Annotated in this window: 37 protein-coding genes and 4 pseudogenes; 13 read left to right on the top strand and 28 right to left on the bottom strand. The window is 58.2% G+C overall.

Translation table 11 applies throughout. The features are described 5' to 3' along the window. From BHAP_RS08290 to upp, 8 genes and pseudogenes are all read left to right on the top strand, one after another. A pseudogene (locus BHAP_RS08290) lies at positions 1 to 530 on the top strand (IS256 family transposase); the annotation flags it as partial. Positions 531 to 1598: 1068 nt separating this feature from the next. After that, the gene (locus BHAP_RS08285) at positions 1599 to 3836 is read left to right on the top strand and encodes an RNA degradosome polyphosphate kinase (RefSeq protein ID WP_094730253.1); all 2238 of its coding nucleotides are present in this window, start codon (positions 1599 to 1601) and stop codon (positions 3834 to 3836) included. A 199-nt stretch (positions 3837 to 4035) separates the two neighbouring features. After that, positions 4036 to 5310: an NUDIX hydrolase gene (locus BHAP_RS08280; RefSeq protein ID WP_094730252.1), complete on the top strand. Its 1275-nt coding sequence runs from the start codon at positions 4036 to 4038 to the stop codon at positions 5308 to 5310. Continuing rightward, positions 5300 to 5998, top strand: coding sequence for a hypothetical protein (locus BHAP_RS08275; protein ID WP_094730251.1), 699 nt, complete (start codon positions 5300 to 5302; stop codon positions 5996 to 5998). Before BHAP_RS08280 ends, BHAP_RS08275 begins: the two co-directional genes overlap by 11 nt. 1336 nt (positions 5999 to 7334) lie before the next feature. After that, a complete protein-coding gene (locus tag BHAP_RS08270; protein WP_094730250.1) occupies positions 7335 to 7832 on the top strand; it encodes an FMN-binding protein in 498 nt (165 codons plus the stop codon). A 20-nt stretch (positions 7833 to 7852) separates the two neighbouring features. After that, positions 7853 to 8710, top strand: coding sequence for an FAD:protein FMN transferase (locus tag BHAP_RS08265; RefSeq protein ID WP_094730249.1), 858 nt, complete (start codon positions 7853 to 7855; stop codon positions 8708 to 8710). Between the two features lie 92 nt (positions 8711 to 8802). Then, positions 8803 to 10146, top strand: coding sequence for a ferric reductase-like transmembrane domain-containing protein (locus BHAP_RS08260; protein WP_094730248.1), 1344 nt, complete (start codon positions 8803 to 8805; stop codon positions 10144 to 10146). Positions 10147 to 10395: 249 nt separating this feature from the next. Next, positions 10396 to 11037: a uracil phosphoribosyltransferase gene (upp, locus tag BHAP_RS08255; protein ID WP_094730247.1), complete on the top strand. Its 642-nt coding sequence runs from the start codon at positions 10396 to 10398 to the stop codon at positions 11035 to 11037. A gap of 269 nt (positions 11038 to 11306) precedes the next feature. Here upp and BHAP_RS08250 read toward each other — a convergent pair whose 3' ends face one another. The 6 genes from BHAP_RS08250 to BHAP_RS08225 all read right to left on the bottom strand — a co-directional run bounded on the left by BHAP_RS08250 (position 11307) and on the right by BHAP_RS08225 (position 19746). Continuing rightward, positions 11307 to 12674 carry an ABC transporter substrate-binding protein gene (locus tag BHAP_RS08250; protein WP_094730246.1) on the bottom strand — a complete coding sequence of 456 codons (1368 nt, stop codon included), beginning with the start codon at positions 12672 to 12674 and terminating at the stop codon, positions 11307 to 11309. Positions 12675 to 12696: 22 nt separating this feature from the next. After that, complete coding sequence (locus BHAP_RS08245) at positions 12697 to 13608, bottom strand: carbohydrate ABC transporter permease (protein ID WP_094730245.1); 912 nt, start codon at positions 13606 to 13608, stop codon at positions 12697 to 12699. Further along, positions 13605 to 14543: a carbohydrate ABC transporter permease gene (locus BHAP_RS08240; RefSeq protein WP_094730244.1), complete on the bottom strand. Its 939-nt coding sequence runs from the start codon at positions 14541 to 14543 to the stop codon at positions 13605 to 13607. The genes BHAP_RS08245 and BHAP_RS08240 overlap by 4 nt, the downstream gene beginning before the upstream one ends. 392 nt (positions 14544 to 14935) lie before the next feature. Continuing rightward, positions 14936 to 15949, bottom strand: coding sequence for a glycerophosphodiester phosphodiesterase family protein (locus BHAP_RS08235; protein ID WP_094730243.1), 1014 nt, complete (start codon positions 15947 to 15949; stop codon positions 14936 to 14938). 237 nt (positions 15950 to 16186) lie between these two features. After that, positions 16187 to 17599 carry an MFS transporter gene (locus BHAP_RS08230; RefSeq protein ID WP_094730242.1) on the bottom strand — a complete coding sequence of 471 codons (1413 nt, stop codon included), beginning with the start codon at positions 17597 to 17599 and terminating at the stop codon, positions 16187 to 16189. A 146-nt stretch (positions 17600 to 17745) separates the two neighbouring features. Then, on the bottom strand, positions 17746 to 19746 hold the full coding sequence (locus tag BHAP_RS08225) for a glycoside hydrolase family 127 protein (protein WP_094730241.1): 2001 nt from the start codon (positions 19744 to 19746) through the stop codon (positions 17746 to 17748). Between the two features lie 79 nt (positions 19747 to 19825). On the opposite strand from BHAP_RS08225, the gene BHAP_RS08220 reads away from it, so the two are divergent. The 3 genes from BHAP_RS08220 to BHAP_RS08210 all read left to right on the top strand — a co-directional run bounded on the left by BHAP_RS08220 (position 19826) and on the right by BHAP_RS08210 (position 23994). Next, entirely contained in the window at positions 19826 to 21184 is a 1359-nt protein-coding gene (locus tag BHAP_RS08220; RefSeq protein ID WP_244569361.1) for a LacI family DNA-binding transcriptional regulator, read from the top strand. A 279-nt stretch (positions 21185 to 21463) separates the two neighbouring features. Next, the gene (gene yddG / locus BHAP_RS08215) at positions 21464 to 22492 is read left to right on the top strand and encodes an aromatic amino acid DMT transporter YddG (protein ID WP_094730240.1); all 1029 of its coding nucleotides are present in this window, start codon (positions 21464 to 21466) and stop codon (positions 22490 to 22492) included. A gap of 137 nt (positions 22493 to 22629) precedes the next feature. Beyond that, entirely contained in the window at positions 22630 to 23994 is a 1365-nt protein-coding gene (locus tag BHAP_RS08210; RefSeq protein WP_094730239.1) for an ATP-binding protein, read from the top strand. 3 nt (positions 23995 to 23997) lie between these two features. On the opposite strand, the gene BHAP_RS08205 is transcribed toward BHAP_RS08210, so the two are convergent. The 10 genes and pseudogenes from BHAP_RS08205 to BHAP_RS08165 all read right to left on the bottom strand — a co-directional run bounded on the left by BHAP_RS08205 (position 23998) and on the right by BHAP_RS08165 (position 34970). After that, positions 23998 to 25752 (bottom strand): ABC1 kinase family protein, encoded by a 1755-nt coding sequence (locus tag BHAP_RS08205; protein WP_169713197.1) that lies wholly within the window; start codon positions 25750 to 25752, stop codon positions 23998 to 24000. Between the two features lie 251 nt (positions 25753 to 26003). Next, positions 26004 to 26255 carry a phasin family protein gene (locus tag BHAP_RS08200; RefSeq protein ID WP_094730238.1) on the bottom strand — a complete coding sequence of 84 codons (252 nt, stop codon included), beginning with the start codon at positions 26253 to 26255 and terminating at the stop codon, positions 26004 to 26006. 128 nt (positions 26256 to 26383) lie between these two features. Further along, positions 26384 to 27058, bottom strand: a complete 675-nt coding sequence (locus BHAP_RS08195) for an HAD family hydrolase (protein WP_094730237.1) — start codon at positions 27056 to 27058, stop codon at positions 26384 to 26386. A gap of 293 nt (positions 27059 to 27351) precedes the next feature. Further along, the gene (locus BHAP_RS08190) at positions 27352 to 27918 is read right to left on the bottom strand and encodes a heat shock protein transcriptional repressor HspR (RefSeq protein ID WP_094730257.1); all 567 of its coding nucleotides are present in this window, start codon (positions 27916 to 27918) and stop codon (positions 27352 to 27354) included. Positions 27919 to 28062: 144 nt separating this feature from the next. After that, positions 28063 to 29091, bottom strand: a complete 1029-nt coding sequence (locus BHAP_RS08185) for a DnaJ C-terminal domain-containing protein (protein ID WP_094730236.1) — start codon at positions 29089 to 29091, stop codon at positions 28063 to 28065. A gap of 332 nt (positions 29092 to 29423) precedes the next feature. Then, positions 29424 to 30074, bottom strand: a pseudogene (gene grpE / locus BHAP_RS08180) (nucleotide exchange factor GrpE); the annotation flags it as partial. A gap of 14 nt (positions 30075 to 30088) precedes the next feature. Continuing rightward, positions 30089 to 30218, bottom strand: a pseudogene (locus BHAP_RS12160) (nucleotide exchange factor GrpE); the annotation flags it as partial. A gap of 2 nt (positions 30219 to 30220) precedes the next feature. After that, the gene (gene dnaK, locus BHAP_RS08175) at positions 30221 to 32110 is read right to left on the bottom strand and encodes a molecular chaperone DnaK (RefSeq protein WP_094730234.1); all 1890 of its coding nucleotides are present in this window, start codon (positions 32108 to 32110) and stop codon (positions 30221 to 30223) included. Between the two features lie 257 nt (positions 32111 to 32367). Further along, positions 32368 to 34545, bottom strand: a complete 2178-nt coding sequence (gene phoA / locus BHAP_RS08170; RefSeq protein ID WP_094730233.1) for an alkaline phosphatase — start codon at positions 34543 to 34545, stop codon at positions 32368 to 32370. Beyond that, on the bottom strand, positions 34542 to 34970 hold the full coding sequence (locus BHAP_RS08165) for a hypothetical protein (protein WP_143248770.1): 429 nt from the start codon (positions 34968 to 34970) through the stop codon (positions 34542 to 34544). Before BHAP_RS08165 ends, phoA begins: the two co-directional genes overlap by 4 nt. 322 nt (positions 34971 to 35292) lie before the next feature. On the opposite strand from BHAP_RS08165, the gene BHAP_RS08160 reads away from it, so the two are divergent. Further along, positions 35293 to 36336, top strand: a complete 1044-nt coding sequence (locus BHAP_RS08160) for a LacI family DNA-binding transcriptional regulator (RefSeq protein ID WP_094730231.1) — start codon at positions 35293 to 35295, stop codon at positions 36334 to 36336. 40 nt (positions 36337 to 36376) lie between these two features. Here BHAP_RS08160 and BHAP_RS08155 read toward each other — a convergent pair whose 3' ends face one another. The 6 genes from BHAP_RS08155 to BHAP_RS08130 all read right to left on the bottom strand — a co-directional run bounded on the left by BHAP_RS08155 (position 36377) and on the right by BHAP_RS08130 (position 44433). Beyond that, on the bottom strand, positions 36377 to 37147 hold the full coding sequence (locus BHAP_RS08155; RefSeq protein ID WP_094730230.1) for a TraX family protein: 771 nt from the start codon (positions 37145 to 37147) through the stop codon (positions 36377 to 36379). A 92-nt stretch (positions 37148 to 37239) separates the two neighbouring features. Next, positions 37240 to 38040 (bottom strand): HAD family hydrolase, encoded by an 801-nt coding sequence (locus tag BHAP_RS08150; RefSeq protein WP_094730229.1) that lies wholly within the window; start codon positions 38038 to 38040, stop codon positions 37240 to 37242. A 40-nt stretch (positions 38041 to 38080) separates the two neighbouring features. Next, positions 38081 to 40219 (bottom strand): type I pullulanase, encoded by a 2139-nt coding sequence (gene pulA / locus BHAP_RS08145; protein WP_094730228.1) that lies wholly within the window; start codon positions 40217 to 40219, stop codon positions 38081 to 38083. A gap of 296 nt (positions 40220 to 40515) precedes the next feature. Next, a complete protein-coding gene (locus BHAP_RS08140) occupies positions 40516 to 41412 on the bottom strand; it encodes a sugar ABC transporter permease (RefSeq protein WP_211279713.1) in 897 nt (298 codons plus the stop codon). Further along, positions 41412 to 42785: a carbohydrate ABC transporter permease gene (locus tag BHAP_RS08135; protein ID WP_094730256.1), complete on the bottom strand. Its 1374-nt coding sequence runs from the start codon at positions 42783 to 42785 to the stop codon at positions 41412 to 41414. The genes BHAP_RS08140 and BHAP_RS08135 overlap by 1 nt, the downstream gene beginning before the upstream one ends. A gap of 397 nt (positions 42786 to 43182) precedes the next feature. After that, positions 43183 to 44433, bottom strand: a complete 1251-nt coding sequence (locus BHAP_RS08130; protein ID WP_094730226.1) for an extracellular solute-binding protein — start codon at positions 44431 to 44433, stop codon at positions 43183 to 43185. Positions 44434 to 44702: 269 nt separating this feature from the next. On the opposite strand from BHAP_RS08130, the gene BHAP_RS08125 reads away from it, so the two are divergent. After that, positions 44703 to 46436: an alpha-amylase family glycosyl hydrolase gene (locus tag BHAP_RS08125; RefSeq protein ID WP_094730225.1), complete on the top strand. Its 1734-nt coding sequence runs from the start codon at positions 44703 to 44705 to the stop codon at positions 46434 to 46436. Between the two features lie 306 nt (positions 46437 to 46742). On the opposite strand, the gene BHAP_RS08120 is transcribed toward BHAP_RS08125, so the two are convergent. The 6 genes and pseudogenes from BHAP_RS08120 to BHAP_RS11655 form a co-directional block, all read right to left on the bottom strand. Continuing rightward, positions 46743 to 47111, bottom strand: a complete 369-nt coding sequence (locus BHAP_RS08120) for a YccF domain-containing protein (protein WP_094730224.1) — start codon at positions 47109 to 47111, stop codon at positions 46743 to 46745. Positions 47112 to 47519: 408 nt separating this feature from the next. Beyond that, positions 47520 to 48707, bottom strand: coding sequence for a toxic anion resistance protein (locus tag BHAP_RS08115; protein WP_244569360.1), 1188 nt, complete (start codon positions 48705 to 48707; stop codon positions 47520 to 47522). A gap of 88 nt (positions 48708 to 48795) precedes the next feature. Next, the gene (locus BHAP_RS08110) at positions 48796 to 49875 is read right to left on the bottom strand and encodes a substrate-binding domain-containing protein (RefSeq protein ID WP_094730223.1); all 1080 of its coding nucleotides are present in this window, start codon (positions 49873 to 49875) and stop codon (positions 48796 to 48798) included. Continuing rightward, positions 49872 to 50621 carry a 5-bromo-4-chloroindolyl phosphate hydrolysis family protein gene (locus BHAP_RS11505; protein ID WP_143248769.1) on the bottom strand — a complete coding sequence of 250 codons (750 nt, stop codon included), beginning with the start codon at positions 50619 to 50621 and terminating at the stop codon, positions 49872 to 49874. Before BHAP_RS11505 ends, BHAP_RS08110 begins: the two co-directional genes overlap by 4 nt. After that, the gene (locus BHAP_RS08095; RefSeq protein WP_244569359.1) at positions 50621 to 52474 is read right to left on the bottom strand and encodes a vWA domain-containing protein; all 1854 of its coding nucleotides are present in this window, start codon (positions 52472 to 52474) and stop codon (positions 50621 to 50623) included. The genes BHAP_RS11505 and BHAP_RS08095 overlap by 1 nt, the downstream gene beginning before the upstream one ends. Before the next feature lie 578 nt (positions 52475 to 53052). Then, positions 53053 to 53710, bottom strand: a pseudogene (locus BHAP_RS11655) (hypothetical protein); the annotation flags it as partial.

The raw sequence follows: 53710 nt of genomic DNA, 5'->3' as shown, positions 1-53710 counted from the left end.
GGGACGGCGCGGCCGCGGCCAGTTGGCTGGCCTCCTACAACCAGTGGGAGCAGGACTTCGCGGGTTTCCTCGACGAGAAAAGCGAATACGCCGACGGCAGCGTGAACGACATGCACCAAAGACTCGTCAAGGCCAAGCGCATGATCCGCGGACGCATCCGCGAGGGGCACCTGTTCACGTTCCTCGACGAGGACCTGACGGAGAACGGAACGATACCATCCACGAACAACCTCATCGAATCATGGAACGGACGAATCCGGGACATGCTGCGCCAGCACCGCGGACTGCGCCTGATCCGGCAACTGAAGGCGATCTGCTGGTGGTGCCACCAGCACGCCGAACACCCCGAGACGGACGCATGGCTGGCGACGAACGCGATCACGGACGAACGGCTGGAGAGCCTCTACCAGAAGGCATGGGAGAACAGCCCGCAGGGCCGATACGAGACGTTCGGCATCCCCATGCACCACGGCACCGGCATCGACTGGAACGACTTCCACACCCGGGTCGAATGGCCATCCAACGACTAGACCACCAGACACACATTTTGGCCTATAACCCCGTTTCTTTACTTAACCCTGGAAACCGCAACTAGAACACTGACCTCAGTACAGCGATGATGGGAATACAAACACAAAAAACGAGAGGGCCTGCCGAAGCGGGCCCTCTCTCCAAAATCAACCTGAGCAGAATCTCTACACAACATCATCGTCGTAACGGTAAGTCTTTCCAATGCCCGTTCAACGTAACAGTCTTTCGTGACCATACACTCATTGTGGGCTCTGCTCTGTTCAGTTGTTTTGGTACTTCCATAATGTAGTGCCGCTCAGTACAGCTTGCAACCCGCATACTGATCATGTGCGATTATTTGCCAAACTGTGCATTCGCTCACCGATCAACAGGTAGAATGAACGAATCTGAGCGAATTCGACGGTTATCTGTCACTTCTTGTGCGCATCACACATCCACACGGCGTGTCGCAACCCCAACAACCATCTAATCGCACATCAACTGAACACTACCGTCACACACAATCGCACATCACCATCATCTACTCTCACGCGTGCGTTTACCTGCCCCATGACCCCATGAACAACCCAAGCACCAACCAAGCGTAACTGCGCGCAATCGCCATGCCTGCGCGCAGTTACGCTCGTTTTCGAGCCTTAAATCCAGCGTAACTACGCGCACATGTCCCGATTGCGCGCAGTTACGCTCGTTTCCACATATCAACGCTTATTCCGGTCACTGCACCCCACGCAGTCGGGCAGGGGCGCGCACGCAGTCGAACTGGCCGACGATAGCGCGCCCCTCGCACACCACATCCGCAGCGCACCTTCAACAGCAACGACGTATCATCGCTTACATTCGCACACCCACAGCGCACCTCCTTGTCTTGGTCAGCAAACACCGCGCCCACACCCACAAACCACAAACATCACCCCACGCCACATCAACCCACATCAACCCCCACAACCCATATCCACCACCCACAACCCGCCCAAACGCACCCGCACCACCGCCGAAACGTGAATTGCCGTTGAATTATGCACCGTTTTCCCGCGTTGCGCACATTCCAGCGCATAAAGTAGGGCAGTATGGCACAGATATTTGACGCACCTTCAAAGGCGATACTCCGCAGTCAGATCGCGGAACACATCGCCGAAACGGACAAAACCGACCGTCGCGAAGCGCGTCCCGACGAGCAGCCACTGCCGCCGGACCGCTTCTTCGACCGCGAATTAAGTTGGCTCAAGTTCAACAAGCGCGTCCTCGAACTCGCCGAGGATGAGGATCTGCCGATCCTCGAACGCGCCAACTTCGCAGCGATTTTCGCATCCAACCTTGATGAGTTCTTCATGGTCCGCGTCGCCGGCCTCAAGCGCCGTATCGACTCGGGCATCGCCGTCCCGTCAGCCAGCGGCCTGAGCCCACGCCAGCAGCTGCGTGCAATCAGCGATCAGTCCCACCGTTTGCAGGACGAACACGCGCACTACGTGATCGATCACATCCTGCCGGCTCTCGACGACGAACGCATCGTGTTGCTGAGCTGGGACAAGCTCACCGCCACCGAGCAGGAGCGCCTGTCGCGCTACTACCGTCAGCAGGTCTTCCCTGTCCTCACGCCGCTCGCCGTCGACCCGGCTCACCCATTCCCGTACATTTCCGGCAATTCGCTGAACCTCGCGGTGCTGGTCGAGAACCCGACTTCCGGCAAGTCGCACTTCGCTCGCGTGAAGATCCCGGGCAACCTCAACCGCCTCGTGCCAGTCGACGACATGACCGAGGACGATTCCGCAGAAGTTCGCTACGGCTTCATCACGATGGAAAACCTCATCATCGCCCACCTCGAATCACTGTTCCCGGGCATGATCATCAAGGAAGCACGCTCGTTCCGCGTCACCCGTAACGAGGATATCGACGTCGAAGAAGACGACGCCGAGAACCTGCTCAACGCAATGGAGAAAGAGCTGCTGCGCCGTCGTTTCGGACCGCCGATCCGTCTCGAGATCTCCGACGCGACCAGCCCGTTCCTCTCCCAGCTGCTCGCCGATCAGCTCGGCGTAAGCGCGGACGAGGTTTACCGTCTACCCGCACCGCTCGACATGAAGCTGCTGTTCGAGTTGCAGGGCATCGATCGCCCGGATCTCAAGTACCCGCCGTTCATCCCGACCACGAACCGTCAGATTGCCGAAGTCGAGTCGAGCCGCGCACAGGACATCTTCGCCGCCATCCGCGAGCGCGACATCCTGCTGCACCACCCCTACGACTCGTTTTCCACGTCAGTTCAAGCGTTTCTGGCGCAAGCTGCGGCAGATCCTAAGGTTCTAGCTATCAAGCAAACCCTGTACCGTACCAGCTCGAACTCGCCGATCATCGACGCGCTGGTCGACGCCGCGCACGCGGGCAAGCAGGTCCTCGCGCTGGTCGAAATCAAGGCTCGTTTCGATGAGGACGCGAACATCATGTGGGCGCGCAAGCTTGAACGCGCTGGCGTACACGTGGTGTACGGTATTGTCGGCTTGAAGACGCACTGCAAGCTGAGCCTTGTCGTACGTCAGGAGCAGGACGGTCTGCGCCGCTACTGCCACGTTGGCACCGGTAACTACAACCCGAAGACCGCGCGTATGTATACCGATCTGGGTCTGTTGACGTGCGATCCGGTTGTCGGTCAGGACTTGACTCGCCTGTTCAACCAGCTGTCTGGTTACGCTCCGAAGTCCAGCTTCCACCGTCTGCTGGTTGCGCCGCGTACGATTCGTACTGGCTTGATTCAGCGTATCCGCCGCGAGGAGGATGCTGCACGCGCCGGTAAGGAAGCGTGGATTAAGATCAAAGTCAACTCGATTGTCGACGAGAAGACGATCGACGCGCTCTACCGCGCTTCTCAGGCCGGCGTGAAGATCGACATTGTCGAGCGCGGTATCTGCTCGCTCAAGCCCGGTGTTCCGGGACTTTCAGACAACATCCGCGTCCGTTCGATCCTCGGTCGTTTCCTTGAGCACAGCCGTATCTACGCGTTCTGCAACTCGGATGGTCCGCAGATCGGCGAAGGCCCAATGTCTGGTCCGGAAGTGTGGATAGGTTCGGCTGACCTGATGCACCGTAACCTTGACCGTCGTGTCGAAGCGCTGGTGCGTATCACCGCACCCGAGCAGATTGACGAGCTCATCAAGTACGTCGACTTGCAGATGTCCGATACGATCGCATCGTGGCACATGCAGCCGGACGGTACATACGTGCACGTCAGCCATGCGGAAGACGGCAGTCTGCTGACCGATAGTCAGGAGCTGCTGATCAAGAAGCACACTCGTCGCCCGCGTACGAATAACTGATGTGACTGACGAGCGCGTGACATCGCGAACGTGAGCCGCGCAGTTATGCGCCGCTCACGTTTGCGATGTGCTACGCTTGTTCACACTAACACGATAACGATGTTTGATGGCCGATCCCTTGAAGGGGTCGGCCATCGTCGTTTCGACACACACTACGTAGCGACCGGGGTGGTGATACAGGCCGCCATACAATGGGAGGATGGGCAAAGTGAGACGCATTGTGGAAGCGGCCGGAGGCATCCTCTACCGCATTGCACCACCCGACGAGGCATCGTCACCGCACACCACCGATAACAGTCATAGACACATCGCGAGCTCTGATAATGCCAGCAACGTTGCTGATACGTTTAATCATACGTCGAATGACATCAACGATATCACCGCTCCAGACGCAGCCGAACTCGCACAATCAGCCACAGCACCACCGTCAGTCACCATCAGCTCAACTCAAACAACCGCACAATCTTCAGCGCAAGCCGCCGAAGCCGAACGTATCACCGATCTTCTCGATCGCATCGAAGTCTGCATCGTCCACCGCCCAAAATACGACGACTGGAGCTGGCCGAAAGGCAAACTCGAAATCAACGAATCTCACCGTCACGCTGCCGTGCGCGAGATCGGCGAAGAAACCGGCCTGTCCGTCGAACTCGGCCCGTATCTCGGCGAAATCGAGTATCCGCTAGCCGAGGAAGGCAGCAAAACTCGCCATTCCAAAGATCGCACAGTCGATACAAAACACATCCTGTACTGGATGGCCACGCCGGTCGACGATATCGAAGCTGAGCAGCTCATCGACGCGTTCGGGCCAATCCATCGCGCCGACATCGGCGAGATCGACGATATTATTTGGGTCACGGTCACCGAAGCGCGCAAAATCCTGTCTCATTCAACCGACAAAGACGTGCTCGCACTGTTCGTCGATCGTCTGCAGGAGGGTGCGGCGGACGCGCACAACGTGATTATCGTGCGTCACGCGAAAGCCGAAGCGCGCAAAACATGGACCGGCACCGACGAAAACCGTCCGATCACGCCGCGCGGAGCCGCCGCAGCATACGCGCTCAACCGTGAGCTTGCATGCTACAATCCAGTGCGACTCGCCACATCACCGTGGATGCGTTGCCGTGAAACATTGCACGTGTTCTCGTGGCAGACAAATCGACCGATGATTCACCTCGACGACCTCACCGAAGACGCGTTTGCAGAGGACAGCGAGCGAGCGTGGGCGTGTTTCCGCGCGGAAATCGAGTACGCGCTCACACATCGCGAAACTGTGGCTGTGTGTATGCATCGTCCGGTAATCGGCGGTATGTTCGATCATCTGCGCGAAATGTGCGCGTCAAAACTGCTCGCGCGGCGGCTTATCGCGAAATCGCCGTACATGCCGACCGGTACTGCGGTATCGTTGTTTGTCGTCTCCTCGCCCGAGGGACCGCGCATCATCGATATTCAGAAGGTCGCTCCACTTGTCTACTAACGCTTTACATCACGGGTCTGGTTCGGTTGTTGCGAGCCGTACCGCGTTCACGCCTACTGGCTCGCCGCGTCCGAATCGGCCCGGTCAGCTTGACCCGGCTATCGTCGCTGGCATTGCGGGCGGTGACGATCCGAGCGTGATCAGTGAGATCAGCCACACGTCGGCTGCTGCGTTACTTGATCGCGTGCATCATACGGCCGATCCGGAAGTCGTTGCGCGCGTGCTTACGCTGGTCGATCGCGAAGGTATCGATTTGATCGCGGAACTGTGGAGTCGCGCGGAACCGGATTCGTTGCCAGGGATTTTGTGGCGGCTGTATTTACTGCGTTCGTGGATGCGGACTCACGACGGTGCGATCGCGCGATTATGGCGGATTGGCGAGCCAGTTGCGACGGCGGCGTCGGCGATTGCTGGCGTGGATGATGCACCGACGGAAGATGATATTGCGCGCACAGCAGATTCGATTTTGGCTGGCGCGTTTGTTGGTGATTTTGCGGTTGCGTTGGAGCGGGCTGCGGCGTTTACGGATGTGGTGGCGTTGGGATTGCGCGTGGAAGCGAAGCATCTGAGCTGCGAAGGGCATCGGGATAAGGCCGCGCGACTGCTGCATACTGCGAGCAATCTGATGGTTACGTCGCGTGATTTTCGACATGGTGCGTCGCTGTGGCGGCGCGGCACACTCGAATAGTCGTTTGGTGAGTTTGGCATGTTTGGTGCGTTCGGTGAGCGCCGGCACACCCGGTGAGTCCGGCAAGTCTGGCATAGCTGGCATGGCTAGTACAACCCAATATATCCAGTACGGCTGGCACACTCGACATGTCCAGCACGTTCGGCGAGTCCGGAGAGTCCGGTACGCCTAGCACAGCTAACACCCAATATGCCCGACACAACTGGCATGTCCAGCACGTTCGGTGAGTCCGACACATTCGGTACACCCGGCGCGTCTAGCACATCCACCATCCGGCACGTTGCCGTGGAACACGCGTGGTTCCGCGACGGCTGTATTACCCGCTATACTGTTAATTCGCGTCGGGCCGTGCATAGCCCCGGGCTCCATTTTTTGCCGCTGCGAGCGGCCTTTGCGCCGACAGGCGCTTTCACGGTTCGGCGCTTCAACTCTTTGATTCTGTTACGCCATAGTTGGCATTAATTCTTTTCCCCATTAAGTGCGCTGAGCTGCTTTCATTGAGCGCACTGAGCCACACAAATCCGGTTGGCTTATATCGCGTGGCAGAAAACGCTCGCTGAAGCCACCGCCAGCGAGCAAAAACCGCCACGCGCCGGCATGCGTGGCAGAAAACGCTCGCTGAGGGTGTGCTCAGCGAGCGTTTTCTGCCACGCATGCCCTCACATCACCCTTTCACATCATGTGTGGCGGCTTTCGCTCGCTGACGGCAGTCTCAGCGAGCGTTTTCTGCCACGCACATTAGGGGACATGCGTGGTTTGGTCACGCGATGGAATTGACTCGATACAATCCATCGCGTGCGTATCCCCGTGTGATATTCCGGCGGAGGACCTATAAACTTCCGCCGGAATATCACACAAACCCTACCCAAAACGTGACATTCCGGCGGAGACAGCCCCATCTTCCGCCGCAATATCACAAAAACAGGGTGCTTTCTGTGATATTCCGGCGGTAAAACCGTATGCCTCCGCCGAAATATCACAGAAATCCAGTCCGAAACGTGACATATCGGCGGGGAACCCATAAAGTTCCGCCGCAATATCACACAGACAGGGGCCAAAACGTGACATTCCGGCGGAACATCGGCCACCATCCGCCGCAATATCACGCTTATACTCCGCGCACGCGATGTCATATTGTGCAGCGCAAGTCAATACCCGATATACAACCTTCGAACATCTTTGTTTTTCTCACTGGTCGACGACCGAACATATCTCATTTTGAGATATAGGTCACAAATAGGCTTACTCTCCAGTTGATTTTCAGCGTTCATCCAGCCACAATTTTTACGCTCGTCGCGTTGGGATTGTTTACGTTCACATATCAAGGGGACTTATTATGAAAGCGAACGTCACTCGCGCACTCGTCGCACTCGTCGCTGGCCTTGCAGTAGTAGCTGACGCATTTCTGCTGTTTGTCAAACCGCACTTGAGCCAGCAATCATCTGCTTCCAACACGAACGGACAGTCATGGGCCGGCAACTCGTCCGACTCATCATCGTCAAACTCAAACGGCAACAGTTCAGCCGAATCATCCAGCACAGCCACGCTAAAAGACGGCACATACACCAGCGTCGCCTCGCCAAACGCATACGGCGAAATCCAACTGCAAGTCACCGTCGCAGGCGGCAAAATCACCACCATCACCACGCTGCAAGCTCCCAGCCACGGCCGCTCGCAGTCAGTCAACGCGCAGGCGCTGCCCGAACTCACCAACCGAGCGATCGCCGCGCAAAGTGCCGATATCCAGTTCGTCAGCGGCGCCACCGAAACATCCACGGCCTTCGTCAACTCGCTGCAAGACGCAATCAACCAGTCCATCAACGCCAGCAACTAGCGACCTGCCGAGAGCAACCCATGACCGCCACGATCATTCGCGCACGCGTCATCCACGCCATGACCATCCCGGTTACTGTGCAGATCGCCGCGACGACCGTCACCGACGCCGAAACGGCGCTCGACACGGTCATGCCGCAGATTGACACTCATCTGCACAATATCGACGCTCGTTTTTCGCCATTTCGTAACGATTCGCTGGTTGGTCGAGCGCGGCGCGGCGACTGGAGCGCACTGCTCAACGACCGCGAATTCGCTGAGATTTACGCACTGTGTCAGCAGGCAAAGCGACTCACCGACGGCGCATTCGACCCGATGCACGCCGGTGAATATGACCCGACCGGACTGGTGAAAGGATGGGCGATTCAACGCGCTTATGAACGGTTCTTGCAACCGCTATTACACGATACACAACATGATGCGTACAAGGCGGCGGCGATCGGAGGCGGGGGAGATATTCAGGCCGGCGTGCGAAGCGGTACCGATGACTTCGCGTGGCGAATCGGCGTGGATAACCCGTTCGGGAACCAAGCAACCGCGCTTACGCCTGTCACAGCAACAGACCCGACCACGGCGACGCCGCTCGTCTCAGCCTCACGCACGCCCGCATTGCGCACGATCACACTGCGTAATGGCGCCATCGCCACATCCGGTACGAGCGCGCGCGGCAAACACATCACGCGCACTGATCACAGTCTCACACAGGCCACAATCGTCGCCGACCAACTCATCTTTGCAGACATGTGGGCGACCACCGCGATCAGCGTCGGAGAGGATCGTCTGCGCGCGTTGATCAGCCGAGCGGGCGGATTCGGGCTTGTCGACCATGTTCAAGCCGTGCTCGTACGCACTGACCGCAGTCTTGCACACCTGCCGTAACGCGCACATTGTCTGAGATCCGCCCGCGATTCCGCCCGCAAATCAACATCATCCGCCACACATTCCATCCAAAGGACATCCAAAGGACTCCTATGAAACACATCAACACCACCGTCGCACTAGCTTGGTCGGTCGTTTTATTCGTCGTACCACTGCCGCTGCTTGCCACGCTCGCCGCCGGGCTGCCAGCGCTCTATGCCAACGAATTATTCGGCATCGAGCTCGGCGTGATCGCCTACACATGGATGCTCGCCGCCGTGTATCTCGCATGCCGGCCGCGCTGGGTTGACCGCACCGTGGGACTTCCGACCATGTACATGATTCATGGCGTGCTCGCAATTCTCGCGATTGCGTTCGCATTCATGCACCAGTCGCTGCTGCCGGGTGCGGGCGCGCTCATCGGGCTGACCGGTCACGCGGGACTGTACCTGTTCATGGGCGTGGCCGTGTGGTCGCTGGTATTCATGGCCGGCTGGTTGACCGCGCGCGTACGTTGGCTCGCTCAACTCAAGCGCGTGCTGGAGCGTCTGTTCCGTCACGAAATGAGCGTGTGGCTGCACCGGCTCAACTTGGTGGCGATTGTACTAATTGTGCTGCACGTGCATGTGATCGATTACATCGCCGCAATTAAACCGTTTATCTTCCTATTCGACGTTATGACCATCGCCGTGTTCGCATATTACGTGTGGTCGATGATCAACCGGCGCGCATATGCGTTGCAAGGTCACGTGGTGTCGGTGCGACCGCTTGCAGACCGTGTGAGCGAACTGCGCATTGGTCTGGTTGGCCGGTCGGCCGCTGACGCGCGTTGGAATCCCGGTGATTTTGCGTTCATTGCATTTCCGGGAGAGCGTGGCATGCATGAGTATCATCCGTTCTCATTGACAAATTCGTGGTCTGGGGCAGCGGCGGTATCGTCTAATACCAACAGCTCCCCAACCATGAATTTCGCCATTCGTGCAGACGGCGATTTCACGTCGCGTATCGCCTCGCTCAAGCCGGGGGCCGACGTGCGCATAATTCCACCGTATGGCCGCTACGCCGAGTTTATCCGCGAACATGATGCGCAACGCGGGAAGGCGGATGTTGAAACTCCTTTGGTGTTAATCGGCGGAGGCATTGGCATTACACCGCTCATCGGCATCCTCACTGCTTACGCCGGAACCGGACGCATCGTCGATTTCTTCTACACTGCACGCGGCGAACACGACATTATTTACCGCAATGAACTCGAGCAGATCGGAGCAAGCTCACCAACCGTGCGCGTTCGCATTCAGACGCAACGCCCGTCCGAGCAGACCATTGCTCCCATGATTCGACCGGGCGCAATCTATCTCATCGCCGGCCCGCACGGCATGCTTGTTACCGTGCGCCGCATTCTGCTCGCACATGGCGTTGCTGCTGACGATATTTACTACGAACCGTTCGCAATGTAAGTCTTTTGCAAACTGAGAGGCAGATTTCTAACTGTGCAGGGGTCTATTTGCAAACTGAGAGGCAGTGTCATTGGGGATCTAACACCCATATGAATAAGTTCGGGGGTGTTAGAGACCAATAGACTGCCTCTCAGTTTGCAAATAGACCCCTGCAATACATGAAATCTGCCTCTCAGTTTGCAAAATGCCTTTAATTTACACTCACGCACACGCGACGTGTCCGAAAATGATTGCGGTACGCTGGTAATCATGGAACTCACTGTTTTGAATCACCCGCTGGTTGAGCACAAGCTCACCGTATTGCGCGATAAGAACACCTCCTCTGCCACCTTCCGCGAGCTCGTCTCCGAACTCGTCATGCTTGAAGCGTACGAGGCGACTCGCAACCTCGATGTTGTCGACAAGCCGATTGAAACGCCAGTCGCTCCAATGGTCGGCAAGCACATCGCCGAACCGCGCCCGATCATTGTGCCGATTCTGCGCGCTGGCCTCGGTATGCTCGACGGCATGACCCGCATGATCCCATCAGCCGAGGTTGGCTTCCTTGGCATGAAGCGCGATGAGGAACACCCCACTCAGCAGATTACCTACGCGAACCGTCTACCTGAAGATCTGTCCGGCCGTCAATGCTTCCTCATCGACCCGATGCTCGCCACCGGCGGCACGCTCGTCGCCGGCACGCATTATTTGGCCGAACGCGGAGCCAAGGACGTCACCGCCGTATGCATTATCGCCGCGCCTGAAGGCATTCAATTCGTGCAAGAACATATCGACCCGTCCATCGACTTTAAAGTCGTCGTGTGCGCTGTCGATGAGAAGCTGAACGACAAATGCTATATCGTGCCGGGGCTGGGCGACGCAGGCGACCGCCTCTATGGCGTTGTTGACTGACGGAGCGTATACCACCTTTCTTCACCACTCGCTGTGCGAAGCACAGCTTCGGGTTCAGACGGCGGTCTCCGCGCACGTCAGTCACTGACGCGCGCAGCGAATCGTTCTCAATAAGAAAAGTGTGAGCCACTCGCACTAACAATCGCACATCAGCACCTTGAAAATGGCGTCACAACGCTATTTTCAAATTTGTGCGTTTGTGCGATATTGTGCGGGTGGCTCACACTTTTCTTATTGAGAACGATTCGCTGCGCAGTAGTCAGCAAACCTCACTGATTCACCGAATTATTGTAATCATCAAGATCAGTCTGCATGGCCTTCACCTGATCGCTCAGCGCGGTCTTCGGATCAGCACCCTCAAACACCTTCTCCACAGCCGTTTCCACAGCCTTACGCGCCTGAGGCATCACACCAGCGGAGCAACCCTGTGTAGCAGGCGTCAGCTTCGTGTTGGCGAGCTGCTTAACCGCCACATCGAACTGCGGGTACTGTGCACGCCACTTAGTGTCCACCGGGTCCTCAAGAGCCTTCTTCGAAGTCGGGAAGTAACCAGTGCCAGTGTGCCACACAGCCTGATTCTCAGGCTTAGACAGGAACTTGATGAACTGCCAAGCTGCCTGCTGCTCCTCGTCAGAGTGCTTCACGTTAGAAATCCACAGCGACGCACCACCGATAATAGGACCAGAATCATTGTTCTTGAGCTTCGGGTAGTTACCAACACCCACCTCAAAGCCCTTCTGCTTGGCCGCTTCCATAATGCCTGCCAGATCAGCAGTCGACTCAATCGTGATACCGACCGAACCAGTCTCAAACGCGTTGACTGCAGCCTGTGTATCGGTACCTGTGTTACCAGAAATACCAGCGTCAATCATGCCCTTCCACCAAGTCATGAACTGCACCGCACCGTCGTTATCAAACGTGAACTTAGTCGCATGATCCTTGCCACGGCCGTTGTCAGGCGAGCAGTACAGGTCGCCGTTCGCAGCGATCTCCTGTTCCAAATACCAGCCGTACACAGCCGCATTAAAGCCATACTGTGCAGGACCGCCGTTCTTCTGCGACAGCTTTTCGGCATCAGCCTTGACCTCGTCCAGCGTTGCCGGCGCCTTTTCCGGGTCAAGTCCAGCTTTCTTGAACATGGTCTTGTTGTAGTACAACACTGGCATTGACGTGTTGAACGGCATTGAGTACAGCTTGTCGTTGACGGTGTAGTAACCGGCGACATTCGGCTGCAGATCAGACGTGTCGTACTTGTCTTTGTCGATGAAATCTTGCATCGGCGTGATCGTGCCGGAATCCATCATGAAGCGTGAGCCGATATCGTAAATCTGCATCAGCGTCGGCGTGGATTGGGACTGCACGGCAGACTTGTACTTGGTGATCGCGTCATCGTACTTGCCTTGGTACAGGCCCTTGACGGTGATCTTGCCTTTGTTTTCATCGTTGAACTGGCTGATGAGCTTGTCAAGCACCTGTCCGTTCGTGCCAGACATCGAGTGCCAGAAGTTCACCACAACCGCGCCGCTGGAATCTTTCGGCGTCGCAACGTTTGCGTTGGCGTTGCCGCATCCGGCGATCGCCAACAGTGACCCAGCTGCCACAACGGCAGCCACAAGGGTACGTACTGTCTTATTCATAATATGCCTCTCTTAGATTGTTTTACTTGCTGGAACCTGCAGTCAGACCGCGCACGATTTGACGCTGGCCGAGAATGACGATGAGTAGCGTAGGAATTACCGCGAGCACAGCACCAGCCATGACCAGTCCAGGGTTGAAGTTATCCGGCGACTGCAGCTGAGTGATGCCGATCTGAATGGTCTGCATTTCCGGCGTTTCAGTGACGAGCAACGGCCAGAAGAAGCCGTTCCAGTGAGTCAAGAATGTGTAGATTGCCAGCGATGCGATAGCCGGCCGACTCAGCGGCAGCACGATCGACCACAGCAAACGCAGGTTTGACGCACCGTCAATGCGCGCCGCTTCGACAAGCTCCATCGGGAACTGCTTCATGAACGAATACATCATGAAGATGCCGAAGCCGCTTGCGAGGAACGGCAGAATCAGCGCGAGGAATGTGTTGCGCAGGCCGAGTGACGAAATCGTCAAGTAGTTCGGAATGATCACGGACTCGCCGGGGATCATCATCGTGCCGAGGAACAGCGTAAACCACACGTTCGCGCCCCGCACTTTTAGCACGACGAGCGCGTACGCGACGAGCGTAGAGGTGATGACCTGCGCGACTGTGATGATCAGCGTGGAACCGAACGAGTTGATGTACTGACGCACCAGCGGAATGATTTGCGCTGCGGTAGTCAAGTTCGTCCACGTTACGCCGTGCTTCGGCCAGATTGCCGGCGGATTGGCGGCGATATCTTGCTGTTGCATGAGCGTACCAGCGAACGAGTAGTACACCGGGAAAATCACGATGATGCCAAGTATGACGAGTACGAGGATGCCGATGACTTTGGACGCGATGTATTTGGCGTGAGACAGGTTCGCGGACATGCTGCTCGCCTTATCGGCTGACTTGAGCTTCGCGGGCTTAGTCGCGGCGACTGTTGTTGCGAGACTCATTGGTTATCGACCTTCTTTCCCACGGTGGTGAATTGGATGAGCGTGATGATGGCAACCACCACGATCAGCACGATCGCCTCCGCGGATGCGTAACCGAAGTTGGAACTATTGTTGGCAAAGCCGTGCATGTAGATGTCGTAAACCAGCGTGGTGGTTGACGAATCCGGGCCGCCCTTTGTCAGCACGTAAATCTGACCGAAGCTTTCCAGTGACTGAATCGTATCGGTGATGATGAGGAAGAACACTTGCGACATGATCATCGGAATCATGATCGACCATTGCAGGCGGAAGCCGGACGCACCGTCGAGACGCGCCGCTTCGACAATCTCGTCAGGCACTGAGCCGAGGCCGGCGAGTAGCACGAGCACGTTGTAGCCGATGTTCATCCATACGGTTGTCATGGCGATGGATGGCAGCGCAAATTGCGAGCTCGTCAACCAACCGACTGGCTGGCCGCCGAAATGTTGCACAATCGCGTTAAATAGGCCAGTTGCCGGGTTAAAGAATGCAGAGAAAATAATGGATGCAGCTGACACCGAGTAGGCAAATGGTAGCGCAAACACTGTGCGGAATACGCGGTTAACCGTGGATTCCTTGTTGAGCATCAACGCGATGATCAACGACAGCACGATGGTAGGAACCACCGTGTAAACGGCGAACAGCAGCGTGTTCAGCATGATTTTGCCGAATTCAGGATCTGTGAACACGCGTTGGAAGTTACGCAGACCAACAAATTGGCTCTGCCGGCCGAGGATATCAGTGCCGGATGCAGAGAGCGTAAACGTACGGATTAACGGGTAAACGATAAATACCGCGAACACAATAATCGCGGGAAGTAGGTAGAGCAGAGACGTCCAAGAATGCAGGTTTAATGGTTTCCTTTCATGTACCGAACCTGCATTCCCTTTCATTGTTGAGGGAATAGCAGCAGACATATTCCAGACCTTTCGAATGATCGCACACCTGAAATGTAATTGAAGGCGAACGATTCGATTGGATGTCTTGGATGGCATCCGTCTACTGTCTTAACAATAAAAATTGCTCGTGGAGGGCCAAGTCGACTGCTGTTCACTCTGATTTCATATGAATAACAATGTGCGTGCACACACACCGATGATTTGCATATTGGGAACGACATGCTACAGGCTGTTTGTGTGCAGCGAATCGTTCTCAATAAGAAAAGTGTGAGCCACCCGCACAATATCACACAAACGCACAAAACCATGAATGGCGAAATAACGCCATTTATAAGGTGCTGATGTGCGATTGTTATTACGGATGGCTCACACTTTTCTTATTGAGAACGATTCGCTGCGCAGCAGTCAGCTCACCTTACAGGCACAAATGCCTCAAAAATGTGCCGATCAAACCAGTCATCGCATTGGGCAAGCTCATCGCTACTACGCACAGTCCACGACACGGCCGTTGCACCCATCGCACGCGCCGCGCGCACTTGCGGACTGTTGCCGCCCTTCCAGTCATAGGCGACAAAATCAGGGCGCGACAGGAAATCAAACACGAGCAGACCAGCCGCCCACTCAGCCACGCCGCCTTCGCCATTGACCTCAGCCGGCCACGACAGCTGACCGCGGCACACTTCCGGGCGGTGTTCCTTGTACCACTCCACAGCACGCGGGTTAAAGGACTCAATCACATACGGGCCGTCATATGCCTGTAGCAGCGCATCGCCCTTCTCCATGAGCTCTTCTTCGCGCGGGCCAAATACTGCGTTATCGTCGAACTTATATTCGACAATCAGTGGCACGCGACCGGCAACCACGCGCAGCACGTCCGAAAACAGCGGCACATGCTGGAAATAGCCCGACGGCGCAACTGACGCTGGCGCCGACGCGACGGCCGTACCCGGCGCATCATTGCCAAATAACGCAATGCCCGTCAGCTCGTCGTATGTCAATTCAGCAACCCGGCGCGGATCGCCAGCTACGCGCTTGAGATCAGGATCATGCAATACAACAACCTGACCGTCCGCACTCAGCTGCAAGTCCAATTCGATACCGTATCCAGCTTCAGCAGCCGCAGCGAACGCAGCAAGCGAGTTTTCCGGCGCGATCGCCGTCGTCACGCTCGGGTCACCGTATCCAGCTTTCATAGCCATCGTGCGTGCGCGAGCCACGTATTCGCCGCTCTCGACCGCATACTGCGGGGTCAATCCCGAGCCGGCATCATGCAGGCCACGGTGCGCATACCACACGTCCGGCACGGCTGGGACATAATTATGCTGCTTATCGGTAAATGAGCGCGGCTTGATCGCCCACGCTGCAGCACCAGCGGCTAAGGCGCCGCCGACGAGGAGATTGCGTAAGAATTTGTTGGATGACATGGCATTCCTCCCTTGGGTCATCCGGCGGGCTGCATACAGCCGCCCGCGCGACTGTCGGTTTCGAGCCTAGCCCACGGGCATGGCAAACAATAAAACGGTTGTGGCCCAGCGCCTGCATACATGCATAAGCGTTGGGCCACAACCGTTGATGATGAGACCCTGCGTGGCAGGAAAAACCGGCTGCGAGCGCACCCACATGACTGCCCTCAGTCAGCTCCCCTGGCGAGGGAAGTCAGATCACTTGGCTTCAGCGAGAGCCTTCGCGTGACGCTCAGCGAGCTCAGCCTTGATCTGCGGCTCCATCTTCTCATACTTGCGGTAGAAGCACATGATCACGCCAACGATGATGTAGACGATCACCGGCAGCCAGATGAAGCAGAAGCTGATCGCGTCGAGCGCAGACTGCGGCTGCTGCTCAAGGTTGGCATCGTAACCAGCGGCGCCCATAATCTCCAGCGGCAGGAAAGCACCGAAGCCGGAGCCGACCTGGATGCAGAACGCGGAGCCGACAGCAGTCAGGAAGCCAGCTGCATGGATACCGGTCTTCCACTCGCCGTAATCGACGGTGTCGGCGAGCATACCGAACGGCATACCGATAGCGATAGCAGCACCGAGCACGCCAACAGTCCAGAACGTGACCAGCAGCGGCACGTTGTGACCGGCGAGCGGCATGAGCGCCTGACCGAGACCACCAATAATCAAGCCGATGATCATGGTCAGCGTCTTGTTCTTAGTCTTGTTTGCGATGATCGGCATGGCAATGGTACCAAGCAGACCGATCACCTGAACGCCGTTGAAGATAGAAGTTAGGTTGCGGTTTTCGAGCACGTACTGCGCGTAGTAAGTGGACACACCGTTACGAGTGGACTGTGCGACCCAGTAGATCACGAACGCGACGACGAGGATAATCCACGGCCAGTTGCCCTTGGCAGCCTTGAGGGAGTCGCTCAGCGGAATCGGCTTGTTGAGTTCCGGGTGATAGTTGCGCTCGTTGAGGTTCTTGAAGGAGAACAGCAGCAGGATGATTGCGATGACACCCCAGATCGCGGTGACGATCATGAAGCCAGTCTTGTCGCCGCCGCCGAAGGTCACGCCGAACCAGCCGACCAGCGGGATGGTGAAGGACGAGGTGATGAAGGAACCGATCTGACCGCCGGCCATACGGAAGGAGTTGGCGTTGTTACGCTCCTCAGGATCGGAGGTGAGGTTCGGCAGAATTGCGGTGATCGGGGTCTGAATACCGGTGTACACAGCACCAGCAGCCAGAATGTAAGTGATCAGCGCGTACGCGAACTTCGGCGCACCATCCGGCAGGCTCGGCGCGGTGAACGCAATCCACACGGTGATTGCGAACGGCACGCACAGCCACAGGAACCACGGGCGAGACTGACCCCACTTTGTGTTGGTGTGGTCGACGATCGAACCCCACACGACAGCAGAAATAGCGTCGGCAAAACGAGCGACCAGCAGGATCGTACCTGCACCGAGCGCGCCAGCGGCCGGGATGTGGAACACGTTGGTGTAGAAGTACATGATGTACGACGAAATGGTCACGTACAGCAGGTTGCCTGCCATATCGGTGAAGGAGTAAGCGATCTTCTCCTTCGTGGAAAGCTTCACTGCGGAAGCGTCCTGAGTTGCTGCACTCATTGTTTCCTTCTTCTATAATTTAGTGATTAATACATACACAGGTGATGTTTGCTGCGCGACGATCATCGCGCAGCAATATGGGCGGAGAGATTATTGGACGGATTGAATTGGTTGGCGTACCTCCGGGCAATCTCTCCGCACGTCTGTCAGAAGTCCGAGTCGAACCAGACCTGCATCTGACCGATCTCGCGGTTGGCCCACGCGTAGTACGGGATGAGCTTCAGGTCGTAGGACTTCTCCCCGACCGGATGCTCTTCCACGTCGGCGTACAGCGGGAAGTTCTCGTCGTCGTGCGTGCGCTTGGTCGCTGGAATCGTGATGACTTCAACACCGTCGAGCTCACCGAAGTGATATTCGGCCTTCGCACGGTCGGCATCGTGGCTGGCGATGTGGTAGTTCCACAGCGGCGCGGAGTTGTCGGCTTCTTCAGCGCAGAACACGATCGGGCCGCGCATGACGGCGATCTTGCCGATGTCGTGACGTACGAGCGTCTTGGAACGCATGAACTTCACGGCCATGTCGAGTTCGAGCGTGATCGTGGTCGTCTCGCCTGCGGCGGCTGCGATCGTCACGAATCCGTCAACGATCGGCAGACGGCGCGCATCTTCACCGTTCACGGTCATCTCATGCTTCGATGCGGACCAGCTCGGGATACGAACGAGGAACTGAACCGGTTCAGCACCTTCCGGCACGCTCACCGTGAACTCGATGTGACCATCCCACGGGAAGTTCGACTTTTGCGACACCTTCACGCCGTCGAAGAACTCGGCGTCGTTCGCAATGAACTGGTGGGCGATGATCTCACGGCGATCCTCGTGCACGGTGTACAGGTAACGGTCCACGGAGGCGATCAGTCGCGCGATATTGGCCGGGCAGCATGCGCAACCAAACCACTCAGCGCGGTGCATGAGCACATGGTAACGATCCGGATTATGATCGGTTGCCTCAGGATCTGCCTCAAGCGCGTTCACATAGTAGAAGTGCTTGCCGTCGAGCGCGATACCAGCGATCGAGCCGTTGAACAGCTCCTTTTCGAGCACGTCCGCATATTCGCCCTTGGTCTCAAGCTCAAGCATCTGACGTGCAAGGAAGCTCATGGCAACGGACGCGCACGTCTCGCCGTACATCGTGTCGCTCGGCAGATCGTAATCGTAGGTGAACGCTTCGCCGATGTGGGTTGAGCCGACACCACCGGTGATGTACATGCGCTTGGTGACAATGTTGTGCCACAGGCGCTTGGCAGTTTCCTCAAGTTCCTTGTCACCAGTCAGGCGAGCGACGTGAGCGACGCCGGTGAGCATGTAGCCGACGCGCACGGCGTGACCTTCAGCGGTCTGCTGTTGACGAATCGGACGCGCGGTCTGTGTGTACTCGTGCGTCCAGCCGCGCATCTGCGGGAAGATATCGGTCGAGCCGTCGCCGATCTTCTCGTTCTGCTTGTCATAGAAGCTCGGGTCCTTGCCACGTACATCGATGAAGAACTTGGCGAGATCAAGGTACTGCTGCTTGTGCGTGACCTCGTAGAGACGAGACAGCGCAAGTTCGATCTCCGGATGACCGTCAGCGCCCGGAATCTTGCCGTCTTCCTCACCGAAGTTCGCAGCCAGGCAAGCAGCCATCTTCTCGGCCACGTCGAGAGCCTGCTGGTTACCAGTGACCTCGTAATATGCAACCGCAGCCTCGATATAGTGACCCATCACGTACATTTCGTGAGACTGCTGAATCTGCGTGAACCGCTCACGATTTGCGAACGCGCCAGACTTGATAATGTACGGCGTATCAAGGTAGCCGTCCTCGCGCTGAGCGCGGGCGATCAAATCGACGAGCTTGTCGCACAAGTCCTTGAGCTGGTCGTCCGGATCGTATGCGAGCGCATATGCGGCTTCTTCAAGCCACTTATACACGTCGGAATCTTGGAAGACGAAGCCCTTGAACTCGCCTTCCTCGTCACCGGCAGCGATGCGCAGGTTACGCACGGCGCGGCTGTAATGGTAATCGATATCCTGTTTCGCGCCGGACGGATCGCGCGGAATGTCGATTTTCTGTTCATCGTTGATAACCGCCCACTGGTAAGGGATTACCTCTTTGGCAACATTTTCGCGATACCGCTTCCAGAACGGCGATGTCACGGTGACATGCTGGCTCATAGTGCGTCCTTTCCACACTGTAGGTACTGCTTCTACTCGTTCACTGCTGGTTTCCAGCCGCCGAAACGGTTCCGCTGCCATGCAGAACCGTCCCTCGGCTGATGTCGGTACCGATACTATGCGCGCCACGGCAAACGCATTCCAAGGTCTTGCGAATGCGAAAATTTTCGCATATGGTGAGGGTATATCGTTCACATCCGCACACAATGAGCGCACTATGGCACAGAACCGTTCAATCAGGTCGTCAATCGACTCTGCGACTAGATCATATGCAACGCCAGCCGCAGCAACCACATTCTCCGATCATCACGAGCATGCCCAGTCTTTCAGTGCCCGTGCTGAACGCCACGTCAGCGGTCAGCATCAATCACGCACCGTCGCTCGCCCAACGCTCACTGACGTCGCCCACCTCGCTAACGTATCGGTTGCCACGGCTTCGAAAGCGCTCAATCATACCGATCGCATCTCCGCGAGCACGCAACGCGCAGTCCTCGCCGCCGCCGAACAACTCGGCTATCGCAAATCAACCGATACCGGCGCAACCTCAGGACACCGCAACAAACGCACTGGTCTCGTCGGCTTGATCACATCCGACTACAACGGCCGATTCGCGCTGCCGTTGCTCACCGGCGCGGAAAGTACGCTCGGCGCCTCGAATCATGCGGCATTGCTGATGAGCTCGCACGGGCGACCTGCGCTCGAAAAAAGTCATATTGATCGGCTTGCCGCGCACGGCGTAGACGGCTTGATCGTCGTCGGTGATACCACCAATCCGCGTCCGCCGCTCGACCCGCGCACCACGATGGGACTACCGGTTATTTACACCTACGATCCGTCGCGAGATCCCGCTGACTGTTCAATTATCTGCGACAACGTTGGCGCTGGTGCACAAGCGATCGAATACTTGCTCAGCCTCGGCCGCCGTTACATCGCCGTGATCGCAGGACCAGAGGATTTTCAAGCAGCGAAAGATCGTGTGCGCGGTGCGTGGAGAACGTTCACACTGTACGATTTTCGGCCTGTGGCAGTGTTGTTTGACGCGTGGAGCGAGGAGTGGGGTGAACGCGCAGCAAAGCTGTTGCTTGATCAGCATCCGCATCTTGACGCGATTTACTGTCTCAGTGACGAGATTGCGCGCGGTGCGGTGCGCGGGTTATTGGCGGCAGGCCGACGCGTGCCGCAGGATGTGGCTGTGATCGGGCATGATAACTGGTTCGTATTCGCGTCGAACGCGCATCCGACGTTGACCACGTTCGACAACAATATTCCGATGCTCGGCAAAATGGCTGCGCAGTATCTGTTGGGTGCGTTGGCCGGGCGACCACATCACGGCGTGACCACGGTGGAATGCCCGATGATCGTGCGTGAATCCACTGAACCGATGCGTCGCACACCGCTCGACAGCTCCGGCCGAATCTTCGAGCGGCAAGGTGCGTGAGGCGAAGGCATCACTATGCGCGCCGGTATCCCTCATCCCGCCCCCGCGTGGCAGAAAACGCTCGCTGAGAGGCGCTCAGTGAGCGTTTTCTGCCACGCGATTCAGACAGTGGCGGTTTTTGCTCGCTTACGATGCTGCCAGCAAGCAAAACCGCCGTTCCACGGTAGCAACCACGGCAGCATAATCGGCATAGAATGGGCTCCGGCCTATACCTCAAGCCCGAGCAACCATCCGCACCGCACCCACGCCCGCTCACACATCGCCGACAAGGACACCAGCATGACGCAACGCACGCCATCAGCGCAAAACCCAACAACCAGCGCAAACCGCACATCGCCGCAATCATCCAACGGCAGCCATGTCATCTCGTCGCGCGCCACAACAGTCGGTCTGTGCGCGATTCTGTTGTGGAGCATGATGACCGGCCTCGTGCGCGTAGTTGCCGATGCGTTCGGTGCAACGCTCGGTTCCGCGCTCATTTATACGGTTGGCATCGTGCTACTCATGATTTTTCGCCGTCCCGCACCGTTACGCGAGTATCCGCGACGTTATTTGATTATCGGCGGCACGTTGTTCGTGTTCTATGAGTCGGCGATTTCACTGTCGATCGGGCTAGCATCCACAGCCGAATCGTCAGTCGAGGTAAGTCTCGTGAATTATTTGTGGCCAACAACGATGGTGCTGCTCACGGCCGCTGTATTTCCAACTGTCGCACGAAAGAAGACCAACGCCACCAGCGCAGTCCAAAGCAAGCCGTCCCGTTTACGTTCGGTCATACGCGTGCTGCCCGGCGCAATCGTTGCAACGACGGGCGTTGTGCTTGCGGTCGGCGGCAATAACGGACTGGACTGGGGACTTGCAGCCGGACATATTGCTGCAAATCCGCTGCCGTATCTGCTCGCATTCGCCGGTTCTACAGCGTGGTCAGTGTACGCAGTATTTACGCCGGCGATGGCGCACGGCGAGGATGGCACGTCCCTGTTCTTTCCTCTGGTAGCCGTGGCCTTGTGGGTGATTCACTTCGCGTCCGGCCAGGGTTGGCCAAGCGCAATGCCGCCGATTTGGGCATGGTTGGCGTTGCTTGGCGCGGCGGCGTCGATCGCAGGCGGATATGCGTGCTGGGGATACGGCATTTTGCACGGCAGTATGCGCACACTCGCGATGGCGAGCTACGCGACGCCAGTACTATCCACCGCCGCGAGCGCTGTACTGCTCGGTCTTGCGCTATCCCTGCCGTTTTGGTGTGGCGCACTGCTGGTCGCCACTGGCTCCATCATCAACTGGTGGATTTCTTCGCATCGCAAATAGCACCGCAGACACCTATCAGCCTCCCAACTTCATAAATCTTTTAAGAAGTTACACCAAAAACTTCTTAAAAATTTTAAGAAGTTATGTTACAATCTTCATAAAATATTTACGAAGTATGCCGAAGGGAGCACAACAACATGCCTGCTACACGCCACACTCCCGACTATTCTTCACTAGTTCAAGAAATGCGGGAATACCGCTTCCCTACACCAATCCGACGTACTCCAGTCATTGACGAGCTCCCCAAACCGGCCATGTTTAATCTTGTACATATCCTGACCGGCATGCGCCGGAGCGGTAAAACATTTCACCTGTTCCAGCTCATTAACGATCTGATCTCCGCAGGAATTCCACGCGAACGTATCTTCTACTTCAATTTCTCCGATGAACGCCTGCAACCAATGCCTGACGATGTACTCGATCAAATCATTACGGAATTCTGGAGACAATGCCCTGAAGCACGAAAAAATGGCACTTATCTTTTTCTCGATGAAGTACAAGAAGCCAACCATTGGCAAGGATTCTGCCAACGCCTTGCCGAACACGATATAGTCACACTTGTTATTACTGGTTCATCATCGAAACTGTCGAGCGAAGAAATCTCCACTAACTTCCGTGGCCGATCATATGCGCACGAAGTACTTCCTCTTTCATTCCGTGAATACTGCAACTTTCATCATCTTGATGCGCCAAGCCCAAGTGCCAGTACATTTTCTACCCAAACAGTCACCGCAATGGAAGCCGCATTCGATCGTTACCTCATCAATGGAGGTTTCCCAGGAGTCCAGCAGCTGTCTAACAGCAGTCGTATCGACATACTGCAAAGTTATATGCGTGATGTAGTTGCGCGTGACGTCGCAGAACGACTAGGACGCGGAGATATTGCGATTGCAAATCAGATCGCATTATTTGCACTACGCAACACCGGTTGCGAATTATCAGTAAGTAAACTGACTGAACAACTTAAGCAAGTTGGATACAACCTATATTGGAATAAAGCACGCCATATTCTCGATTTGCTTGAGCAAGCATTCCTCTGTTACGAAGTCAATGAATACACTACTTCACTCAAACCAGACAGCACGGCAGTACCAAAAATATATGCAGAAGACCCGGGGCTTGCATACGCAGTATCACGAGCCAATCAGCAAGATATTGGCAAGCGCTTGGAAACAGCTGTTTATCTTGAACTACGCCGACGTCAGGCTGGGCATCGTACTGATTTCATCACAGCCTTAACATTACCCACTGCCAAGCAGGAAAAAGTGGATTTTCTCCTCGGCGACGCGCTCGGAGCGGAGCCCTACAGTGCCATACAAGTCACCGTGAACATGGACAACCCCAAGACTCGCACACGCGAAACAACTGCGCTTGAACTTGCCATGAAACGTATGCCCAGTATCGAAAGCACCGTCATCACTCTACGAGAACGCGATATCATCAAGACCAATACCGGAATTATTCGCATCATCCCCGCATGGCAATGGGCGTTGTGCCAGTAGACGTCACCGCTTCTTTTTGCGGCCTTTGAAATAGATGTCGCCGACAATCCACACAGACAGCACGAACGCGACCACATATCCCATAAAACCAACCACTGGAATACCGAAAATAATCGGTTTCATACCAGCGAAATACACGATCGACGAGCCCACGAACAGGCCCACCACGATCAACGCCATAGTTAATCGGTTCACCATGTCGCTCAACTTATTCATCGGCTCTTCCGCACCGATCAACTCCATATTGATACGCAACTGTCCGCGCGTGAGCATACGCGACGCAGTCTTCGCCTCGGCCAGCGTACTCAGCAAGCCGTGCAGCGCTTGGTGACTCTCCAGTACCAGCGACTTCGCCTCATCGGTAGCAATCTGCTGCGGCGACTTACTCGATTCAATATGCTTCGAGATAATCTCGATCATATTTACGTCGGGAATGAATTCGTCAAGCAATCCTTCCAGCGTTACCAACGCACGCCCGACCGTCGTCACCGAACTCGGCACTTCGATGCCATGCCGCTGCGCGAGCTGCGTAAGTGCGGTCAAAAACGCAGCAATATCAAGGTCAGACAAATCAACCGTGCCATATTCAGCGACGATCGTGTCGAGATCGGCGAGCAGCGCCGGATAATCTTCAGGATTATTATCCGCACCAGCAAACCGCAGCAACCCGTCCGCAAGCGCCGGCGAATCCTGCTTAGCGACAGCGAAAATCATCTGTTTCATAACCTGCCGCGTTTTCATATTGAGTCGGCCGGTCATGCCGAGGTCAAGCAGCACGATTTGTCCGCCGGCGACCATGACGTTGCCGGGATGCAAGTCAGCGTGGAAAAAACCGACGTCGAGCACTTGGGTCGCGTAGTTGTCGACGAGTTTGGTGCCGATTTCTTTGAGATCGTACCCGGCTGCGATCAACTGATCTGGATGCGAGACGGAAATGCCTTCGATGTAGTCCATGACGACGACATGCTCAGTGCACAAATCGGGGTACGGCTTTGGGCAATCCATGTACCGATACGACGAACAGAATCGTTTGAATTCCGCGAGATTGCGCGCTTCGACAAGAAAGTCTGTTTCCGATTCAAACGTATCCCACAGTTCCTCGACTACGCCGCCGAGATCGACGATCTGCGCGGTCGAGACGACTTTTGTCGCGACTTTAGCGATGGAACGCATGATGGACACGTCTTGCGCCATCGTTTCGCGCACGCCGGGTCGCTGGACTTTGACGGCCACATCCTCGCCGGTGAGGAGCGTTGCGCGGTGAACTTGCGCAAGAGAGGCGGAACCGAGTGGCGTGGGATCGATGTGTTCGAAAATTTCGTCGACTGGACGGCCGTATTCGTGCGCGAGCGTTTCGACAACAGTCTGATACGGCATCGGATCGGCGTCGGCGCGCAGTTTTGCGAGCTCGTCGCAGAATGATTGCGGCAGTATTTCGGAGCGCATCGACAGGATTTGGCCGACCTTGACGAAGGTCGGGCCAAGCGCTTCGAGCATGAGTCGCATTTTGACTGGAGTCAAGCCGTGCGCAACATCGAATTGACGAGCGATACCGGCGATTTGTGCGAGTCGCTTGATTTTGCTGCGTCTCGTGAGATGGTACCGCTCGGAAAAGGCATCACGACGTGGACCGAACAGGTCGAGGGTTTCGAGACTATCCTTCGACCAGTCGGTTTGTGGATTGGTATTGGTATTCGTCATGATGTTGGTTTCTTTGACTTGCACAGACAGCGTTGCCTTATTGCTAGCATTCTGCATCAGAAGTTCGTTTACGATGTTCGTCACCCCTTGGCAGCACACCGCCACGCGTGCTAGTGCGTGGCAGAAAACGCTCACTGAACGACTCTCAGTGAGCGAAAACCGCCACGCGCGCCGGTGGTGACTCTTGTCTCCCTTTATCAAGGGAGCCACTCCACCTAACGGATTAATGACGCAGGATACTAGCCTCTGGGCTGCAGTCAGGAGGGACTTAACAATAAGGCAACAGATTAGTGCCTTGCACCGCTGTCTTACTCGGCCTTGGTCTCGCTGGACTCAGCAGTATCAGTCGCGGCAGCGTCCTTCTTCGCGGACTCCTCCTTGACTTCTGCGGCCTTACGCTTGAGCTCAGTGTTCAACGCCTTGCCTTGCTCAACAGTCAGCTCACCCTTCTTGACGAGATCGTCAACGATCTCTTGGCTCTTTTCCACTGTGGTAGCCAGAGCGCCAATGCCCGCAAGGAACACCTTGCGCAGGCCATCTCCAAAATTGAAATCAGCCATGATACGCCTCCTTAGTGCGCATAATACGGTCAGTTTCCAGCCTACTCTCCTGCTGGTAGAAACAGTTCAGTGTTCGGCAGAAATTCGCCGCGCGTACAGTCAATCAGTGCCAGCCAGTCAGTCCGCGATCATGCAGCAACGCGACGCTGTACAAACGCGTCGAGCGTTTCCGCAGTCACGCCGGCATAGCCGTTAATAGACGCAAACTGCGGCCCGTTCGACGTATCCGTATTGATATATCCAGTCTGCGCGATCGTCGTCGCGCCGGACGCAGCAGCAGACTTCAAACCGCTCATCGAATCTTCGAGCGCCACGCAATATGCCATGTCAGACGGTTCGATGCCTAATAGTTTCGCAGCAGCCAAATATGGCGCAGGAGACGGCTTTTTCTCCACATCGTCGTCGCCACAGATGAAACCAGCAAACGCGCCCTTCGGAGCCTGATCAACTAATCCTTGTGCTAGATGGCGCGGAGACGTGGTGACCAGCACGGACGGAATGCCCACGGCGATCAACGATTCAAGCACATCAGTCACACCATCAATCCACGGCATGTGCGCGGCTTCAGCCTTCGCCACATAGTCGATCATGCCCTTGCCGATCTCCTCAACCGACAGCTGGCATCCATGATCGACCATGCGCTGCGCGACCTGCGGTACCGGAGTGCCAGAACCCTGCCACGCGAGATCGAGATCCCAATAGCCGCCGTGCGCCTTGGCGATTTCCATTTCACCGGCGTGCCAGTACGGTTCGGAGTCGATTAGCGTACCATCCATATCCCAGAACACGGCTTTGAGCAGCATCGCAAGGCCCTTTCTCTATGCGTTACGGCGTAGGTTTGTTACCTCTATCTCACCAAACCTTGCGGACGAGCACGCTCTTTCATTGAGTTACGGCCGTTATCACCCACGCGAACGGCCGTAACTCGTGGACAGGCACGCGTTATTGCTGAGTTACGGCCTTTTACACCCCGTTAAACGGCCGTAACTCAATGAAAGATGCGAGATACTGCTGAGTTACGGCCGTTATCACCCACGCGAACGGCCGTAACTCGTGGATGGGAATGGGATCATGCTGAGTTACGGCCGCCTGCCGCTCAATCGCCGAGAAGCACGATATCGGACGGTACTAGATCGCCGTCGAAATCGTTATCTGCCGGTCCAGCCGTGATTTGCAACGGTTTGCCGCTACCGTGACGCCACACGCGATAATAGCGTGACTTTGCCTGCCGCACTTCGACAACTTCGCCGTCGAGACCGGCTTCAAACACGCTGTCACCTTCGAGACGCCGACGCAAATGCCGATTCTGCCGACGCAACTGACGGTTCTCTTCCTGCAAAGAAAGAATGCGCGTAACGCCAGCCAGATTAATACCTTCATCTTGGCTTAAATGCTGGGCTTGTACCAGTCGATCGATATCACGCAATGTGTACCGCCGCGCACCACCTTCTGTGCGCTTGGGCACAACCAACCCCAGTCGATCGTATTGACGCAATGTTTGCGGATGTATACCCGCCAGTTGAGCCGCTTGACCGACCGCAAATACTGGCAACTCCACGTTCAGTCCCAGCGAATCCACGGTGTCTAAATCAGCTCGGCCGGAGACGAGTGCCGCCGCACACGCGGCGTACGCACGCTTCACTTCTTGCGCAATTCTCGCCAAAGCACTCATCTCCTTTATTGCTTAGTTTTTCAGCTCACCACATTCACTTCGTCGGTAAAGCTGACTGAGGGGTAGTCAACACTTGCGCAATACCTCATCTGTGTTGACTACCCCTCAATATCGCTACGCGATACTATTCATTATTCATGCCCGCTGAGCAGCCAGTTCTGCAGCGAAATCACCCGACGCCTTATCGAACTCTTTCGCAGCATGCTTAGCACCCAAACCAGGCTTCGACGGCACATGAATCTGCACGCGCCCGATCAGGTCGCCGAACGCATTACCGTTCTTCACGCCCTTACCAGCAACATGCACTTCAGTACCACTCGACGACCCAGCAGGCACCTTAAACGTGACTGGCTCGCCGTCAATATCCTTCATCTCGACTTTCGCACCAGCCACTGCTTCACCCACGGTTACTGGCAGATCAACCACCAGATCGTGACCGCTCATCGTAAACCGTGGGTCCTCAGCCACGCTCACATGCAGGTACAGATCGCCCGGCTTACCGCCGTTACGACCCGGCTTACCCTTGCCGCCCAGACGAATCTTCTGACCGTCCTTCACACCAGCCGGAATATGCGTCTTGAACTTCTTGCCGTCAACGCTTAAGGAGACGGTCGCTCCCTTCACCGCTTGACGGAACGTCAAGTGAATCTTCGACGTGCGATCCTCACCGTTTTCCGGTTCCGGAGCAGACTCATACTGCCCATACTGGCCATACGGATTGCCTTGACCAAAGCCGCCAGCGCCGGCACCTGCAGCGCCGCCGAACATCGAGAAAATATCGTTAAGATTAGTGGGGCCAGCGCCGCCACTTGTCGAGAAGCGGATATTACCGCCGTTGCCAGCGCCGCCGAACATCGAACCGAAAACGTCGGAGAAGCCGGACGCGTCAAATCCACCATTACCGGAACCGCCAGCGAAACGCGCACCGCCCATACCAAACTGGCGAATCGCGTCATACTTTTGACGGGTTTCCTTGTTATTAAGTACGTCGTATGCTTCGGAGATGTCCTTGAATTTCTCCTCAGCTTCCTTGGTCTTATTCAGATCAGGATGATATTTACGGGCGAGCTTGCGATAAGCCTTCGTGATATCGGCCTCGCTGGCGTCCTTGGAGACACCGAGGACTTTGTAGAAGTCTTTGCTCAGCCATTCATTTTCAGCCATTCATGTCTCCTTTCAAAAAGTCTATTGCAATGAATTAGTAAGTTTCTGCGGCGACCGCGTGGGGCAACGATATGCGTTGTCCGACACGCTCCGGCTGAGCCGTTAAACGGACAGTCCAGTGGACTGTCCGTAGGCTCAGTGAGCAGCTTGCTGCGAAGAGCGCGTGAAACGCGCTGCGGCCAAGTCTTACGGTCGGACAACGCATATCGTTGCCCCACGCTCATTAGTCGTTAAACTTTACGTTTTGCAGAAGTTGGCTGTGATGATCTTGATGGTGACCACGATGGCCAACTTCTGCAAAGTCCTCTTAACGAGAGAAAGGAGATGGGAGGTCAGTTTTGCGGAGCTGCTACTACTACTCGGGCGGCGCGGATGACGCGATCACCGATGCGGTAGCCGGCTTCGACGACGGTATCGACCGTTTCCTTGTCGGCCGAAGCGTCCGGCTTGTGCAGGATCGCCTCGTGCTTAGTTGGATCGAAATCCTCACCTTTTTCGCCGAACTTCTCAACGCCGAACTTCTCGAACGCTTTGTCGATCTTCGCAGACACAGCCTTGAAGGAATCATCCATCTCACTGTGTTCACGGATACGATCGATGTCATCAAGAGCAGGCAACAACGCAGTCAGCACGTCGATAATGCCATGCTGACGGAAACGTTCCTGTTCTTTCTGCGCACGATTACGGTAGTTGACGAACTCAGCACGTTCGCGTTGCAGAGCTTCGAGGTAATCAGCGGCTTCCTTCTTAGCTTTGCCAAGTGGGGTGAGCGTATCGTCGTCGGACTTGCCAGCATCAGCGTCTTTGGACGTATCTGCGGAAGCATCCTTGGAAGGAGCATCAGTCGTGTTAGCTGATGCTTCTTTCGCGGACGCTGTATCGCCTGCCACATCCTTGGATGCAGCAGCATTCGCAGCATCAGCTTCCTCAGCCGAGGATGTCGAGCCAGCCGCAACCGACTGTTCGTCGCCTTTCGCAGCGGCAGACGTGGTAGACGCAGCAGCAGAAGCAGCCGCAGAGTCGGACGCCGTCGCTGACGGGTCCGTAGAGGCGGCCGTGCCGGCCGTGGACAGATCGTCCGCGTCCGGCAGGTCGTTCAGGTAATCGTCCTTATCGAATCCGGACATGATTACTTGTTATCCTTCTTGTCGTCGTCATCGTCCACGACTTCGGCGTCCACCACGTCGTCGTCGCTGTTCGAGGCAGCGCCAGTCGTACCGTTACCCGCCGCAGCACCGGCAGCGCCCGCGGCACCGGCAGCAGCTTGCTGCGAGTACAGCGCCTCGCCGATCTTCTGCGCGGCGGTCATCAGCTCGCTCTGCGCGGTCTTGATCTTCTCGATGTCGTCACCCTTCAGGGCTTCCTTCAGCGCGTTGACCTTCTCGGTGACTTCCTTGGCGATCTCGTCGGAGATCTTGTCCTTGTTGTCGTTCACGAGCTTTTCGGTCTGGTAGGCGAACGCTTCGGCCTGGTTACGGGTCTCAGCTTCCTCCTTGCGCTTCTTATCCTCAGCCTCGTGAGCCTCGGCTTCCTTGACCATGCGGTCAATCTCATCCTTCGGCAGGCCGGAGCCACCGGTGATGGTCATCGACTGCTCCTTGCCGGTGCCCTTGTCCTTCGCGGACACGTGCACGATGCCGTTCGCATCGATATCGAAGGTGACTTCGATCTGCGGGACGCCACGCGGAGCCGGAGCGATACCGGTCAGCTCGAAGGTGCCCAGCGGCTTGTTGTCGCGAGCGAACTCACGCTCGCCCTGATAGACCTGAATCAGCACAGACGGCTGGTTATCTTCAGCGGTCGAGAAGACTTCGGAACGCTTGGTCGGAATAGCGGTATTGCGCTCGATGAGCTTGGTCATGATGCCACCCTTGGTCTCAATGCCCAGAGACAGCGGGGTCACATCGATCAGCAGGACATCCTTACGGTCGCCCTTGATAACACCGGACTGCACAGCAGCACCGACAGCCACAACCTCATCCGGGTTGACGGACTGATTCGCTTCCTTGCCACCGGTGAGCTCCTTGACGAGCTCCTTGACGGCCGGCATACGAGTCGAACCACCGACAAGCACGACGTGATCGATATCGTTCACACCGATGCCCGCGTCACGCAGCACGTTGTTGAACGGAGCGCGGCAACGACCAAGCAGATCGGAAGTCATTTCCTCGAAGTGCGCACGAGTCAGCGTCTCATCGAGGTGGACCGGCGTACCGTCAGGGGTCATGGCCAGATACTGCATGTTGATGGAGGTCGAGGTCGACGAAGACAGTTCCTTCTTCGCCTGCTCAGAGGCTTCCTTCAAACGCTGCAGCGCGATCTTGTCCTTGGACAGATCAACGCCGTACTTGTTCTTGACTTCGCTGACCAGCCAGTCGATGATCTTCTGATCCCAATCATCGCCACCCAAGTGATTATCGCCGTTCGTGGCCTGCACCTGAATGGTGGAGAAGCCATCGTCGTCCTTACCGATCTCCAGCAGGGACACATCGAAGGTGCCACCGCCCAGATCGAAGACGAGGATGTGCTCGTCATCCTTGCCCTTTTCGAGGCCGTATGCCAGAGCCGCAGCGGTCGGCTCGTTGATGATACGCAGAACGTTCAAGCCGGCGATCGTACCAGCGTCCTTAGTAGCCTGACGCTGAGCATCGTTGAAGTATGCCGGGCAGGTAATCACAGCGTCCGTAACCGGCTCGCCGAGGTACGCTTCAGCGTCCCTCTTCAGCTTCATCAGGATCTGTGCGGAGATCTCCTGCGGAGTCCACTTCTTACCATCGATTTCGACGGTCCAGTCAGTGCCCATGTGACGCTTGACGGACGAGATAGTGCGGTCGACGTTGGTGACTGCCTGACGCTTGGCGACTTCACCGACGAGGATTTCGCCGGACTTCGAGAAAGCCACGACGGACGGCGTAGTGCGCATACCTTCCGCGTTGACGATGACGGTTGGCTCGCCGCCTTCCAGCGTTGCAATGCAGGAGTTCGTAGTACCCAGATCAATACCTACTGCACGTGCCATAATGTGTGCTCCTTTGGTTGATTATTCGTTGACGTTCACTTGCTCAAGTCTCGGATCGCGGACTGCGGCTTTCGACTACCGTAGCCCGCTCGCCTCATCTCGAGGATGTCGGCCTGTTTTGTTTTCCAAAACTTGAGCCTACACCACTCAACTTTAGAAGCGCAACTTTTATTCCCACTTCCACACAAATTTTTTTGACGTGTTTGCCGAATAAAAAAGGCTCCCCTTGCGTGGGGAGCCTTATGTCACCTAATTATTCAGCGACGAGCCTTAGCGAACTTAATGCACAGGCCAGCGGCCACGAGAGCCAGAGCCAGCATCACAGTGCCGAGCACGGCAGCACCAGTGTTCGGAGCAACCGGCTTCTTGACTTCGCCACCAGCGACAGTCTGGTTGCCCTTCTCATCGGTCTTGCCGTTGTCACCCTTGTTCGGGTTTTCATTGGAAGATGCCTTCGCACCAGCGAAGTCAACAGCCACGGCCTTACCGGACTGGTTGCCGTTCACCGTAAAGGTGTAGTTAGCACCTTCAGCCGGAGTGAAGTCAGCAGGCAGAGCGATGGTGGTGGTCTGCGTGGTAGCAACACGCACACCAGAGACCGGGGTGCTGCTGTTGGACTGATCAACCACCTTGCCAGACGCCTTGTCGGTCAGCTTGTAGGAGAGAACCGCGTCACCGTTGAAGCCAGTGGCCTCAGCGAAGTACTTGCCGTCCTTGTCCTTCTTGACTTCAACCTTGGCATCGTTGGACAGCGCCTTCTGGGCGTCCGTGTCAGAGGCAAGACCCAGCGCGTTGGCGATGGTGTAGAAGTTGTCGGTCTGATCAGTCAGGCCATCCACACGAGAAGCACCCGGGCCAGAAGCTGCGATGCGCAGCTGCGTGCCAGTGTGGCTCATGTTGCCCTGAGCGCCGTCGAACTTCTTGTCGGTATCGGCGTCGCCGTTCTCACCCTGCTTGTACTCGTCGTTGTCGATCGGGTTGCCTTCCTCATCCTGGTAAACCGGGGAGTCAGAAGTGCCGTAGGAGATGGTGGTCTTGGAGCCATCAGCGTTGCGCAGCACAGTGCTCAGTGCGTAGTACGGCTGAGCTTCAACGATCTGAGAAGTGTGCGCGTGATCAGCAGTCACGATGATCAACGTGTTGTTCAGATCAACCTTGGCGAGTGCAGCCTGAATAGCCTGATCGAGGTCGTCGGTCTCACCGATCTGACCGCAAGCGTTAGCGTTGTGGTCCTGCTTATCGATAGAAGCACCCTCAACCTGCAGGAAGTAGCCCTTCTCAGCGCCCTTCTTGTTGTTCTGCAGCAGCTCAATAGCCTTGTTGGTGAAGTCAGCGAGGGACGCACCCTTGTTGCCGAGCCACTTGTCGTTCGGAGTGCAGACGGTCGGGTTGTTGTCCTTGTCCTCGCTGTACTTGGTAGCGACGGACGGGTTGAACTTGGTCGGCAGGTTGCCGTCGCCGAGCAGGGCGAGTACCGGCTTGTCCTGGTTGGCTTCCTTCAGGGCCTTGAAGCCCTCCACGTCACCGGACTTGACGGTCTGGAAACCGCGGGCCGCAGCGTCGTCCCACAGGGTCTTGCCGTTCTGGTCGAGCTGGTTGAAGTACTTGGAGCCACCACCGATGGTCACGTCGGCACGGGTGTCGAGCAGCTGCTCGGAGATGGAGCCGATGCCGCCGTTGGCCTTGAGCTGGTTCGCAAGGCAGCTGCCGATGCCGGCGAGCTTGGCGTCTTCGAGGTCGACCTTGCCGTCGCCGTTCTTATCGGAACCATCCCACTTGCCCTGCGGGCCGTAGCAGGCACGTTCGGTGGAGTGAGATTCGAGGACAGCCGGGGTGGCGTCCTGAATCTCGGAAGTGGTCACGTTACCGGTGGCGTAACCGGCGGCCTTGGCGAGCTCGATGAGGTTGAGCTGCGGGTTGCCCTTGACGTCCACGTCGACCGCGTTGTTGTAGGTCTTGGTGCCGGTAGACCAGCCAGAGCCAGAGGCGGAGGAGTCGGTGACAGGAGTAATAACACCAGCGGTCTTGTTGCCGGTGAGGTTACCGTTCTTATCCTTGGCCATCAGGGAGTCGCCGGAGTTGTTGCCGAGCGAGAAAGTAGTGTACTGGCCGACGCCGGTCTCCGGAGCGGAACCAGCCTGGCCGATGGTGTCGATGCCCTTGAGGGTGCCGTTGACGCCGTGCAGGTAGTTACGAGCCACAGTGATTTCGGAGTCGCCCATGCCGTCACCGATGAACAGAATCACATTCTTGGCCTTGGTGTTGCCGTACACACCGGCGATACGCTGCGCGCCACCATGCACGGACAGTGCGTCCACGCCCTTACCATTGAGATCGTAGCCGTTGGCTGCGAACGCCGGAGCAGCCAACGCACCGAGCGCGGCCACAGAAGTCAGTGCCGCGATCGCGCACTTCGTGACTTTCTTCATGTTCATGGAATCTTCTTCTTCCATTTGTGGCGCAGGGCGCGCGCATTGTCTGCTGACCACGTCCCATGCCGCTCATCATTTCCCCCGAAATCAGACATTGCCCCATCCGGTTTCGTTGGAGAACTCCTGTTGCGGTAGTTCCAAAATTGACGGTAGCGTCGCAAATCAACATCCCGCCGACAACAAAACGAACCGAAGTTGAACACGCCATGTCGTTTTAGGTTCGCTTTCGCCTCGCAGCGGCGCATACGTCCGTCCGCATATGGATGCGCCCCGTCGTAGCCCACGCCTTCGGGGCCGTATACCTCCGTGCATTCCTTGGCCACGGAGTTCCAGTTGATCTGGAACGCGATGGCGATCACATCCTTCGCGCCGGCCTGTGCCGCCGGCGTGTTCGCCTGGATGGCCCTGACCGTTTGCACGGATTTCATGAACGGGCCAACGCGGGGTTGGATGATCCCGGCACCGTGCGTCCCACTGTTTTGCAACGTTTGCTACGTTTTGCATACGCGGAAAGGGCATATCGTCATCGAAATTTCTCCCCTTCGTCTGCATACGTTCGCAAACCGTTGCGGCACTTAGCACAACACAGATATTGCTGCCAGCCAATGAAAGCATGCGATAACGTTTGCAGTGTATGATGGAACCATTAGCATTTCGACGTATACTGCGACGGAGTAGCATTGTCGGACGATGGACGTCGGCAGTGGGGAACGTCAGAGATACAACCGATCCCGAGGAGGGCACACCACAGTGAGTAAAGCTGACATCTACGAGGTAGCCAAGGCGGCGGGCGTATCCATCTCCACCGTCTCGCGATCGTTCACCCGCCCGGAGCTGGTCTCCGCGAAGACGCGCCGCAAGGTGCTCGAAATCGCCGACAAGCTCGACTTCAACATCTCCCGTTCCGCCACCGCGCTCAAGTCCGGACAGACCTACCGCGTCGCGATGCTCATGAACGAGGAGATCACCAGCTGGTTCAACACGCAGGTCTTCGCCGGCATCGAGTCGATCATGCACCCGGCGGGATACGACATCTCCCTGTTCCAGCACATCGACACGCCCGAGAACCGCCACGAGTTCTTCGGCGAGCTGCCGATCCGCCGCAACGTCGACGCGGTGTTCGTCGCCTCGTTCGCCATCGACCCGCACGAGGTCGAACAGCTGCAGCGCATCCACGTGCCGATCATCGGTATCAACACGCCGTCGACCGAGGGCTTCGACGCGACCGTCAGCATCGACGACGAAAAGGGCATGTACACCGCCACGCAGCATCTCATCAGCCTCGGCCACCACCACATCGTCTACCCGTCGTCCGAGGCCGCGAGCATCAGCTCGTCGATCGACTCGCGTACGCGCGGCTTCATCCGCGCCTGTGAGGACGCGCAGGAGAAGCACGACCTCGACTGGCAGGTGCTGACCGTGCCGCGCGGCGCGGCGTTCGCCGACTCCGCACTGTCCGCGCTGCTGTCGCTCGACGACTTCCCGGACGCGATCTGCTGCCAGATGGACATGATGGCGATCCCGCTGGTCATCAAGCTCGGCCGCTACGGCCATCTGACGCCGCGCGACTACTCGATCATCGGCTTCGACGACAGCCCGAACGCCGACACGATCAACCTGACCACCATGCGTCAGGATCCGTACGGGATGGGACGCACGGCGGCGAACAAGGCGCTCAAGCTCATCAACAACGAAACGCTCGCGACCCCGCACGAAATCGTCGACGCGCAGCTCGTGCTGCGCGGCACCGACGCCCCCTACCAGCGTCCCCAGCCCGCCGACTTGCTGCAGTAGCCCATCGGACCGGGCGCGCGGCTCCGCACCGCGCGCCCGGTTACGCGACCAGCGCCCCCGCGAGCAGCATCGCCGGGTACAGCGCGTAGAACACCCACTTCGTCCACGGCCGCGCATAGCCCAGCTCGTCGCGCCGGTAATGCAGGAACGCCACGCCCACACCGGGCGTGATGCACATCACCGCGCCGAGCAGGCCGGCCGTGAACATCATCGTGTTCTCATGCACGCTCAGGAAATAAAACACCATCACGAACGCGAGCACCAGCACCCCCGTGTACATCACCCGCTGGCTCACACCGATCTGCAGCAGCACGTTCCACAGCACGCCCGCCACGATCACGGCCACGGTCATCAGCCATCGCACCGCGCCGGCATACCGCCGCGCGATCCAGTCGACCGCCACCAGCACCACGTACGCGAAGAACAGTCCCCACACCGGGTTGTGCGTGCGCGCATCGAACCAATGACCGGTCATGATCCGGTCGTACGGCAGTCCGGCCAGGCACGCGACGACGAACAGCCGTCCCGCGTACCGCGCACGGTCATGCGTATGCCTCCAGCCGTCGTACACCAGCCACGAGTAGATCGGCACCGCGCACCACGACGCGATCTCGCACACGACGGCCACGGTGAGCGCGGTCATGTTGTCGGCCGACGGCTCGCCGAACAGTACGGGCACGAACGCCACGCCGACGACCGACAGCGCCATGAACACCGCGCCGATCACCTTGAGCCGGAAGACGCTCAGCCCGTTGCGACGCCTGGCCGCGCCGGATCCGCGCCGGCTTTTCTCCATCTCCGCATCGTTCATGGTCGCCCTCTCCTTCACTCGCCATGGCGATTCGCCCGCCGCCGTCAGCGCGCATGAGCGAACGCCTGCGCGCACGGCCGGAACGGCATACGCTACCGCACCCCAAGGAATCGCAGGATCCCAGCATAATCGGCTCCTGCGAACGATTGCACGGCGTGCTGGCTGACGTCCGGATCGTCGGACGGGGAGATCTCGGTGCGCAGATAGATGCCGTCGATGCCGGCCGACCGCGCGCCGAGGATATCGGACCGTTCGTCGTTACCGACCATGACCGCGCGATCGGGCTGCAATCCTTCGCGATCCAATGCGCGCAGGAAGATCTCGGGCGACGGCTTGCGCACGCCCTCCTCGCTGGAGATGAGCACATGGTCGAACGCGTCCGCCACGCCGAGCAGATCCAGTTCCGGCCGTGTGTAACAGGCTTGCGCGTTGCTCACCAACACCACGCGCAAGCCCGCCCTGTGTAAGTCCCCCAACAGTTGCGGCACGCCCGGGTAGAGGCGCAGCAGGCTCGTGCTGCCCCGCCGGAACGCCCACGCCGCGGCGGCCGCACGGTCGGCGACGTCGGCGGATGGTACCGGCGCGGACGAGGCGAACGGCTCGAATCGCTCGAATGGCGCGAACGCGTCCTGCGTCAGCAGCGTCTCATACGCCGGCAGCAGGTCGGGTTCCGCCCAACGGCCATGCAGTTCCGCGGCGCGGCGGCGCACCGGCGCGGCGGCGGACTCGAACGCCGACCTCAGCTGGTCATCGTCGCGGTCGCGGTACCATCCGCAACCAGCCTCCACCAGCGCCCCGCGCAACGCATCCCACGCCGCGCCGGCGGACTCGTCGGTACGGATATCCACCAACGTGCCGTACAGATCGAACAGCACCGCGTCGTATCGCGCCATCGTCACCTCCGCATCCGTTCGCCGACCGTCGGCGAGCCGTTCAGCGCTTGCGCCGCCAGACCGTGAAGCTGTACGGCGGCAACGGCAGACGCCGGTTCTCCACCTCGCCCGGGCATGCGCCCGCGGAACAGTCCGCCGAACAGTAGATGCACGTCCACTCGTCGGGCGCGACCGGCGACACCTCGCCGTACGGCCCGGGCTTTTCCAGATCCATCGTCAGCTGCGACTGCGTCTTGCAGGTCGGGTTGATCGCGATGCAGTCGTCGCCCACGCGGAACACCACGACCTCGTCCACGCGCGGCACGATCATGCGCGCATCGCCGAAGTACGCGGGATTGCCGCGACGCAGCCGGATCAGCGCCGCGTAATGGTCGACCAGCGACGACAGCCGTTCCGCACGCCGCCAGTCCAGCTGGTTGAGCGACGCCGCGCTGCTGAACGAGTCGGAATCGCCGTGCTTGGTGCGCGCGAACTCCTCGCCGCCGAGCATGAACGGCACGCCCGCCGCCGAGAACACGACACCCGCAGCCAGCCGGTTCGCGCGCATGAGATCGTCGCAGGACGGATCCTCGGCCGCGTAGTCGACCTCGGTTGGCATGCGCCGCATGACCGCGCACAGCTTGTCCCACAGTGTCAGATCGTCGTGCGCGGACACGTATTGGATGACCTGCGCCACGCTCGCCGTTTCACGCAGTGTTCCACGCCACGCGTTCTCGGCGTGGCGGATGTCCTCGGCGTAGTCGGCGGCCGCGCCGGTCAGATAGCCGGGCACCCAATGGTAGAAGATGTGGCCGCGCACCGCGTCGCGCGTCGAATCGCAGAACGCGCCGATGCGCGGGTCGAGGTACGGCAGGCCGCGCTTATCGGCGAGCACGACGCCTTCCGGCAGCGCGGTACGGCCGGGCGCCCACGGCTCGCCGTGCATGAGGATCGACGCCCCGTCCGGCAGCGCGTCGAGCGCCTCGCGCACCGCGTTCATCGTGTCCACGTCGATCAGGCCCATCAGGTCGAACCGGAAGCCGTCGACGTGGTATTCGCGCGCCCAGTACACCGCCGAATCAACGATGTACTTGCGCATCATCGCGCGTTCGGTGGCCACGTCGTTCGAGCAGGCCGAGCCGTTCGCGAACTCGCCGTTCGCGCACCGGCGCAGCGCGTAGCCGGGGATCATGCGCTCGAACCAGTTGTCGACGGAGAACATGTGGTTGTAGACCACGTCCATGATGACCTTGATGCCGGCCGCGTGCAGCGACTGGATCATCCGCTTGCATTCGCGGATGCGCACCTCGCCGTGGAACGGGTCGGTGCTGTACGAGCCTTCCGGCACGTTGTAGTTGAGCGGGTCGTACCCCCAGTTGAAGCCATGCTTCGGATCGGTGCGCGGCAGCGACTCGTCGAGCGAACCGTAGTCGTAGAACGGCATGAGCTGGACGGCGGTGACTCCCAGCCGCTTGAGATACGCGACGCAGGTCGGGAACTCGCCCTTGCCGTCGACGCTGGTGCCGTCGTCGGTGAACGCGAGATAGGTGCCGCGATGGTCGGCCGGCACGCCGCTGTGCGGGTCGTTGCTGAAGTCACCGATATGCGTTTCCCAGATGACCAGATCGTTGGCGGGGATGCGCGGACGGGAGTCGGATTCCCAGCCGTCCGGATCGGTGCGCGCGAGGTCGACGACCATGCTGCGACGGCCGTTGACTCCGGCCGCGCGAGCCCACGGGTCGGCGGTGCGGTGGATCGTGCCGTCGGCGAAACGGACGAGATAGTCGTAGTACATGCCATGGCCGACGCCGTCGCAGCGCACGAGCCAGGTACCGTCCGCGCCGGGGGTGAGCTCGTGCGTCTCGACCGGATCGGGCTCGGGTTCGGTGACGGCGGAGGCGGCGCGCGAGGCGGCCAGATCGGACTGGTCGGCGCTGTTGACCGCTCCGGTGCCGTCCGGGCCGAGCGTGGGCTGCGGGTGGTCGGCGGCGTCCGCGAAATCCTCGACCGTCGAACCGGTGGAGAACAGGCGCAGCGTGACGCCGCTGGCGCTCGGCGCCCATACGCGGAATGTGGTGCCGACGGCGTCCGGGAACGCGCCGAGATCATCGCCCGTGTAGACCGGGTAGTCCGGGCACGGCTGCGCCTCATCGGCGGGCGTGCCGACGGCCACGGCCGGTGCGTCAACAAGCTGCTCCATCGTGGATTCCTTTCGTTGGTATGTCACACATGATGAGGCTCCCCTCCTCAAAGGGAGCCGCCGAGCGAGACGCAGCCGAAAGCGGCTATGCGTGTGAACTCTACTTGTACTTCCGGATGCGTATCGTCGCTCAGCAGCTCCCCCGGGAGAGGGGAGCCTATTGTATCGGCTCGGCTCAGGCTGAGCCTATGTGAAGCACAAGGATAACCCTCGTGACGCGTCGCCTGCGGCGCTGCAATTACGGACTCGCCTGCGGCGAGGCTCAATGCTGCCTTCGCCGGAGCTATCGCCCCGGCTCAGCCCTTCACCGACCCTGACATCGACTCCTGGTAGAAGCGCTGCATGACGATGAACAGGATGGCGATCGGGATCGAGATCAGCACGGCCGCGGCGGCGAAGCGCGCGTACCAGTTCTGGATGTACTCCTTCTGCAGCATGAGCCACAGGCCGAGCGCCACGGTGTAGTTCGACTGCGTGCGGCAGATCACCTTCGCCATGACGAAGTCGAGCCACGGGGTCAGGAAGCCGATGATGGCCTGATACACGATCATGGGCTTGCAGATCGGGATGATGATCTTGTAGAACACCTGCAGGCGGGTGCAGCCGTCGAGCATCGCAGCCTCGTCGAGCGAGGTCGGGATGGTGTCCATGTAGCCCTTCATCACGTAGAAGCCCGCGCCGGAACCGGCCGAGTAGACCAGGATCAGCGCGATCGTGGTCAGGCCTTCGCTGGTGAGTCCCACGGCCTTGAGGATGAAGTAGATCGCGGAGACGGCCATAATGCCCGGGAACATGCCGAGGATGAGCACCACGTTCATGAACGTGCGGCGCGTGCGGAAGCGCAGTCGGCTCATGCAGTACGCGACGGCGAGCACGAACGCCACGGAGATCACGCACACGAAGCACGCCACGATGAACGTGTTCATGAACATCTTTGGGAAGTTGAGCACCGACTTGTCGGTGAACAGCCGCACGTAGTTGTCGAGCGTGAACTCGGTCGGGAAGAACGTGCTGGTGTACGGCGCGGTGTTCTTGTTGAAGCTTTCCGCGAACACCCATACGATCGGCACGAGCCAGATCACGGCCATGACGGCGAGGAACAGGTGCGAGAGGATGTCACCCAGGATGCGGCGCTTTTTCGCGTCGTGCATGAGGCTATGCGACTGGGCCTTCTGAATGCTGTGACTGCTCATCAGCGGAACGCCTCCTCATTCTTGTAGGAACCGGAATTGCGGTAGGTGATCAACGACACCGCCGCGAGGACGATGAAGGTCATGATGCCGATCACGGCGCCGAGGTTGTAGTCGTTCTTGTCGACGGTCAGCTTGTACAGCCAGGTGATCAGCAGGTCGGTCTTGCCGGCCGAGTCGCCGACCGTGGTCGGCGCGCCGCCGGACAGCAGGTAGATCACGTTGAAGTTGTTCACGTTGCCGGTGAACGTCGTGATCAGGTACGGCGTGAGCACGAAGATGATGTACGGCATGGTGATCTTGACGAAGATCTGCCACCAGTTCGCGCCGTCGATCTTCGCGGCCTCGTACAGGTCGGCCGGGATGTTCTGCAGGATGCCGGTGATCTGCATGATCGTGTACGGGATGCCGACCCACAGGTTAATCACGATGACGGTGACGCGCGCCCACGTCGCGTTGGTGAAGAACGGCAGGGCCTGATCGATCCAGCCCCAGTTCATGAGCATGCGGTTGATCGCGCCGCTCGGCTGGAGCATGGTGTGCATGACCAGCAGGGAGACGAACTGCGGCACGGCGATCGACATGGAGAAGCACGCGCGCCAGAAGCCCTTGAACCGCGTGGTCTTGCGGTTGATGATCATCGCGAAGAACATGCCGAGGAAGAAGTTGAGGAAGGTGGCGAAGAACGCCCAGACCAGCGTCCAGACCGTCACCTGCAGGAACAGGCGGGCGTTGACGGTGCCGGCGTTGCTGGCGAACACCTTCGAGAAGTTCTCGAAGCCGACCCAGTCGAACAGCACGAGGTGGTCGCGGTCGTAGCTGGTGAACGCCATCGAGATCATGAAGATCAGCGGCAGCACGGTGAACACGAGGATGCCGAGCGTCGGCAGGAACATGAGCAGCTGGTAGGCCTTCTGGTCGAGCAGCGTGTGGATGTCGTCCATCAGACCCGGCGCCTTGCCTTCGTCGCGGGCGAGGCATTCGGCCTTGTACGCGCATTTGAGCGACAGCGTCCACAGGTAGACGAACAACAGGCACGCGACGATCGTGCACACGCCGTACAGCAGGATGACCACGGAATTGTCGCCCTGCACATACACCCAGAAGCCGTCCACGAGCTGCTTGCCCTGCTCCTGGTCGCCCAGGCCGGGCAGCTTCGACAGATAGGTCGCGCCGCTCATGGCCATGAACACGATGAACGCGATCTCCAGCGCCAGCAGGGCGATACCCTTGACGAACTGCTTGCGGACGATGTTGCCGAGGCCGAACACGACCGCGGACAGCCTGGTGAACACGTCGCCCTTGGTCAGCGCCGCCTTCACCGAATACGGCGAGGGAGCCACGTAATCCGCGCCCATGGTCTTGCGGCGCCGCATCTCCCGCCGGGAAAGGGTTACCGTTGTCATGAAACCCTACCGCCTCTCCTTGTTGTGTATTGTCTGTCAAAATCGGTACAGCGTCCCGCACGACACTGCGCGGGAGCCCTCTCCCATTCTCCCTCGCGCGCACCCGGTAGAACCGATAAAGCCCGGGTGCCGAACTGATTCGGCGCCCGGACCTTATCGGCAATGGAGGAGAAGGAGGAGAGGTAAGTCTTGGATGAAACCGCTTGATGGTTGAGGCTGCGGGGCGGTTGCGCGATTTCATGACATCCGCTCCGCAGTGGCGTACCTTATCGGACCCTCAGATGGTTCCCTGATATGGGATATTCAGTTATGGTGTCGATCGCCGCCGGATCAGAGTCTGTGTTGCGTGAACCGGCGGCGATCAGGTTCACTCGGCGTAGGTGCCGACCTGCGCGACCCAGTCGTCGGTCTTGGCCTGCGCGTTGTCCGCGGTGACGTCCTTGTTGACGAGACCCTCGCCCATGGCCTGAGCCGGATCCCACCACTTGCTCATGCCGGACTGGCCGGACTGCAGGATGGCTGTGTTGGCCATGGTGTCGGACTGGCCGATGGCGACCGGGTCGTTAGCGATTTCGCTGGCCAGGGACTTGTCGGTCGGGATGATGTTGCGCAGCGTGTAGTGCAGCTTCTGCGACTCGGTGGAGCCGAGGTAGGCGGCGAACTGTGCGGCGGCCTTCGGGTTCTTGGCGTTCGGGTTGTACGCGGCGGCCTTGGTGGCGGAGAAAGACTTGATCTGCTTGGTCTGGCCGTTCACGGTGATGGTCGGCAGCTGGGCGACGCCCATGTTGTCGCCGAGGGCTTCCTTGACGTCGTTGGCGGACCAGGTGCCGGAGAACAGGGCGTGGGTCTTGCCGGACTTCAGATCGGCGAGGCCGGAGGCGCCGTCGTCGTTGGAGAAGTTCGGGTTGGCGACCAGGTTGGCGAGGTACTTGGTGACTTCGCCGGCGTCCTTCGGGAACACGATGCCGGCGTCCGCGTCCGTGCCGTCCTCGCCGAACAGGGTCAAGCCGTCATAGAAGCCGCCGATGTACCACGAGTTGGACAGCGGGAAGGAGATCGCGGCCTTGGCGACCATCGTGTCGAGGCTCTTGATGTCATCGTCGGAGAACACGGACTTGTCGTAGTACATGAACCACGTGTTGTCGGTGTACGGCACGCCGTAGTACTTGCCGTCGGAGCCGGTCATGGACTTGATCTCCATGTCGCCGTTCTGCTCCTTGAGCTGAGCCTCCGCGTCGGAGCCGAGCTCGCCGATGCCCTGCACGTCCATCAGGCCGCCGAGCTGGTCGGAGGCGAACATGTAGACGTCGGCGGCGGCCTTCGGATCGGTCTTGACGTTGGTGACGGCGTCGCCTTCGGAGACCACGTCGTTCTTCCACGTGATCTTGTACTCCGGGTGCTCCTTTTCGAAGTTGGCCTCGACCTGCGCCAGCCAGGAGTTGTCGCCGTCCTGGTCCTCCTGCGGGACCCACACGCTCAGGGTGACGTCCTCGGTGCCGGAGGTCGAGCCGCCGGCGTTGTTGGAGCCACCGTTGGAGTCCGAGCCGCAGGCGGCCAGCGGAACCAGCATCGCAGCCGCAGCAGTCAGGCCGACGATCTTCTTCCAGTTGATCTTCATTGATCGTTCCTTTCCTTGAACACGATTTCACTCAGTTTTCTCTTATGCACTGCATACGTTGCAGATTCTTCGCAGAACCCGGTGTTGCATACGTTCACATCCGCGTGATTATCATGACCAATGCTTCCTTATACAACGTCTTTGCAGCGCATCAGTGGTTCCCACTATACACAGTTTTGCAAACGTTGGCAATTCGTGTCAGAATATTTGCTACCACCGTTTTATGCAAACGTCTGCAGAAACCTACGGAACACTAAGGAAACACGACCATGTACGAATCGCGACACACCGCGGAGCCCACCGCACCGCACCGCACACCCCGCACCGGCGACGCGGCCGACGACCGCGGCTGGCTCTCCACCGCCGTCTTCTACGAGATCTACCCCCAGTCGTTCGCCGACTCCGACGGCGACGGCATCGGCGACATCCAAGGCATCATCGATCATCTTGACTACGTTCGCAATCTCGGCTGCAACGCACTGTGGCTCAACCCCCTCTTCGACTCCCCCTTCAAGGACGCCGGCTACGACGTGCGCGACTACACGCGCGTCGCCCCGCGCTACGGCACCAACAACGACCTGATCGCCCTGTTCGCCGCCGCCCACGAACGCGGCATGCACGTCCTGCTCGACCTCGTCCCCGGCCACACCAGCGAGGAGCACCCCTGGTTCCGCGCCTCCGCCCAGCCCGACCCCGCCGACCGCGACGGCCTCTCCGACCGCTACATCTGGACCGATTCGTGGATCGCCGGCAGCGACGGCCTGCCGTTCATCGGCGGCGAAACCCCGCGCGACGGCACCTACATCATCAACTTCTTCAAATGCCAGCCCGCACTCGACTACGGTTTCGCCCGCCCGCGCGCCGCCTGGCAGCACGCCGCGCTTGGCCCCGAGGCCCTCGCCACCTGCGACGCGATGGTCGACGTCATGCGCTTCTGGCTCTCACGCGGTGCGGACGGCTTCCGCGTCGACATGGCCGACAGCCTCGTCAAGCACGACGACGAGGGCAAGCCGTACACCATCCGCACCTGGCGGTACATGTTCTCGAAGATCCGCCCAGAATTCCCCGCCGCCGCGTTCGTCTCCGAATGGGGGCGGCCATACGAGTCCATGCAGGCCGGCTTCGACATGGACTTCTACCTCGACTGGCGCTGGGACGGCAAGCCGAACGGCTACAACATGCTGCTGCGCAACACCGACGACCCGTTCGTGCACGACGGCGATCTGAGCTACTTCAACGCGGACTCCGGCGCGCCGATCAAGCCGTTCCTCGATCAGTACCTGCCGCAGCTGCACGACTGCGAGCGCGCGGGCGGCCGGTTCGACCTGATCTCCTGCAACCACGACACGCGACGGTTCGCGCCGCGGCTGACCGAGCGCGAACGCAAAATCGCGTTCGGCATGCTGCTGACGATGCCGGGATGCCCGTTCGTGTACTACGGCGACGAGATCGGCATGCGATACCGCGACCTGCCCACGAAGGAGGGCGGATACACGCGCACCGGCAGCCGCACGCCGATGCAGTGGGATGGCGGATTGCCGAACCTCGGGTTCTCCGACGGACTGCCGGAGAACCTGTACCTGCCGGTCGAGTCATTGGATGACGACGATCGCGCGCCCCGCGTCGGGCAGTCCGACGCTGCCGCCGGCATACCCACCGTCGCGTCGGAATCCGGCCGCGCCGACTCGCTGTACCACTGGGTCAAGGCGTTGCTGGCGTTCCGCGCCGAATCCGCCGCGCTCCGATCCGACGCCGGATTCGAGCCGGTCGCCGCGCCCGGGCACGGCCGTGCGTTCGCCTACCTGCGCACGCCTCGGCGATCCTCTTCCGGCTCTTCCGCCGCCGTCCTCGTCGCCATGAACCCCGGCCGCGAGACCGAAACGGTCACGCTCCCGCCCGAGTTCGCCGCGCAATCCCCCGCCACCCGACTCGCGCTCGGCGACCCCACGGTCGACGGCGTCACCGTGACGCTCCCCCCGCAGTCCTTCGCCGTGCTCGGGTGATCCTGCGGGCATATGCCCACAATCCGTGTCTCAACTTCCGCAAAACCGCGGATTCCGGCGGGGTGTGACAGAAAATCCGTCAGAATCCGATTTCGTGCCAAAGCCACGGCAGGCGCCCGCCTTACAACATGGCCGAAAGCAAGGCACAAGGCGCCCTCTCATCACCCGATCCAGCGCAGTGGCGCAGGGTGCATCGGCGACCGCTCGGCGAAAGTCTATGCTGACCACCATTAATTGTCTGCCTCGCGAGTGAAGCAGCTTCAACCACCACACATGATTACTACGGATCCGAACGCGACAGCACACCTATCGGACGCTCACGACGTCCGCGCCGAACGGCCACAGCGCGAGTTTGGCCATCTTGAACGACTGGATGCCGAACGGGATCCCGATGATGGTGATGCAGTTCGCCAGCCCGGCGCCCACGTAGCCGATCGCCATCCACCAGCCAACAAGCACCACCCAGATGATGTTCACCAGCGTCGAGCCAGCCCCGCCGCCGTACGACACCGTCTGGCCAAACGGTGTCAACGTGAGCGCAGCCATCTTAAAAGCCTGCAATCCCAACGGAATACCAATGATTGTCACACACAGAATCAGCCCGACTACTGCCCAGCCCAATGCAAGGAACAACCCGCCAAGAATCAGCCACAGAATATTGCCCAACAGTCTCATGACTCCATCATGGCATATCATTCCGCCGACAGGCTCAGGGAAACCACTGATTCAACCCTGATCCTGCGCCCCGATTGGCACTGTGACCCCAAGGCGGAGCGTGTTTTGAGGCTCCGGCTCGTCATGGATGACATCTTTCTTCAAACCTTGAGGCAGATTCCACGAGCCGACGAGGTCTTTCTCCAAACTTTGAGGCAACCACCTCAGCCAACACACCTCCTGCGCACCCCCGAATTGCCTTTATGCGCAGGCATGACACAAGTAGCCTGCCTCAAAGTTTGAAGAAAGAACCCTACAAGCCCCGAAATCTGCCTCAAGGTTTGAAGAAAGCCACCGAATACACCCCGAGGTCGCCCTTGCCGCAGGGCAAGGGCTCAAGCACCAGGCGCGCCACGTCAGCCTCGCGTCTCACAACCGCTGAGCGTTATCGATGAGCGCAGCCTTAAGATCAGACTCGATCTGGCGCATCTTCACCTGCGCAGCCTCGCGGTTCGCCTTGCCTTCCTTTTGAATCTGCACGGTTTCGCGCAGCGTGGCGATCAGCTCGGAGTTGATCTTCTCAAGCGTGTCGATCTCGATCACGGACCGCTGGTTCGCCTTCTCAGCATCTACCGCGCCCTTGTGCAGCGCCTCGGCGTTGCGCGAAAGCAGCTTGTTGGTCACGTCGTCGGCCTTGTTCTGCAGGTCGAGCGCGGCCCGCTGGTTGGACAGACCCAGCGCGATCACCATCTGCGACTTCCACACCGGGATCGTGGTGGAAATAGTCGTGTCGATTTTGTCAACAATGGTCTGGTCGGCGTTCTGAATGATCTTGATCTGCGGCGCAGTTTGCAACGTAACGACGCTTACGCGGTCGAGGTCGTCGAGCCGCTTGGCGAACCGGTCAAGCTTGGACTTGAAGTCCTTGAGCACCTGTGCCTGCATCGCGTCACCACTCTTCGCAGCTTCAGCCTCGAGCGCCGGCAGCTGGTTCGCGTTGAAGTCGGCGAGCGCCTTCTTGCCAGCGAGCACGGTGAGTTTAAGCGAGCGATACTGCTGCGCGTTCTGATCGTACATGGTGTTGTACATGGCGATGTCGGCGACGAGTTTGGCCTGCGCCTTTTCGAGTTTGGTGACGATCTCGTCGATCTGTGCATCGACCTTTTGGTAGCGGCGGCGCAGTTTGTCGATGGAGACGGCGACTTGGCCGATGATCGGAATCTTGCGGAATCCGCCGAGTTCGGCCTCGTCGATGGTGGTGAGCATGGTCGCGAGCAGGTCGCCAGCCTCGCCGGTGTCCTTGGAGCGGGTTTCGGAGAGGATTTCATCGGCGAATGTGGAGGTGGCGCGCTGCACGTCTTTGCCATACGACGATTCGATGCCGTCACGCGTCAAATCGATGTTGCCGGCGAGTTGGGCGATCTGCTGTTGGTCGGCAGCTGGCAATTTCGCGATTTGCTCGTCGGGGCTGAGCGCGGCTTCGGCTTTGGCTTGGTCGGCGGTGGGGACGACAGCGCCCGCGTTTGGATCAGCGGTTGCGTCCGCGCCCGTAAGGCTCGGCGACGTGACAGCGTTGTTGCCGCCGGCGAGATCGGCGAGAGTGAGTTGCTTAGTCATTGGTGTGTTTCCTTTCGTTGGAATGGCGTATTGATGGCGATGTGATGAGCTTAGGCTGCCCAGTTTGGACCGGCCGGCCGGCTCGCGCTCAGCTCAGTGCTTTGATGATGGCCTGCATGGCGTCGTTATTGGGCAGTTCGGTGACGGCGCTGACCTGTTCGAGCGCGCCCGGAACGTTGAACCGCTTAATCGAGTCAGTGCCGCTGTAGTTGGCTGCACGGAATCCATGACGTTCCCACGCGAGTTTTTGCACTGCGTTGGACTTGAGCAGTTTCATCAGCTGTTCGCCCTTACTGTCAAGCGCAATCAGCGTATGTGTGCTCCACACGGTTGGTGTTGGGTAGACGAGCACGACGTCGTCTTTCACCTGTTTGAACGCGTCGGGTTGATTGACGGCGAGGTCGAGCAGCTGTGATTCGTAGCCGATCATCATCGGCTTGGATCCGACACCGAGCGTGAGGAACTGGTTGAAACTGTCCTCGGAACTGGTTTCCATCCAACCTGATTTTGCGAAGATTGCCTTGATTTTGGCTGAGTCGCGCGCAACTGAGTCAGTCGTGGCCGGCTGACCGCCGTTGAGCACGGTTGCGACGAGTGCAGCGTATTCGTTGCCGGAGTTTGATTTGACTGGATCGGTTGAGTCGATGCGGAACTGGCCGTAACCTGCCGCGTAACCGACGTCGGCCCACGACTTGTTATTGACCATTGCATCAACCGCCTTGGCCATGTCCATGTGGTAAGCACCCGCATTGTCTTTACTCATAATGCCGCTGCTGACGAGCGAATCAGCGACGACTTTATGCGTGTAAATCACGATAGGCGAGTTAAACACAATATCAGCGTTCGATGTGTTCACACCTTTTGCTTTACCGTATTCAACGGCTGCGCGCGAAGATGGGAAGAGGTAATCCATGCCGGTTTGGTCGGCGTCCATCATCGCAAGCGATCCAGCTTTACGATAGTTGACGTTCAGTCCTGCGTCACTAGCAAGTTTGGCAAATTCCTCGTCGTCAAATAATCCGATTTTTTCGCCGCCAAGATAACCATTGACTTGTTGAATCTCAACCGGTTTAGGTTGTGCCTGCCGCCAGACAATCGTGCCGCCGATTACGGCGACAACTGCGATGAGCGCAATTAATCCGATAAGTTTCGATTTTGTGAGTTTCATGATGCTTGCTCCCCAACCTGCGATCCCGGATGCGCTTGAGTATGCGGCGTGACTGGCGAAGCGCCGAACTCAGAAGCGTTAGCAGCAGTCGCCGCACCTCGCGTATCGCCATCAGTCGTCTCAGTTGCCTCCGACGCCTGCGCTGAATATCCGTCCATACTCGCCAACCGCTGAATCGCTTCAGAATCAGCAGCAATACCGAGTGTTTTAGCCGACACCGCACGCGACAATTCCCCTGCCGCCGTCCGTTCCAGTACCTGAAGCGCTTCAACAGTTTCTCGCTGGGCAACCGGCAACTGATCGTGCGCACCGGACTGTTCCACGTCAACATACGATTTCAGCAGTTTGGCAGTCTGTTCGCCATACACATTCGTATAGTGGCGCAAGGTCGCATACGCGCTCGTATCCGTGTTCACATACCGCGCCAAATCGCGCGTCGCCGCAATAAAATCATCCGCTTCAGCACGAACCTGCGGATCACGAACCTGTCGAGTCAACATACTGATGCGGTTCAGCATTGCGTTCGCATCGTCAATCGCAGCCGCCGCTTTCTGCCCGTTCGGTAACGCAGAGACGACAATCTTGCCCAGCCGACGTTCCGGTTGCAGCAACGTCGAACCGGCCACATATCCGAGTACTGCACACACCAGCCCGAGCACAAGACCAAGCACGCCACCGCCAGCCAGCCAGAACGCAAGTCCTGCCAAAGCCAGACCGATGACAAACCCCGCAATAATACCGATCATCAGTTGAATCCCTTAACTTGCCGGAATACGGCCGCCAGATCGCCGCTACGACCATCGAATACCTTCGCGTTACTTAACTTGGCGAGTTCGTTCAGCTGATCTGGGTCCGCGTCGCCGAACATAATCGAGAAAATCGGTACATCCTGCCCGCGCGACTGATATTCACCGGTAAAGTAGTTCTTATCGCGAGTCTCAGACTGACCGTCAGTCATGAGCACGATCGCAGTCGTGTAGTTACTTAAATCGTTCGGCAGTAAGCCGAGCGCGGCAGTCAAACCATCGTAAATATTCGTGCCGCCGGATGCGTCAGTACTGCGCGCGCGAGCCAGCAGTTGGCTGGTACTTGTGCCTTCGACGCGTGTCGCATCTTCCGCAGCGGATGAGAACGGGATGAGAATATTGACGTCGCTGTCTGACGGTTCGATATGTGACTGTTTAGCTTGCGTCGGGTCGAGCGCGGCGGTCAGTCCGTTGACCACGCCCTCCTTACCGTCGCCGCTCATCGAACCCGAGTAGTCAACAACCCAGATTGTGTAGCTCGGCTTGCGTAGTTTCGTCTGGTAGACGGTGAGCGCCTGATTGATAACGTCGGCGGACGGTAGCGCGATGGTCTTAAGCGCTTCAGCACTCGTGGTGATGCCCCATTCGGAGCGGAACGACTGCTTGACTTCGCTATCGTCGGCGAATGCGAGCGTGCCACCGAGTCCAGTACGTCGACCAGCGCGCTCGAAAAGCAGCTTGGAATCCTTGGAACTTAAGGCTTTCTGGAACTTTGAGAACGCGTCGTTCAAGTTTTGACCGCGGTCGACATAGCCGAGTGGTGAATCAGATACGGCGATACCGTCGGCTGGATAGACGGCGACAAGCGGATCGTGACCGTTTTGTGTGAGCTGCTTATCAGCCTGAATGACGAGTGATTCGTAGTTGACCATTGAGTCGAAACGGTCAGGATTGGCGACAACCATGTCTTTGAGCCAGTCAGATGAACCGGATGAGCGGTCGACGCCCTTAAGCAGTGTGGCGACTTGATCGGTGAGCTGCGTATTGGTCAGATCACTGGTGTTAAGCGGTTCATCACGACCGGTGAGCGCGGTCATAAACGCGAGGTATGCGGACGCGCCCGAGTTGGATTGCGTGGCCGAAGTCATCGAGAACTTGAGGTCGCCGGAGGAAACGGCTTTGATAATGTCGGCGGTCTTAACCGGTTTGGTAGTGCCGTTTGCGTCTGCCCAGCCGAGCTGTTCGGCTTTCGACTTGGCGATGCCGAACACGATTGGCGTGGTAGATGTGCTGGTCGCATCCTTGACGATGTGCTTAGTGTCGCCCATTGAGATCCACATGGAAGATGCTGGCCAGACTGCATCGTACGTGTCGCCACCGTTTTGCAGTGCGCTCATGATGTCAAGCGAACCCATGTAGTGCATGGTGACAGCTACGCCGGAATCGTCAACAGCTTGTTGGATTGCGTCAGCGACTTCTTTGTTCTCAGAGCCGGATGCGATGTTCAGCGTTGCTTCGGCTTTGCCTTTAGCTGGGGTGAATGCTTGCGTTTTATCGGAGCTGGCGTTGCCGCTGAATGGGTTGGACGTTGAGCATGCAGCGAGCATGCCGACAGATGCGACTACTGCTACGGTTGCGGTGACCGCGCGGCGAATGGCCGATATGTGGCGAGAGACTTTGCGGGTTGATGGGAGGATCGATGGCCGTTTTGCAGTGAGGCGATGCCACCATCCGCGCGCATGATGAGGCTTACGATCGGCTTCCCCGAACCGATCTGACGTTATCTCTTGACTTGTTTCACGCAATGTTTCACACACTACGTTGTTGCGCGAATCGTTGGCTAATCCACTCATAACACCATTGTCGACGATGCGCCCATCCCCGCCACCGACAACACCTAAACTCAAGGTGAATTATAGGTTAATCATCACCACCAGCAACGTTGTAGTTATCCAGCGCTACAAACCGATGCACTCAGACGGCCATAATTGAGCACTATCGCCTGTCTTCTGCTGAGTTACGGCCTCCTGCACCCTCAACAACGACCGTAACTGAGCACTATCACCAACCTAATACTGAGTTACGGCCTCCCAAAGCCCCGTAGACGACCGTAAGTCAATGATAGTGTCGTTGTACTGCTCAGTTAGGGTCTTCCAACACCTGTAGTCGCCTCGTTGAAGACGATTGCGGGGTAGTTACACCATCGGAACGTTCCAAGGGTATCGCTGTCGGCTAATGCTGACAGTTTGTCTTGCAATTATGGGCGTGCTACGCGCGTAGTTTGTTGGCTCGCCTGTCGGCGTATCTACAAACAGTGTTGCTGTTCGTTGAACGGTGTGTCCTAGCAAGGGTGCTGCGATTACATATGGGAAAGGGGTGGATATCGCTACGATATCCACCCCTTGAGAGGGTTATGCGCTTAACGCGTGTATTACGCGCGGCGACGGTGCATGACTACTATGCCAGTAGCGGCGAGTGCAGCCATTACTGCGATGACTGCGATGATGCTGGCACCACCCTTAGGTAGTGTCTGCTTCTTCGTATCAGTCTTCGCAGGCTTCTGCTCCGGCTTCTTATCCGTGTCAGGCTTCGTCGTATCAGTATCAGCCTTATTACCCGACTCATCCTTGCTTGGCGTCTTCTCAGCCTTCTTCAACGCAGCCTGAGCGTTCACAAGCGCCTTAGCTGCGGCATCGACCTCAGCCTGCTTGACGTCAGCCTTACCGGCGACCGTCTTCGCTGCTTCAAGTGCCTTCGCGAACGGTGCCCATGATGCTTGCGTGTAATCCGTTTTCACGAGCTTGCTCGCGGCAGTAATCGCCTTGTTCAACGCAGTCTTGTCAGCAGGTGTCGGGGTTGGTGTTGGGGTTTGCTCTCCGACGGTTACGTCAGTCCAGCCTTGAATATTGCCCTTTTCATCCTGCAATGCGATCTTATGAGAGCCTGAATAGTTGGCTGGGATGAACGCATCGTAATAATACTTACCGTTCTTATCCTTCTTGATTGTCACATACGGGGAGCCGTCTGGACCGGTCAAGCGTACTGGGTTACTGTAAATGTATGAATACCAGAAGCAATCCTCACCCGCA

The sequence above is a fragment of the Bifidobacterium hapali genome (assembly GCF_002259755.1).
GTDB classification, from domain to species: domain Bacteria; phylum Actinomycetota; class Actinomycetes; order Actinomycetales; family Bifidobacteriaceae; genus Bifidobacterium; species Bifidobacterium hapali.
This window is presented reverse-complemented; position numbering and strand designations above follow the sequence as displayed.

Bases quoted from the DNA above. Each gene is read 5' to 3' on its own strand.
- BHAP_RS11505 (WP_143248769.1), bottom strand. From the start codon at position 50,621: ATGATCGGTATTATTGCGGGGTTTGTCATCGGTCTGGCTTTGGCAGGA.
- BHAP_RS08200 (WP_094730238.1), bottom strand. From the start codon at position 26,255: ATGGCTGATTTCAATTTTGGAGATGGCCTGCGCAAGGTGTTCCTTGCG.
- BHAP_RS08285 (WP_094730253.1), top strand. From the start codon at position 1,599: ATGGCACAGATATTTGACGCACCTTCAAAGGCGATACTCCGCAGTCAG.
- BHAP_RS08135 (WP_094730256.1), bottom strand. From the start codon at position 42,785: ATGCGGCGCCGCAAGACCATGGGCGCGGATTACGTGGCTCCCTCGCCG.
- BHAP_RS08095 (WP_244569359.1), bottom strand. From the start codon at position 52,474: ATGAGTGGATTAGCCAACGATTCGCGCAACAACGTAGTGTGTGAAACA.
- BHAP_RS08110 (WP_094730223.1), bottom strand. From the start codon at position 49,875: ATGAAACTCACAAAATCGAAACTTATCGGATTAATTGCGCTCATCGCA.
- BHAP_RS08130 (WP_094730226.1), bottom strand. From the start codon at position 44,433: ATGAAGATCAACTGGAAGAAGATCGTCGGCCTGACTGCTGCGGCTGCG.
- BHAP_RS08230 (WP_094730242.1), bottom strand. From the start codon at position 17,599: ATGAGTGCAGCAACTCAGGACGCTTCCGCAGTGAAGCTTTCCACGAAG.
- BHAP_RS08185 (WP_094730236.1), bottom strand. From the start codon at position 29,091: ATGGCTGAAAATGAATGGCTGAGCAAAGACTTCTACAAAGTCCTCGGT.
- BHAP_RS08270 (WP_094730250.1), top strand. From the start codon at position 7,335: ATGAAAGCGAACGTCACTCGCGCACTCGTCGCACTCGTCGCTGGCCTT.
- yddG (WP_094730240.1), top strand. From the start codon at position 21,464: ATGACGCAACGCACGCCATCAGCGCAAAACCCAACAACCAGCGCAAAC.
- BHAP_RS08165 (WP_143248770.1), bottom strand. From the start codon at position 34,970: ATGAAATCCGTGCAAACGGTCAGGGCCATCCAGGCGAACACGCCGGCG.
- BHAP_RS08265 (WP_094730249.1), top strand. From the start codon at position 7,853: ATGACCGCCACGATCATTCGCGCACGCGTCATCCACGCCATGACCATC.
- BHAP_RS08225 (WP_094730241.1), bottom strand. From the start codon at position 19,746: ATGAGCCAGCATGTCACCGTGACATCGCCGTTCTGGAAGCGGTATCGC.
- BHAP_RS08210 (WP_094730239.1), top strand. From the start codon at position 22,630: ATGCCTGCTACACGCCACACTCCCGACTATTCTTCACTAGTTCAAGAA.
- BHAP_RS08220 (WP_244569361.1), top strand. From the start codon at position 19,826: ATGCAGAACCGTCCCTCGGCTGATGTCGGTACCGATACTATGCGCGCC.
- BHAP_RS08260 (WP_094730248.1), top strand. From the start codon at position 8,803: ATGAAACACATCAACACCACCGTCGCACTAGCTTGGTCGGTCGTTTTA.
- phoA (WP_094730233.1), bottom strand. From the start codon at position 34,545: ATGAACATGAAGAAAGTCACGAAGTGCGCGATCGCGGCACTGACTTCT.
- BHAP_RS08250 (WP_094730246.1), bottom strand. From the start codon at position 12,674: ATGAATAAGACAGTACGTACCCTTGTGGCTGCCGTTGTGGCAGCTGGG.
- BHAP_RS08140 (WP_211279713.1), bottom strand. From the start codon at position 41,412: ATGAGCAGTCACAGCATTCAGAAGGCCCAGTCGCATAGCCTCATGCAC.
- BHAP_RS08150 (WP_094730229.1), bottom strand. From the start codon at position 38,040: ATGGCGCGATACGACGCGGTGCTGTTCGATCTGTACGGCACGTTGGTG.
- BHAP_RS08120 (WP_094730224.1), bottom strand. From the start codon at position 47,111: ATGAGACTGTTGGGCAATATTCTGTGGCTGATTCTTGGCGGGTTGTTC.
- pulA (WP_094730228.1), bottom strand. From the start codon at position 40,219: ATGGAGCAGCTTGTTGACGCACCGGCCGTGGCCGTCGGCACGCCCGCC.
- BHAP_RS08115 (WP_244569360.1), bottom strand. From the start codon at position 48,707: ATGACTAAGCAACTCACTCTCGCCGATCTCGCCGGCGGCAACAACGCT.
- BHAP_RS08245 (WP_094730245.1), bottom strand. From the start codon at position 13,608: ATGAGTCTCGCAACAACAGTCGCCGCGACTAAGCCCGCGAAGCTCAAG.
- BHAP_RS08235 (WP_094730243.1), bottom strand. From the start codon at position 15,949: ATGTCATCCAACAAATTCTTACGCAATCTCCTCGTCGGCGGCGCCTTA.
- BHAP_RS08240 (WP_094730244.1), bottom strand. From the start codon at position 14,543: ATGTCTGCTGCTATTCCCTCAACAATGAAAGGGAATGCAGGTTCGGTA.
- dnaK (WP_094730234.1), bottom strand. From the start codon at position 32,110: ATGGCACGTGCAGTAGGTATTGATCTGGGTACTACGAACTCCTGCATT.
- BHAP_RS08205 (WP_169713197.1), bottom strand. From the start codon at position 25,752: ATGCAGAATGCTAGCAATAAGGCAACGCTGTCTGTGCAAGTCAAAGAA.
- upp (WP_094730247.1), top strand. From the start codon at position 10,396: ATGGAACTCACTGTTTTGAATCACCCGCTGGTTGAGCACAAGCTCACC.
- BHAP_RS08195 (WP_094730237.1), bottom strand. From the start codon at position 27,058: ATGCTGCTCAAAGCCGTGTTCTGGGATATGGATGGTACGCTAATCGAC.
- BHAP_RS08125 (WP_094730225.1), top strand. From the start codon at position 44,703: ATGTACGAATCGCGACACACCGCGGAGCCCACCGCACCGCACCGCACA.
- BHAP_RS08155 (WP_094730230.1), bottom strand. From the start codon at position 37,147: ATGAACGATGCGGAGATGGAGAAAAGCCGGCGCGGATCCGGCGCGGCC.
- BHAP_RS08280 (WP_094730252.1), top strand. From the start codon at position 4,036: ATGGGCAAAGTGAGACGCATTGTGGAAGCGGCCGGAGGCATCCTCTAC.